51 protein-coding genes and 1 pseudogene (2 of these 52 only partly in view) are annotated in these 56947 nt (G+C 68.2%); 40 read left to right on the top strand and 12 right to left on the bottom strand.

The window, feature by feature from the left end; genetic code table 11:
* The 3 genes in view from QF040_RS32650 to hemC are tightly spaced (at most 16 nt apart) and all read right to left on the bottom strand, a layout consistent with a single transcriptional unit that may run on beyond the window.
* A protein-coding gene (locus tag QF040_RS32650) for a uroporphyrinogen-III C-methyltransferase (protein WP_429614362.1) crosses the window boundary here: on the bottom strand, positions 1 to 581 show its 5' portion. It extends 526 nt beyond the left edge of the window; the window shows 581 of its 1107 coding nt (coding positions 1-581); its start codon is at positions 579 to 581; the stop codon falls past the left edge of the window.
* A complete protein-coding gene (locus QF040_RS32645; RefSeq protein WP_429614361.1) occupies positions 578 to 1360 on the bottom strand; it encodes a uroporphyrinogen-III synthase in 783 nt (260 codons plus the stop codon). Before QF040_RS32645 ends, QF040_RS32650 begins: the two co-directional genes overlap by 4 nt.
* Before the next feature lie 16 nt (positions 1361 to 1376).
* On the bottom strand, positions 1377 to 2303 hold the full coding sequence (gene hemC / locus QF040_RS32640; RefSeq protein ID WP_307643387.1) for a hydroxymethylbilane synthase: 927 nt from the start codon (positions 2301 to 2303) through the stop codon (positions 1377 to 1379).
* An 83-nt stretch (positions 2304 to 2386) separates the two neighbouring features.
* Here hemC and ppc point away from each other — a divergent pair, with 83 nt between their 5' ends.
* The 3 genes from ppc to QF040_RS32625 all read left to right on the top strand — a co-directional run bounded on the left by ppc (position 2387) and on the right by QF040_RS32625 (position 7229).
* Positions 2387 to 5230: a phosphoenolpyruvate carboxylase gene (gene ppc / locus QF040_RS32635; protein WP_429614360.1), complete on the top strand. Its 2844-nt coding sequence runs from the start codon at positions 2387 to 2389 to the stop codon at positions 5228 to 5230.
* Positions 5231 to 5252: 22 nt separating this feature from the next.
* Positions 5253 to 5780: a hypothetical protein gene (locus QF040_RS32630; protein WP_429614359.1), complete on the top strand. Its 528-nt coding sequence runs from the start codon at positions 5253 to 5255 to the stop codon at positions 5778 to 5780.
* 201 nt (positions 5781 to 5981) lie between these two features.
* Positions 5982 to 7229 (top strand): MFS transporter, encoded by a 1248-nt coding sequence (locus tag QF040_RS32625; RefSeq protein ID WP_429614358.1) that lies wholly within the window; start codon positions 5982 to 5984, stop codon positions 7227 to 7229.
* On the opposite strand, the gene QF040_RS32620 is transcribed toward QF040_RS32625, so the two are convergent.
* Positions 7213 to 8151 (bottom strand): LysR family transcriptional regulator, encoded by a 939-nt coding sequence (locus tag QF040_RS32620; protein WP_429614357.1) that lies wholly within the window; start codon positions 8149 to 8151, stop codon positions 7213 to 7215. The genes QF040_RS32625 and QF040_RS32620 overlap by 17 nt on opposite strands.
* Before the next feature lie 49 nt (positions 8152 to 8200).
* Between QF040_RS32620 and QF040_RS32615 the strand changes: the two genes are divergently transcribed.
* Positions 8201 to 8734: an N-acetyltransferase family protein gene (locus tag QF040_RS32615; protein WP_429614356.1), complete on the top strand. Its 534-nt coding sequence runs from the start codon at positions 8201 to 8203 to the stop codon at positions 8732 to 8734.
* A 9-nt stretch (positions 8735 to 8743) separates the two neighbouring features.
* On the opposite strand, the pseudogene QF040_RS32610 reads toward QF040_RS32615, so the two are convergent.
* Positions 8744 to 9137, bottom strand: a pseudogene (locus QF040_RS32610) (tautomerase family protein).
* Positions 9138 to 9236: 99 nt separating this feature from the next.
* Between QF040_RS32610 and QF040_RS32605 the strand changes: the two are divergent.
* Positions 9237 to 9749 (top strand): winged helix-turn-helix transcriptional regulator, encoded by a 513-nt coding sequence (locus tag QF040_RS32605; protein WP_013539959.1) that lies wholly within the window; start codon positions 9237 to 9239, stop codon positions 9747 to 9749.
* Between the two features lie 6 nt (positions 9750 to 9755).
* Here the strand turns inward: QF040_RS32605 and QF040_RS32600 are convergent, their stop codons facing one another.
* Genes QF040_RS32600 through QF040_RS32590 form a run of 3 tightly spaced genes read right to left on the bottom strand, consistent with a single transcriptional unit; the run spans position 9756 to position 12873 of the window.
* On the bottom strand, positions 9756 to 11057 hold the full coding sequence (locus QF040_RS32600) for an AI-2E family transporter (RefSeq protein ID WP_429614355.1): 1302 nt from the start codon (positions 11055 to 11057) through the stop codon (positions 9756 to 9758).
* Positions 11054 to 11800 (bottom strand): LytR/AlgR family response regulator transcription factor, encoded by a 747-nt coding sequence (locus QF040_RS32595; protein ID WP_306879843.1) that lies wholly within the window; start codon positions 11798 to 11800, stop codon positions 11054 to 11056. Before QF040_RS32595 ends, QF040_RS32600 begins: the two co-directional genes overlap by 4 nt.
* Positions 11797 to 12873 carry a sensor histidine kinase gene (locus QF040_RS32590; protein WP_429614726.1) on the bottom strand — a complete coding sequence of 359 codons (1077 nt, stop codon included), beginning with the start codon at positions 12871 to 12873 and terminating at the stop codon, positions 11797 to 11799. Before QF040_RS32590 ends, QF040_RS32595 begins: the two co-directional genes overlap by 4 nt.
* Before the next feature lie 58 nt (positions 12874 to 12931).
* Here QF040_RS32590 and argH point away from each other — a divergent pair, with 58 nt between their 5' ends.
* The 5 genes from argH to QF040_RS32565 all read left to right on the top strand — a co-directional run bounded on the left by argH (position 12932) and on the right by QF040_RS32565 (position 21883).
* Positions 12932 to 14329 carry an argininosuccinate lyase gene (argH, locus tag QF040_RS32585; protein ID WP_013539955.1) on the top strand — a complete coding sequence of 466 codons (1398 nt, stop codon included), beginning with the start codon at positions 12932 to 12934 and terminating at the stop codon, positions 14327 to 14329.
* A 40-nt stretch (positions 14330 to 14369) separates the two neighbouring features.
* Positions 14370 to 15848 carry a rhomboid family intramembrane serine protease gene (locus QF040_RS32580; RefSeq protein WP_429614354.1) on the top strand — a complete coding sequence of 493 codons (1479 nt, stop codon included), beginning with the start codon at positions 14370 to 14372 and terminating at the stop codon, positions 15846 to 15848.
* Positions 15849 to 16040: 192 nt separating this feature from the next.
* Positions 16041 to 17255: an efflux RND transporter periplasmic adaptor subunit gene (locus tag QF040_RS32575; RefSeq protein WP_429614353.1), complete on the top strand. Its 1215-nt coding sequence runs from the start codon at positions 16041 to 16043 to the stop codon at positions 17253 to 17255.
* A 9-nt stretch (positions 17256 to 17264) separates the two neighbouring features.
* The gene (locus tag QF040_RS32570) at positions 17265 to 20444 is read left to right on the top strand and encodes an efflux RND transporter permease subunit (RefSeq protein ID WP_429614352.1); all 3180 of its coding nucleotides are present in this window, start codon (positions 17265 to 17267) and stop codon (positions 20442 to 20444) included.
* The gene (locus tag QF040_RS32565) at positions 20444 to 21883 is read left to right on the top strand and encodes an efflux transporter outer membrane subunit (protein ID WP_429614351.1); all 1440 of its coding nucleotides are present in this window, start codon (positions 20444 to 20446) and stop codon (positions 21881 to 21883) included. The genes QF040_RS32570 and QF040_RS32565 overlap by 1 nt, the downstream gene beginning before the upstream one ends.
* On the opposite strand, the gene QF040_RS32560 is transcribed toward QF040_RS32565, so the two are convergent.
* The gene (locus tag QF040_RS32560; protein ID WP_429614350.1) at positions 21884 to 23197 is read right to left on the bottom strand and encodes a hypothetical protein; all 1314 of its coding nucleotides are present in this window, start codon (positions 23195 to 23197) and stop codon (positions 21884 to 21886) included. It abuts the gene before it with no gap.
* 13 nt (positions 23198 to 23210) lie between these two features.
* Positions 23211 to 23750, bottom strand: coding sequence for a hypothetical protein (locus QF040_RS32555; RefSeq protein WP_013539945.1), 540 nt, complete (start codon positions 23748 to 23750; stop codon positions 23211 to 23213).
* 167 nt (positions 23751 to 23917) lie between these two features.
* Here QF040_RS32555 and QF040_RS32550 point away from each other — a divergent pair, with 167 nt between their 5' ends.
* Genes QF040_RS32550 through QF040_RS32540 form a run of 3 tightly spaced genes read left to right on the top strand, consistent with a single transcriptional unit; the run spans position 23918 to position 26061 of the window.
* The gene (locus tag QF040_RS32550) at positions 23918 to 24493 is read left to right on the top strand and encodes an RNA polymerase sigma factor (protein WP_234974970.1); all 576 of its coding nucleotides are present in this window, start codon (positions 23918 to 23920) and stop codon (positions 24491 to 24493) included.
* A 7-nt stretch (positions 24494 to 24500) separates the two neighbouring features.
* Positions 24501 to 25265, top strand: coding sequence for an anti-sigma factor (locus QF040_RS32545; RefSeq protein ID WP_429614349.1), 765 nt, complete (start codon positions 24501 to 24503; stop codon positions 25263 to 25265).
* A 31-nt stretch (positions 25266 to 25296) separates the two neighbouring features.
* A complete protein-coding gene (locus tag QF040_RS32540; protein WP_013539942.1) occupies positions 25297 to 26061 on the top strand; it encodes an SGNH/GDSL hydrolase family protein in 765 nt (254 codons plus the stop codon).
* Between the two features lie 7 nt (positions 26062 to 26068).
* Here QF040_RS32540 and opgC read toward each other — a convergent pair whose 3' ends face one another.
* On the bottom strand, positions 26069 to 27211 hold the full coding sequence (gene opgC, locus QF040_RS32535; protein ID WP_429614348.1) for an OpgC domain-containing protein: 1143 nt from the start codon (positions 27209 to 27211) through the stop codon (positions 26069 to 26071).
* A 182-nt stretch (positions 27212 to 27393) separates the two neighbouring features.
* Between opgC and QF040_RS32530 the strand changes: the two genes are divergently transcribed.
* From QF040_RS32530 to QF040_RS32435, 20 genes are all read left to right on the top strand, one after another.
* The gene (locus QF040_RS32530; protein ID WP_429614347.1) at positions 27394 to 33420 is read left to right on the top strand and encodes an alpha-2-macroglobulin family protein; all 6027 of its coding nucleotides are present in this window, start codon (positions 27394 to 27396) and stop codon (positions 33418 to 33420) included.
* Between the two features lie 91 nt (positions 33421 to 33511).
* Positions 33512 to 34156, top strand: a complete 645-nt coding sequence (locus QF040_RS32525) for a hypothetical protein (protein WP_429614346.1) — start codon at positions 33512 to 33514, stop codon at positions 34154 to 34156.
* Between the two features lie 46 nt (positions 34157 to 34202).
* On the top strand, positions 34203 to 34706 hold the full coding sequence (locus tag QF040_RS32520) for a hypothetical protein (protein WP_429614345.1): 504 nt from the start codon (positions 34203 to 34205) through the stop codon (positions 34704 to 34706).
* Complete coding sequence (locus QF040_RS32515; RefSeq protein ID WP_429614344.1) at positions 34703 to 35107, top strand: VOC family protein; 405 nt, start codon at positions 34703 to 34705, stop codon at positions 35105 to 35107. The genes QF040_RS32520 and QF040_RS32515 overlap by 4 nt, the downstream gene beginning before the upstream one ends.
* Entirely contained in the window at positions 35104 to 35328 is a 225-nt protein-coding gene (locus tag QF040_RS32510) for a hypothetical protein (RefSeq protein ID WP_429614343.1), read from the top strand. Before QF040_RS32515 ends, QF040_RS32510 begins: the two co-directional genes overlap by 4 nt.
* A 213-nt stretch (positions 35329 to 35541) precedes the next feature.
* Positions 35542 to 35910, top strand: a complete 369-nt coding sequence (locus tag QF040_RS32505) for a nuclear transport factor 2 family protein (protein ID WP_013539937.1) — start codon at positions 35542 to 35544, stop codon at positions 35908 to 35910.
* 26 nt (positions 35911 to 35936) lie between these two features.
* Complete coding sequence (locus tag QF040_RS32500; RefSeq protein ID WP_429614342.1) at positions 35937 to 36368, top strand: GNAT family N-acetyltransferase; 432 nt, start codon at positions 35937 to 35939, stop codon at positions 36366 to 36368.
* Between the two features lie 117 nt (positions 36369 to 36485).
* Complete coding sequence (gene blaOXA, locus QF040_RS32495; RefSeq protein WP_429614341.1) at positions 36486 to 37358, top strand: class D beta-lactamase; 873 nt, start codon at positions 36486 to 36488, stop codon at positions 37356 to 37358.
* Between the two features lie 143 nt (positions 37359 to 37501).
* Positions 37502 to 38407: an SMP-30/gluconolactonase/LRE family protein gene (locus QF040_RS32490; protein WP_429614340.1), complete on the top strand. Its 906-nt coding sequence runs from the start codon at positions 37502 to 37504 to the stop codon at positions 38405 to 38407.
* Positions 38408 to 38480: 73 nt separating this feature from the next.
* Positions 38481 to 39455 (top strand): Bug family tripartite tricarboxylate transporter substrate binding protein, encoded by a 975-nt coding sequence (locus QF040_RS32485; RefSeq protein WP_429614339.1) that lies wholly within the window; start codon positions 38481 to 38483, stop codon positions 39453 to 39455.
* 37 nt (positions 39456 to 39492) lie between these two features.
* A complete protein-coding gene (locus tag QF040_RS32480) occupies positions 39493 to 39786 on the top strand; it encodes a YciI family protein (RefSeq protein WP_013539932.1) in 294 nt (97 codons plus the stop codon).
* Between the two features lie 83 nt (positions 39787 to 39869).
* A complete protein-coding gene (locus QF040_RS32475; protein WP_429614338.1) occupies positions 39870 to 40787 on the top strand; it encodes a LysR family transcriptional regulator in 918 nt (305 codons plus the stop codon).
* 144 nt (positions 40788 to 40931) lie between these two features.
* Positions 40932 to 41612 carry a hypothetical protein gene (locus QF040_RS32470; RefSeq protein ID WP_429614337.1) on the top strand — a complete coding sequence of 227 codons (681 nt, stop codon included), beginning with the start codon at positions 40932 to 40934 and terminating at the stop codon, positions 41610 to 41612.
* 47 nt (positions 41613 to 41659) lie between these two features.
* Positions 41660 to 42970 carry an MFS transporter gene (locus tag QF040_RS32465; RefSeq protein ID WP_429614336.1) on the top strand — a complete coding sequence of 437 codons (1311 nt, stop codon included), beginning with the start codon at positions 41660 to 41662 and terminating at the stop codon, positions 42968 to 42970.
* Between the two features lie 7 nt (positions 42971 to 42977).
* Complete coding sequence (locus QF040_RS32460) at positions 42978 to 43691, top strand: DUF2848 domain-containing protein (RefSeq protein WP_429614335.1); 714 nt, start codon at positions 42978 to 42980, stop codon at positions 43689 to 43691.
* On the top strand, positions 43691 to 45040 hold the full coding sequence (locus QF040_RS32455; protein WP_429614334.1) for an amidase: 1350 nt from the start codon (positions 43691 to 43693) through the stop codon (positions 45038 to 45040). Before QF040_RS32460 ends, QF040_RS32455 begins: the two co-directional genes overlap by 1 nt.
* A gap of 98 nt (positions 45041 to 45138) precedes the next feature.
* On the top strand, positions 45139 to 45636 hold the full coding sequence (locus QF040_RS32450; RefSeq protein WP_429614333.1) for an N-acetyltransferase family protein: 498 nt from the start codon (positions 45139 to 45141) through the stop codon (positions 45634 to 45636).
* A 35-nt stretch (positions 45637 to 45671) separates the two neighbouring features.
* Positions 45672 to 45950, top strand: coding sequence for a DUF2277 domain-containing protein (locus QF040_RS32445; protein ID WP_429614332.1), 279 nt, complete (start codon positions 45672 to 45674; stop codon positions 45948 to 45950).
* Between the two features lie 98 nt (positions 45951 to 46048).
* Positions 46049 to 46450: a GFA family protein gene (locus tag QF040_RS32440; RefSeq protein ID WP_013539924.1), complete on the top strand. Its 402-nt coding sequence runs from the start codon at positions 46049 to 46051 to the stop codon at positions 46448 to 46450.
* A 54-nt stretch (positions 46451 to 46504) separates the two neighbouring features.
* Positions 46505 to 47131, top strand: coding sequence for a LysE family translocator (locus QF040_RS32435; RefSeq protein ID WP_013539923.1), 627 nt, complete (start codon positions 46505 to 46507; stop codon positions 47129 to 47131).
* 55 nt (positions 47132 to 47186) lie between these two features.
* Here the strand turns inward: QF040_RS32435 and QF040_RS32430 are convergent, their stop codons facing one another.
* Complete coding sequence (locus tag QF040_RS32430) at positions 47187 to 47390, bottom strand: thrombospondin type 3 repeat-containing protein (RefSeq protein ID WP_373424167.1); 204 nt, start codon at positions 47388 to 47390, stop codon at positions 47187 to 47189.
* 263 nt (positions 47391 to 47653) lie between these two features.
* Between QF040_RS32430 and pbpC the strand changes: the two genes are divergently transcribed.
* The 7 genes from pbpC to QF040_RS32395 form a co-directional block, all read left to right on the top strand.
* The gene (gene pbpC / locus QF040_RS32425) at positions 47654 to 49891 is read left to right on the top strand and encodes a penicillin-binding protein 1C (protein ID WP_429614331.1); all 2238 of its coding nucleotides are present in this window, start codon (positions 47654 to 47656) and stop codon (positions 49889 to 49891) included.
* 50 nt (positions 49892 to 49941) lie between these two features.
* Positions 49942 to 51417, top strand: a complete 1476-nt coding sequence (locus tag QF040_RS32420; protein WP_429614330.1) for a TPM domain-containing protein — start codon at positions 49942 to 49944, stop codon at positions 51415 to 51417.
* An 87-nt stretch (positions 51418 to 51504) separates the two neighbouring features.
* Positions 51505 to 52425 carry a hypothetical protein gene (locus tag QF040_RS32415; RefSeq protein WP_176661468.1) on the top strand — a complete coding sequence of 307 codons (921 nt, stop codon included), beginning with the start codon at positions 51505 to 51507 and terminating at the stop codon, positions 52423 to 52425.
* A gap of 111 nt (positions 52426 to 52536) precedes the next feature.
* On the top strand, positions 52537 to 53217 hold the full coding sequence (locus QF040_RS32410) for a FadR/GntR family transcriptional regulator (protein ID WP_429614329.1): 681 nt from the start codon (positions 52537 to 52539) through the stop codon (positions 53215 to 53217).
* Positions 53218 to 53278: 61 nt separating this feature from the next.
* Positions 53279 to 54595, top strand: coding sequence for a CynX/NimT family MFS transporter (locus tag QF040_RS32405; RefSeq protein WP_429614328.1), 1317 nt, complete (start codon positions 53279 to 53281; stop codon positions 54593 to 54595).
* 36 nt (positions 54596 to 54631) lie between these two features.
* Positions 54632 to 55276 (top strand): ABC transporter ATP-binding protein, encoded by a 645-nt coding sequence (locus QF040_RS32400; RefSeq protein WP_429614327.1) that lies wholly within the window; start codon positions 54632 to 54634, stop codon positions 55274 to 55276.
* Positions 55277 to 55426: 150 nt separating this feature from the next.
* On the top strand, positions 55427 to 56947 hold the 5' portion of the coding sequence (locus QF040_RS32395) for an NADP-dependent isocitrate dehydrogenase (protein WP_429614326.1). It continues 717 nt past the right edge of the window; 1521 of the gene's 2238 nt are visible here — the first part of the coding sequence; the start codon lies at positions 55427 to 55429; its stop codon lies beyond the right edge, outside the window.

Here is a 56947-nt window from a genome sequence, read left to right as displayed (position 1 = left end):
TCGCGCTGCATCGCGCGCTGCAGCGGTGCGAGCCGGGGCTGCGCGGCGCGCGAAATGCGCAGGTCGCCCGCCTTCAACGCAGCCAGCAAAGGCTCGACGTTGCCGGTGACCTGGGCCTGCTGCAGGGCGAGGCGCACGGCCGATTCGATGTCGACCACGAGGTTCTCGTCGCGCGAACGCGAGAGGCTCTGCATCAGCTCTTCGAGTTGCGAGCGCTGCAGCGCGACTTCGGCCACGCGGGTTTCGATGAGGGCCACGCGGGCCGCGGCATCGCGCACCGTGTCGCTCGCCTGGCGCGCCAGCGTGCGCGCTTCCATCGACTGCGCCGTAGCCTCGGCGCTCTGGCGTGCCAGCTGCTCCTTCATGCCGCTGACCTTGTTCCACAGCGCGATGGTCATCACCAATGCGAGCAGCGCCATGAGAGTGAGGAGCCCCAGGCCGATGCGGGACAGCAAAGTGGCTGCGGCGGCCATGGCGGCGGGCGTCTGATGCGGCGCCAGCGTGGCGGGCACCGGCGCCGTCGCGGCAGCGGAAGAGGAAGAAGGAGGAGAAATGTCGTCTGACGGGGACGCGGCGCTCATGCCAACGATTCTATCGACGCGATCAACGCATCCCGCAGGGGTGTGCAGACACGCAACGCACCAAAACCCGCGGCCCGCGCGGCTTCGCCGATGCGTGCGTGCGTGGCGACCGCGCTTGCGGCGTGCCAGTCGGTGCCGGGCATCGCGCGCTGGAGATTGGCGATCGCTTCGGAGCTGCTGAAGAGCCAGATCGCGCGGCCTTGCGCACCATCGATGGCGAGCTGATGTTGTCCGACATCGAACAACGGCGGCAATCGGCGATAGGCCACCACCGTGTCGCGCTGGCCGCTCGCCGCATCGATCTCCTTGGCGAGCCAGTCGCGGCCGGCGGGCTGCCCGGCCTCATCGCCGCCGCGCACGATGAGCACGCGCACGCCAGTCGATACCTGCGTCTGAACGCGCTCCCACAGCGCCTCGGAGTCGAAGCGCGTGGCTTCGGGCGGCGGTGCATCGATGGCTTCGGGCGGCACGCCGGCGCGCAGCAGGGCACGCGTCGTGCCAGGGCCCGTGGCCCAGAAGCGGCGACCGGCCATCGCCTCGTCGGATGAATCCGCGTCCCTGCTCTGGAAGAAATGCTCGACGGCCGTGGCGCTGACGAACATCAGCGCCGCGTAGTCTTCGATCCGCCGCCAGGCCGCGCGCAGCGGTTCGGCATCGTGGACCGACTCGATGACGATCAGCGGAAGCGCCACCGCGTCAAGGCCGGCGGCACGCAGGTCATCGACCCACTGCCCCGCCTCGCGCGCGGGCCGCGTGACGATGACGGGCCGCGCAGTCATCGGACGACCACGGATTTCAGTGGGCGCCTGCGTCGCGCAGCAGCGCGGCGGCGTGTTCGCCGAGCGCGTCGGCGCGTCCGAAGTCACCGACGTCGGCCTGCGCATGAACGCGAACGAGCGGCGCATTGCCTTCAGGGTCGCCCCAGGCCGCATCGATGCGCAATGCGCCATCGGCCTGCCAGCGGGCATGCGCCGCGAGCGGCATCGAACAACTGCCACCCATCGCGCGGCTCACCGCGCGCTCCGCGGCGGTCGAGAGCCAGTCGCCGCGGTGCGCGAGCGGCGCGAGCAATTCGATCAGATCCTCGCGGTCGGCGCGCACCTCGATGCCCAATGCGCCCTGCCCTGCGGCCGGCAGCATGTCGTCGGGTTCGAAGGCTACGCGGATGCGGTCTTCGAGGCCCAGGCGCTTCAGGCCCGCGGCCGCCAGGATGATTGCGTCGTACTGCCCTTCGTCGAGCTTGCGCAGGCGCGTGTCGAGGTTGCCGCGCAGCGGTTCGATGCGCACGTCGGGTCGCCTGGCCTTGAGCAGCACCACGCGGCGCAGGCTGGAGGTGCCGACCACCGCGCCGTGCGGCAATTCGTCGAGCGAGGCATAGCGGGGGGAGACCAGTGCGTCGCGCGGATCTTCGCGCTCCAGCACGCAGGCGAGGACGAAGCCTTCGGGCAGGTCCATCGGCACATCTTTCAGCGAATGCACCGCGATGTCGGCGCGCCCGTCTTCGATCGCTGTTTCGAGTTCCTTGACGAAGAGGCCCTTGCCGCCGACCTTGCTCAGGCTCTTGTCGAGGATCTGGTCGCCCCGGGTCGTCATGCCCAGCAGGCTGACCGTGTGGCCTCGTTCTTGCAGAAGCGCTTGCACGTGTTCGGCTTGCCAAAGGGCCAACCGGCTTTCGCGCGTCGCGATCACGATATTGCTCAAGACCGCTCCCAAAAAGTACATGTTTTCAGACGCCGGAATGCTAGCATGTTGCGCCGCAGCAACGCAGGCGGCGCGTCCATTCAAGTCCCCAGGAACAACATCGAATGAAAGCCAGCAAGACCCCTGCCCTCCCCAAGCGCCGACAGGCCGAAGACCAGCCACTGATCGACGACATCCGGCTGTTGGGCCGGATCCTCGGCGATGTGATCCGGGAGCAGGAAGGAGACGAAACCTATGCGTTGGTGGAGAAGATTCGCACCCTGTCCGTGGCCTTTCGCCGCGACGCCGACCAGGCGGCCGACCGGGCGCTCAAGAACCTGCTCAAGGGCCTGAGCGCCGCCGAAACGGTGCGCGTGATCCGCGCCTTCACCTACTTCAGCCATCTGGCCAACCTCGCGGAAGACCGCCACCAGATCCGCCGCCGCACCGAGGCCGATCGCGAAGGCGTGCTGGCCGACGGCGACCTGCAGACCGCGCTTGCCCGCATCCGCAAGGCCGGCGTGAAGCCCGACGAAATCGTCGCCTCGCTCGCTCACAGCTACGTGTCGCCCGTGCTCACCGCGCACCCGACCGAAGTGCAGCGCAAGAGCATCCTGGATGCCGAGCGCGCCATTGCCCTGCTGCTCACCACGCGCGACGAAATCAAGCTGCGCCAGAGCGCCTACGCAGGTGGAAAAGACGCACTCTCGCCGATCGAACTCGCCGACAACGAAACACAGATGCGCACGCGCGTCACGCAGATCTGGCAGACGCGCCTCCTGCGCTTCTCCAAGCTCACCGTGGCCGATGAAATCGAGAACGCGCTGAGCTATTACGAAGCCACGTTCCTGCGCGAAATTCCGCGCGTCTATGCCGACCTCGAAAAGGCGCTGACGCAAGGCGGCCACACGCCGTCGGTTGCGCCGTTCCTGCGCATGGGCCAGTGGATCGGCGGCGACCGCGACGGCAACCCGAACGTCACCGCCGAGACGCTCGAATACGCGCTCGGCCGGCAGGCCGAACTGGCGCTGCGCTACTACCTCACCGAGGTGCATTACCTGGGCGGCGAGCTTTCGCTTTCGGCCACGCTGGTCGATGTGTCGGTCGAGATGCAGGCGCTGGCCGAGCGCTCGCCCGACACCAGCGAGCACCGCAAGGACGAGCCCTACCGCCGCGCGCTCACGGGCGTGTATGCGCGCCTCGCGGCGACCCTGCGCGAGCTCACCGGCGGCGAGGCCGCGCGCCATGCGGTCGCGCCGCAGAATCCGTACCACAGCGCGGAAGAATTCCTGGCCGACCTGCGCACGGTGGAAGAGTCGCTCGGCGAGAAGCACGGCAGCGTGCTCGCCGCACCGCGCCTGCGGCCGCTGATCCGCGCGGTGGAAGTGTTCGGCTTCCACCTCGCCACGGTCGACCTGCGCCAGAGTTCCGACAAGCACGAGGCGGTGATCGCCGAGCTGCTCGCCACCGCACGCATCGAGCCGTCGTACGCCTCGCTCGCCGAAGAGGCCAAGCAGACGCTGCTGCTCAAGCTGCTCGACGATGCGCGTCCCCTGCGCGTGCCCGACGCCGACTACTCGCCGCTCGCAAAGAGCGAGCTGGCCATCTTCGCCGCCGCCCGCACCGCGCGTGCGCGCTACGGCGCCGCGGCCATTCGCCACTACATCATCAGCCACACCGAAACGGTGAGCGACCTGCTCGAAGCGCTGCTGCTGCAAAAGGAAGTGGGCCTCTTGCGCGGTGCGATGGCCACCAACGCGGTGTGCGACCTGATCGTCGTGCCACTGTTCGAAACCATCGAAGACCTGCGCAATGCCGCGCCCATCGTGCGCGCCTTCTATGCGCTGCCGAACATCCAGGCGCTCATCGAGCGCTCGGGCGGCGAGCAGGACGTGATGCTGGGCTACAGCGACAGCAACAAGGACGGCGGCATCTTCACCAGCAACTGGGAGCTGTACCGCGCGGGCATCGCGCTGGTGTCTCTGTTCGACGAACTCAACAAGAAGAAGGCCAACCCGATCCGCCTGCGCATGTTCCATGGCCGCGGCGGCACGGTGGGACGCGGCGGCGGTCCGAGCTACCAGGCGATCCTCGCGCAGCCGCCGGGCACGGTGCGCGGCCAGATCCGCCTCACCGAGCAAGGCGAAGTCATCGGCTCGAAGTACGCCAACCGCGAGATCGGCCGCCGCAACCTGGAGACGCTGGTGGCTGCCACGCTGGAGGCCACGCTGCTGCCGCAGGGCAAGTCGGCGCCCGCCACCTTCCTTTCGGCCGCGAGCGAACTTTCCGCCGCCAGCATGGCCGCGTACCGCAAGCTGGTGTACGAGACCCCCGGCTTCGGCGACTACTTCTTCGGCTCCACGCCGATCCGCGAAATCGCCGAACTCAACATCGGCTCGCGCCCCGCATCGCGCAACCCGAGCCACAAGATCGACGACCTGCGCGCGGTGCCATGGAGCTTCAGCTGGGGCCAGTGCCGCCTCACGATTCCGGGCTGGTTCGGCTTCGGCGCCGGCGTGGAGCAGTTCCTCGCCTCGGCCGGTAACGCCGCTGGCAAGAAGGAGCGCGTGGCGCTGCTGCAGCGCATGTACGCGCAGTGGCCGTTCTTTCGCACGCTGCTCTCGAACATGGACATGGTGCTCGCCAAGAGCGACCTCGCACTGGCCTCGCGCTATGCCGAGCTGGTGACCGACCGCAAGCTGCGCCAGAAGGTGTTCTCGATGATCGATGCCGAATGGCACCGCACCTCGGATGCGCTCACGCTCATCACCGGCGCGAAGCAGCGGCTCGAAGGCAATGCGGAGATGCAGCGTTCGGTGCGGCATCGCTTCCCTTACATCGATCCGCTGCATCACCTGCAGGTGGAACTGATGCGGCGCTACCGCGCGGGCGACGGCGGCGAGCGGCTGCAGCGCGGCATTCACATCTCGATCAACGGGGTGGCCGCGGGCCTGCGCAACACGGGATGAAGCGCAACGCCGAGGGTGCACGGTGAGCACCATCCAGTCCCGCCGCAGATTGATCGTCGTCATCCTGCTGTGCGTGGCGGTCGGCGGGGCGGTGGTGCGGCACTACGCGGAGCGCGGCACCACCACACGCGACATCGCCACGCTGCTGATGGTGCTGTGGGTGCCGATCATCGGCAACGTGATCGCCTGGCTCATCGGCAAGCTGCCGCGCCGCGCGCCGCCGCCCGAACCCGTGACCTTCGACGCGCTGGGTGCGTTCACGCCGCACCTGCGTGCCGACATCACGCTGCGCCCGCCGGCGCTGCCGATTCATGACGTGCCGCTCGCCGCGGGGGAATACCGCTGCGCGCTGGTGATCGACAACGAAGGTTTTTCCGCGCGATGGTTCGTGCCGCAGGGCGAAGCGCTGGAGCGCGGCAAGGCGCATTCGCTCGACATCGAGTTCCTGAAGCCCGACCTCGCCAAGCCTCGCTTCGTGCAGGGTGTGGACTTTCGTGTGCTGGTCGGCGATTCGTTCATCGCCGACGGCCGGGTGCTGCAGCCTCGATAACGAATGATGGTGGTGGCGATAGCCGCCACGGTGAACAGGCCAGCAGCCACGGAGCTGCAAAAAGGCCCGATTGTTCGCCCACGGGAAACTGACTACTGCCACGAGCCCCCTTTGTCGCGAGAGCATCCGCTTTCACACTCCCTGGACTCCCGCAACAAGCATCGGCACGCGCTTCGCCGATGCGCTCCAGGACCCCTCTCCATGATGAATGCACCCAGCAGCAATCCCTGCATCGACGACGTGTCGTCGCCGCCGCCGTCCGGGCTGGTCAAGACCACCCGTTCCGCCTGGCTCGCGGTCGGCTCCATTGCCGTCGGCACCTTCGCGATGGTCTCGACCGAGTTCATGCCGATCGGCCTTCTCACCGACATCGCGCGCGGCCTGAACGTCTCCGACGGCACGGCCGGTCTCATGGTCACGATGCCCGGCGTGCTCGCCGCCTTCGCCGGACCGGCGCTGATCGTCGCCTCGGGCAAGCTCGACCGGCGCACGGTACTGATCGCGCTCACCACCTTGCTGATCGCCTCGAACCTGCTCGCGGCGTTTGCGCCCAACTTCGCCACCATGCTCGTCGCGCGCCTGCTGCTCGGCCTGTGCGTGGGCGGCTTCTGGACCTTTGCGCCCGCCGCGGCCACGCAGCTGGTGCCCGACGCCTCGAAGGCACGCGCCATGTCGCTGGTGCTGGCCGGCGTGTCGGCCGCCACGGTGCTCGGCGTGCCGGCGGGTTCGTTCCTCGGCACGCTGTTCGGCTGGCGCGCTTCGTTCGCGGTGACCGGTGCGCTGGCCGCGGTGGTGCTGCTGGTGCAGCTGTGGTTGCTGCCCGCGATTCCGCCGGCGCGCGCCATCGGTGCCCGCGACCTGCTGACGCCGCTCACGCGCCGCATGGCGCAGGTCGGGCTGCTCGCGGTGCTGTTCTTCATCGCCGGGCACTTCGCGGCCTACACGTACCTCAAGCCGCTGCTGCAGCAGGTGTTCGGCCTGGAGCCCAACGCGGTCTCGACGCTGCTGCTGGTGTACGGCGCGGTCGGCTTCATCGGCACCTTCGTCGGCGGCAGCCTGGTGGCGCGCAGCGTGCGCGGCACCACCTTGCTGGCCGCGCTGATGCTGGCGACGGCACTGCTGCTGTCCACGCTGATCGGCAGCGGCTTCGTGCCCGGCGCGGTGGTGGTCTTCATCTGGGGCGTGGCCTTCGGCCTGATCCCGGTGGCGCTCACCGGCTGGATGATGGAAGCCGTGCCCGATGCCCCCGAAGCCGGCCAGGCGCTGCTCGTGAGCGGCTTCCAGGTGGCGATCGCCTCGGGCGCCCTCATCGGCGGCCTCACGGTCGACAACTTCGGCATCTCCAGTGCGATGGTGCTCAGCGGCGGGCTGGTGCTGATCGCCGCGCTGATCGTCGGCACGCTGGGCCGGGCGCGGGGCGGCCCGGTGCTGGCTACCTTGCCCGAGTAACCGGCCCCGCCTTCTTGCCCGCCGCCGCGATCGCATCGAGCACCACGCGCAGGGCCTTGTTGACCGGCTTGTCGCGCCGGATGACGACGGCCAGTGTGCGGTGCATGCGCGGCGCAAGGCGGCTGATCTTCAGGTCGGGGTGGGCGCCGCGACCGGCCATCGCCATGCGCGGCACGATGCCGTAGCCCAGCCCCGCGGCCACCATCTCCTTCATCGCCTCGACGCTGCCCAGCTCCATCACGGGCTGCGGCTGCAGGCCTTCGGTGGCGAACCAGCGATCGACCAGCTTGCGCGTGTTGGCCGCGGGCTCGAACAGCACCAGCGGCAAGCCGCCCAGGTCGGCCGGCGTCACCCGCGCCTTCAGCGGTGCGAGGTCGCTGCGGCCGATGGCGACGAACTCGTCGTCGAGCACCGGCGTCACGCTCAGCGACCGGCCGGCGGCGGGCAGCGTGACCAGCGCCAGGTCGATGCTGTTCTCCTCGACCCTGCGCACATGGTCTTCGGTGTTGCCGGTGCTCACCACGATGCCGAGCGCCGGAAACTCCTCCCGCAGCGCGCGCAGCACGGCCGGAAGGAAATGCAGGCACGCGGTGGCACCAGTGCCCAGGCGCACGCGGCCCGTGACGCCGCTCGCGTGATCGGCCAGGGCGTCGATGGCGTTGTCCACTGCGGTTTCGATGTGGTGCGCATGGCGCAGCAATTCCATGCCGGCCGGCGTGGCCCTGGCGCGCTTGCCGACGCGTTCGATCAGTCGCACCGAGAGCCTGCGTTCGAGTTGGCGCACCTGCAGGCTGATGGCCGGCTGAGTGAGGCCGAGCCGGTCGGCTGCGGCCGAGAAGCTGCCGGTTTCGATCACCAGCCCGAAGGACTTGAGCTGGTCGAGGTTCAGTGTCTTTTCCAAAGTATTGCTTATGCTCCGCATAGGTCAGCGAAGCTTCACTTATCGATGATGGAACGTCAAGATTCGCGGCATGCACTCACCGACGCTCTCGCCCGCAGCTTCCACCACCGTTGAAATCCTCGATGCCGAGCCGCACCACATGGCCTCGGTGCAGGCCATCTACAGCCACTACGTGCAGCACGACCTGTGCTCCTTCGAGGAAGAGGTGCCCACTGTCGAAGAGATGCAGACGCGCCGCACCGAGGTGCTGCGCCGCGCTCTTCCCTACCTGGTCGCACTGAAGAACGGCGAGGTCGTCGGCTATGCCTACGCGAGCCCCTACCGCGCCCGCTCCGCCTACCGCCACACGGTGGAGGACTCGATCTACGTCGCGCACGGCATGCACGGCCATGGCATCGGCAAGGCGCTGCTGCGGGCGGTGATCGCGCGCTGCACCGAGGGCGGCTTCACGCAGATGGTGGCGGTGGTGGGCAACAGCGCCAATGCCGGTTCGCAGCGCCTGCACGAAAGCCTCGGGTTCGGGACGGTCGGCGTGCTGCGCAGCGTCGGGTTCAAGTTCGGGCAGTGGGTCGATACCGTGCTGATGCAGCGTGCACTGCGCTGAGCACCGTGCTCAGCCGGCCTCGTCTTCCGACCACTCCGGGCTGTAGCCCCCCCAGCGTCGGGTGGTACATCTCATCGCCCGAATGCTGGGTGAACTCGACGTTGAGACGGTCTTCGCGCAGGCCCAGTATGTCGATGCAATCGCGGCACAGGGCCTTCGCGACCTCGAGCCGCAACTCGGCGGAGCGGCCGCGCCGGATGTCGCACATGAGCACCGACACCTCGGTGGCCTCGCCGTCCACCATGCGCCAGACGCCGCCTTCGCCCACCTCTCGGATCGCGACGCTGATGCGGCGGATGTCGACGCTCATCAGTTGCGCATAGGTTTCGCAGAGCTGGCGCGCGAGGCGCTTCTTGTCGGCCACTTCGTGGCGGCCGTTCACGTCGAGTTGGAGATAAGGCATGGCAGCGACCTTACGGACAAACGATTCCCATCAGTTCCATTGCAGGCATTCAGGTTTTCATTTGCCACCGGAAGAGCATCGCCGGTCTAATACGGCCCCATGGCCAAGAGACGAAGCCTCAAATCAGACACCTGCCCGATGGCGCGCTCGCTCGACATCGTGGGCGACCAGTGGTCGCTGCTCATCATTCGCGATGCCTTCGACGGCATGAAGCGCTTCGGCGAATTCCAGCAGAGCCTGGGTGTGGCGAAGAACATCCTCGCGGACCGGCTGAAGAACCTGGTGCAGGAAGGCGTGCTCGCGCTCGCGCCCGCATCCGATGGCACGATGTACCAGGAGTACGTTCTCACGCCCAAGGGCAACGGCCTCTTCCCCGTGGTGGTGGGGCTCAGGCACTGGGGCGAGCAGCACCTCTACGGCAAGGGCGAGGCGCACTCGGTGCTGGTCGAGCGGGGCAGCGGCAAGCCGGTGCGCAAGCTCGACCTGCGCACGCACGACGGCAAGCCGCTCGATGCGGCCGACACGTTCGTGAAGAAGCTCCCGGTGAAAAAGCCGGCGGCGAAGAAGCTGCCGGTGAAACAAGCGGCGCGCGGCAAGGCGCAGCCGGGCTGAGCGCCCTTATTCGCCCAGCAGTTCGCCGATGGGCTGCAGGTCTTCCACCCGGTCGCAGATCGACTTGATCACCATCGTGATCGGAATGCCCAGCAGCAGCCCCCAGATGCCCCAGAGCCAACCCCAGAAGATCACGCCGACGAACACCGCCACCGGGTTCATGCGGCTGGTGCGGCTGGTGAGCCAGGGCAGCAGCAGGTTGCCGATGATCGTGTGGATGGCCAGCGAAGTGCCGGCCACCGCGAGGCCCATCTGCAGGCTGTTGAACTGCAGGAAGGCCACGAGCCCCGCCGCAGCGAGCACGATGACCGAGCCGATGTACGGGATGAGGTTGGTCACCGCGGCGATGATTCCCCACACCGCGGCGTTCTCCAGCCCGATGGCCCAGAACGCGAGGCCGGTGGCCAATCCCACGAGCACGCTGGTGAAGATCTGCACCAGCAGGTAGCGCTCGATGTTGCGCGTGATGTCGTCCAGCACATGCACCGTGACCTTCTTCTTCTGCAGGCTCGAGCCGGTGATCTTGATGAGCTTGCGCCGGAAGGTGTCGCCCGAGCACAGCGCGAAGTAGGTGAGAAAAGCCACCAGCGTGAACTGGCCCAGCGCGCTCAACAGGCCGACGGTGCCGCTCAGCAGGTAGTCGCGCACGTTGAAGCCGGGCCGCTCGATGACGACGCGGGCCACGCCGCGCCGCGAGGCGACGCGCGCGGAGTTTTCCTCGGCCGCCTTCTCCAGCTGCGCGGCCGCCTGCTGCACGCTTTCGAGCGGCGTGGCGCTGGCGCCCTTGTCGCGGCGCATCGCCTGTCCGAGCTTCTGCGCGGCGACGGGCAGCGAATCGACCAGTTGCGAGGCGTTGCCCGAGAGCGAATAGCCCGTCCAGCCGATGCCGCCGAACAGGCCCACGAGGATGAACGCCGCGCCGATCCAGCGCGGCAGGTGCCAGCGGTGGAGCATCTCGACCAGCGGCGACAGCGCGTAGGTCAGCAAAAGGCTCAGCATCAGCGGGATGAACACCGCCTGGCCCCACTGCAGCGCGAAGACGCTGGCCAGCACGGCGAGCACGACCAGCGAGGCGCTGCGCACGTCGACCGGCATGTGCAGCATGAGGCGCCGGCGCTGGGCCGCGGTGGGCTCGGCAGCCGGCTCCTCCGGTGCGGGTACCGGTGCAAGCGCGGCAGTGGGAGGAGAAGGCGTTCCGTTCGATGCGGGGACTTGCGCGCTCTCGGCGGCCGGAGGTTCGGTCGCGCGTTGGGGTGCCGGCTCGGCCGGTGGCTTGTCGGGCGCAGGGGGGCGCTGCTCGTCGTTCATCGCGTCTCCTTGAGCACTTCGCGCACTGCGGCAAGTTGGCGCCGCGACACAGCGACGGGTTCGGGAATCGCATCCAGCCGGAGGGCCCAGCCTTCGGCGTCTTCGCCGTCGTCGTATTTCTCGAGCGCGCGGATGGCCGAGCGGGCCACCAGCGCATTGCGATGCACCCGCAGGAAGCGGTTCGGATAGCGCTCCTCGAACTCGTTGAGCGAGCCATCGAGGATGTGGCTGCGCGTGGCGGTGCGCACCGTGAGGTACTTGTATTCGGACTTCAGGTACAGCACCTCGGAGAGCGGCACGCGCTCGGCGCGGCCGCGGTCCTGGATCAGCACGGTCTCGGGCGCGGCATCGGCCTGCAGCGCGCGGCGCTCCTTCAGGAAGCGTTCGGCCTTCAGCAGCGCCTGCTGCAGGCGCTCGGCGCGCACCGGCTTGGTCAGGTAGTCGACCGCGTCGAGCTCGAAGGCGGTGACCGCGTGCGTCGCATGTGCTGTCACGAACACCACGGCCGGTGCATCGGGGTTGCTGCGCAGCGCGCGCGCCACCTCGATGCCGTCGACGCCGGGCATGTGCACGTCGAGCAGCACCAGATCGAGGTCCATCGTGGCCAGGTGCTGCTGCGCCTCGGCGCCCTGCGAGGCCTCGGCCACCACCTCGGCGGCGGGCGCGCTGCAGTCGCGCAGCAGGGTGCGCATGCGGGAGCGCGCCAGGGCTTCGTCGTCGACGATGAGGGTCTTGAGGGTCATGATGATTCGGCGGGGATCGCGATGCGCACCCGGTAGTTTTTCTGGTCCATGCCGGCGCTGAACTGCATCTGCATGTCGTGCAACAGGCGCAGCCGGTCGCGCACGTTGGCCAGCGCAATGCCGTGGCCGCGCGGCAGCGGCTCGTCGGCCCAGCGCAGCGGCGGCAGGCTGTTGACCACCTCGATCACCACCATGCTGCCGCGCCGCTCGGTGCGGATGCGCAGCTTGGCGCCCTCGGGGCTGGGCTCCACGCCGTGCTTGATGGCGTTCTCGACCAGCGGCTGCAGCAACAGCGGCGGCAGGCGTGCATTGCTGGCGGCGGCATCGAGGTCCCAGCGGATGCGCAACCGGTCGCCGAAGCGCACCTGCTCGATGGCCAGGTAGCGCTCGGCCAGCGCGATCTCGTCGGCCAGCGTGCCCGATTCGCCCGGGTCGGCCAGCGCCTGGCGAAACAGCTCGGCCAGGTCTTCGAGCATGGTCTCGGCCTTGGCGGGCTCCTCGCGCACGAGGGCGATGGCGCTGTTGAGCGTGTTGAAGAGAAAGTGGGGGCGGATGCGCGACTGCAGTTCCTCGAGCCGGGCCGTGGTGGCGGCGGGCGTCTGGCCGAGTGCGCGCAGGGCCATCGCGGTCATCACGAGCCCTGCGAACAGCGCGCCGGCCAGCCCGCTGGCCAGCCACGGCGCATTGGCGAGCACGCCGGTCAGGCGCAAGAGGCCGCAGCCATAGAGCGATGCCAGTGCGCCCAGCACGGCGCCGGCCGCGTACTGCCACTGGCGCGGCAAGCGCCGCAACTGCTTCTTGAGCCCGCAGGCCGTCACCAGCCAGAGCAGCGTCGCGGGCAAGGCGCCGCCGGTGACGGTGGCGGTCTGCACCAGCCATTCGCCGGGCGTGGAGATCACGAAGAGCGCGGCGATGGCCACCACCACCTCGACGAACACCACGGTGCGCAGCACCACGCCGATCTGGCAGGCATCGAACAGCGACGGCTCGGCGCGCAGGGACGCGCGAGCCCTCTCCGACGGCGTCGGGGGCGTAGAGCCAGAGGTGGCCGATAAAATCGCCGGGTTGCGCATCGCGGACATCACAGTTACATCGGGTGACCAACCCATTATTGCCTCCTGGACGGCTCCCATGACCCAAAACCAACTCGACAAGAAATCCGAAGCCTGGTCGGCCCTTTTCTCCGAACCGATGAGCGACCTGGTGAAGCGCTACACCTCCAGCGTCTTCTTCGACAAGCGCCTCTGGCAGGCCGACATCGAGGGCTCCCTCGCCCATGCCGGCATGCTCGCCGCCCAGGGGATCATCCAGAAGCAGGACCACGCCGAAATCGAGCGTGGGATGGCGCAGATCCGCAGCGAAATCGAATCCGGCGCCTTCGAGTGGAAGCTCGACCTGGAGGACGTGCACCTGAACATCGAGGCGCGCCTCACGCAGCTCGTCGGCGATGCCGGCAAGCGCCTGCACACCGGCCGCAGCCGCAACGACCAGGTCGCCACCGACGTGCGCCTCTGGCTGCGCGGCGAAATCGACCTCATCGGCGACCTGCTCACCGAACTGCAGAAGGCGCTGGTGGACATCGCCGAGAAGAACGTCGAGGTGATCCTGCCCGGCTTCACCCACCTGCAGGTGGCCCAGCCGGTGAGCTTCGGCCACCACATGCTCGCGTACGTGGAAATGTTCAGCCGCGATGCCGAGCGCATGGGCGAGGTGCGCAAGCGCGTCAACCGCCTGCCGCTGGGCGCTGCCGCCCTCGCCGGCACGAGCTACCCGCTGGACCGCGAGCTCGTCGCCAAGACCCTGAACATGGACGGCGTGTGCCAGAACAGCCTGGACGCCGTGAGCGACCGCGACTTCGCGATCGAGTTCACTGCCGCGGCGAGCCTGTGCATGGTGCACATCAGCCGCATGAGCGAAGAACTCATCCTGTGGATGAGCCAGAACTTCGGCTTCATCCAGATCGCCGACCGCTTCACGACCGGCTCGTCGATCATGCCGCAGAAGAAGAACCCCGACGTGCCCGAGCTGGCGCGCGGCAAGACCGGCCGCGTGGTCGGCCACCTGATGGCGCTCATCACCCTCATGAAGGGACAACCGCTCGCCTACAACAAGGACAACCAGGAAGACAAGGAGCCGCTGTTCGACACCGTCGACACGCTCAAGGACACCCTGCGCATCTTTGCCGAGATGATCGGCGGCATCACCGTGAAGCCCGAGGCAATGGAAGCCGCAGCCCTGCGCGGCTACGCCACCGCCACCGACCTGGCCGACTACCTCGTGAAGAAGGGCCTGCCCTTCCGCGACGCGCACGAAACCGTGGCGCACGCCGTGAAGGCAGCGACGTCGCACAAGGTCGACCTGGCCGAGCTGCCGCTTGCGGTGCTGCAGCAGTTCAATCCGAACATCGAGAAGGACGTGTACGACGTGCTGAGCCTGCGCGGCTCGCTGAACGCACGCAACATCCTCGGCGGTACGGCGCCCGCGCAGGTGAAGGCGCAGATCGCGCGCCACCGCAAGCGCCTCGGCTGATCGCGGCACCGCATCAGCAGCAGCAACCGGCCGCCCCACCGTGTTCTACGCCATCCCGCTCGAGAACAAACCGAGCTGGCGCAACCCACCGTGGCTGACGGTGCTGCTGATCCTCGTGAACATGATCGTCTGGTGGGGGCCGCAGACCAGCGAAGAGAACGGCCGCGAGCGCGCTGACCAGTACTACGTGAAGAGCGCGCTGCCCGCGCTGGAACTGCCGCCCTTCGTGGAGTGGCTGAAGAAGACCGACGCGAAGCGCGGCAAGCTGGGCGAGCGCATGTTGAAGGCCGAGGCCTACGAGCAGTTGATCCAGGCCATGGAGCACGACCGGGCCTTCCAGAAGAAGCTGAAGGCCGAAGAGATCATCACGCCCGCCCACCCGCAGTACGCCGAGTGGAAGCGCGACCGCCAGCAGTACGAGTCGATGCTGCCCGCCCCCTTCACCGAGCGCTGGGCGCAGGACTACGGCAAGGACGCCGGGTTCAGCAAGCCCTGGACGCTGATCACCTCCGCCTTCCTGCACGGCAGCACCGGCCACCTGCTGGGCAACATGCTGTTCCTCTTCCTGTTCGGTGCCTCGGTCGAGCTGGCACTGGGCCGCAGCACCTACCTCACCTTCTACCTGCTGGGCTGCGTGGGCGCTTCGGCGCTGGCGGCCTGGGCCTATGCGGGCAAGGGCTCCTACGGCCTGGGCGCCTCGGGCGGGGTTTCGGCGCTGATGGGCATGTATGCGGTGATGTATCGGCTGCGGCGCATCCGCTTTTTCTACCAGCTGTTCTTCTATTTCAACTACGTCAGCGCGCCGGCCCTGCTCCTGCTGCCGGCCTGGATCGTCAACGAGCTGATGCAGCACTGGCTCGCCGACGAGGGCGTCGCCTACATGGCGCATCTGGGTGGACTGCTCACCGGTGCCGCGCTGATGGCAGGCGCCATGCTGCTCGGCCGCGTGAAGACGCCCGAGACGGTGAAGTCGGAAATGGTGAACGACGACGACCGCTTCGATGCGCACGTGGCCGCTGCCCGCCGGCTGGGCGCCGCGATGAAGTTCGAGCAGGCCGCGGCCGAGTGGCGGGCCGCCGCGGCCCTGCACCCCGGCGACACCGACACGCTGCGCGCCTGGTTCAACACCGCGCGTCTGCAGCCCGCGAGCGAAGACTTCCACCACGCCGCGCGCCGCATCTTCCGCCTGCCCGCCACCGATGCCGAGACGATTGCCCTGCAGCACGCGAGCTACCGCACCTACCTCGACCAGGCCAAGCCGGGCCTGCGCCTGAAGCCGGACGACATGGCCCGCCTTGCGCGCCGGTTCGCGCGCATCCGCGAGTTCGGCGATGCCGACATGCTGTGCCGCATCCTGCTGAAGACGGCCCCCGACCATCCGCAATTGGCCGACACGCTCTCGGTGTGCGCCAACGGCCTGCTGCACGCGGGGGAGCGCGAGAAGGCCATCGGCTTGTTGCCGCACCTGCTGCGGCTCGCGCCCAACGACATGGTCACGCGCGCCCTGCAGCGCGCCTGAAACCACGCCCCTCCTCCGTTCTCCGGGGCTGTCATGCCCCTGTAGACCTCCGCTGCCACCATGCGTGGCATTGCAGGCACTGCAATTGCTGCGTCTCGCGTGTAAAGCCGGCCCTTGCGCCCGCGCCTCGTTGAACTTGAGGCTGCCCGCTCGCTCCATCTGGAGCTTTTTCCTACTTCCGTTGCCTGATTCATGCCTGACCACACCCCCTCCCGCTTCGCTTTGCTCTTGACGGCCCTGACCATCGCCGCGCTCGCAGGGTGTTCACGCACCAGCGTGGAGGCGCCCGGCACCGCCAAGGCGGCCGCCGCCGCACCAGAAAAGGAAGTCGGTGCAGTCACCCTGAAGCACGAGACCCTCGCGCTGAGCACCGAACTCCCCGGCCGCACCGCCGCGCCGGTCATCGCCGAGATCCGCCCGCAGGTCGGCGGCATCCTGAAGGAGCGGCTCTTTACCGAAGGCTCGCAGGTCAAGGCCGGACAGGTGCTCTACCAGCTCGACCCGGCCTCGCTGCAGGCTGCCCATGCAAGCGCGCAGGCCAGCGTACGCAAGGCCGAATCGGCCCTGGCCACGGCCCGCACGGTGGCCAAGCGCAACGCCGAGCTGGTGAAGATCGACGCCATCAGCCGCCAGGTGTTCGACGAATCGCAGGCCGCCGAGCAGCAGGCCGAAGCCGATCTCGGCGTGGCCCGCGCGGCCGAGCAGACCGCGCGCATCCAACTGGGCTACACCCGCATCACCTCGCCGATCACCGGCTGGGCCGAACTCTCGACCGTGACCCCGGGCGCGCTGGTCACCGCCAACCAGGCGGCGGCGATGACCACCGTGCAGCAGCTCGACCCGATCCATGTGCATGTCACGCAGTCGAGCAGCGAGCTCTTGCGCCTGAAGCGCGAACTCGCCAGCGGCCGGCTGCAGCGCGCGAACGGCGCCGAGGCGAGCATCCAGTTGCTGCTCGAAGACGGCAGCAAGTACCCGCATGCCGGACGCCTCACGTTCAGCGGCGTCACGGTCGATGCGGGCACCGGCAGCGTCACGCTGCGCGCGGTGGTGCCCAACCCCGACCGGTTGCTGATGCCCGGCATGTACGTGCGCGCGGTGCTGCAGGAAGGCGTGAACCAGGCCGCGCTGCTGGTGCCGCAGCAGGCCGTCACGCGCGCGCCGGACGGCAGCGCCTCGGCACTGGTGATCGACACCGAGAACAAGGTCGCCAAACGCCCGATCACGGTGGGTCGCGCGGTCGGCACGCACTGGCAGGTGCTCGACGGCCTCGCAGCGGGCGACCGCGTGATGATGGAAGGCTCGCAGCGCGTGAAGGTCGGGGACAAGGTGCGGGTGGTCGACCTGGGCGCGAAGCCGGTCACAAGCCCCGTGGCCGCCGCCGCTTCCGCCACCATCGCGCGCTGAGGCCCCGCCATGGCCCAGTTCTTCATCGACCGCCCCATCTTCGCGTGGGTGCTCTCCATCGTCGTCATGCTCGCCGGGCTGATGGCGATCCGCACGCTGCCTCTGGAGCAATACCCCGACATCGCACCACCGCGCGTGTCGATCAATGCCACCTACACCGGCGCCTCGGCCAAGACGGTCGAAGACTCCGTCACCCAGGTCATCGAGCAGCAGATGAAGGGGCTGGACAACCTGCTCTACATGCAGTCGACCAGCAACTCCTCGGGCGTGGCGCGCCTGTCGCTCACCTTCAACGCGGGCACCAACATCGACGTGGCCCAGATGCAGGTGCAGAACAAGCTGCAGCAGGCCATGTCGCGCCTGCCGCAGCAGGTGCAGAGCCGCGGCGTCACGGTCACCAAGGGCGGCAACGACTTCCTGCTGATCGTCTCGATGTACTCGGGCGACGGCAGCGCTTCCGCGGTGGACGTGGGCGACTACATCAGCAGCAACCTGGTCGACGTGATCAGCCGCATCGACGGCGTGGGCGAGGTGCAGACGCTGGGCACCGGCTACGCGATGCGCCTGTGGCTCGACCCCGACAAGCTGCGCAAGTACGCGCTGATGCCTTCGGATGTGGGCAGCGCCATCACCGCGCAGAACGCGCAGGTGTCGGCCGGCCAGCTCGGCGCCCTGCCGGCCGGCGCGCAGCAGCAGCTCAACGCCACGATCACCGCGCGCAGCAAGCTGCAGACGGTTTCGCAGTTCGAGAACGTGGTGCTGCGCGCCACGCCCGATGGCGCCGTGGTGCGCCTGCGCGACGTGGCGCGCGTGGAGCTTGGTGCCGAGAACCTCACGGTGCGCTCGCAGCTCGGTGGCCGTCCCGGCGCGGGCCTGGGCGTGGTGCTGGCCGACGGCGCCAACGCGGTGCAGGTGGCCGAGGCGGTGAAGGCCAAGGTGGCCGAGTTGCAGCCGCTCTTTCCGAACCAGTTGCAGACCTTCGTGAGCTACGACACCACGCCCTTCGTGAGCGCGTCCATCGACGAGGTGGTGAAGGCGCTGGCCGAGGCCATGCTGCTGGTCGTGCTTGTGATGTACGTCTTTCTGCAGAACTTCCGCGCGACGCTGATTCCGGCGATTGCGGTGCCGGTGGTGCTGCTGGGCACCTTCGGCGTGCTCTCCATGGCCGGCTACTCGATCAACACGCTCACCATGTTCGGCATGGTGCTGGCGATCGGCCTTCTGGTGGACGACGCCATCGTGGTGGTCGAGAACGTCGAACGCGTGATGCATGAAGAGGGCCTCTCACCCAAGGAGGCCGCGCGCAAGTCGATGGCCGAGATCACGCCCGCGCTCGTGGGCATCGCGCTGGTGCTGTCGGCGGTGTTCATCCCGATGGCCTTCTTCGGCGGCTCGACCGGCGTGATCTACCGGCAGTTCTCGATCACCATCGTCTCGGCGATGGCGCTGTCGGTGTTCGTGGCGCTCACGCTGACGCCGGCGCTGTGCGCGACGCTCTTGAAGCCCGTCGCCAAGGGCCAGCACGCCGTGCCGCGCAAGGGCGTGCTGGGCGCGGTCGACCGTTTCTTCGCGGGCTTCAACCGCAACTTCGACAAGGGCGCCGACCGCTATCAGGGCGTGGTCGGCGGCATCGTGCGGCGCGGCAAGCGCAGCCTCGTGGTGTACCTCTTGATCGCGGCCGCGATGGCGGTGCTGTTCATGCGCCTGCCCACCTCCTTCCTGCCCGACGAGGACCAGGCCTTTTTGCAGGTGCAGGTGACGCTGCCGCCGGGCGCCTCGGACGCGCGGCTGCAGCCGGTGGTCACGCAGATGCAGGACTACTTCACCAAGCAGCCCGAGGTGGTGAGCGTGAACGTCATCACCGGGCAGAACGGCGACCAGAGTTCGGCGCGCGCTTTCGTGAAACTCAAGGACTGGGCCGAGCGCGAAGGCGACGGGCAATCGGCCGCGGCGCTCGCGCGCCGCGCCAACAAGGATCTCTCGACCATCCGCGATGCGCGCGTGTTCGTGCTGCTGCCGCCGGCAGTGCGCGGGCTGGGTGCCAACGCGGGCTTCAACTTCCACCTGAAGGACATCAATGGCCTGGGCCACGACGCGCTGGTGAAGGCGCGCGACCAGGCCATCGACCTGCTCTCCAAGCGCTCCGACGTGGTCGTGAACGTGCGCAGCAACAACCTGGACGACACGCCGCAGTTCGCGGTGGACATCGACGATGCGCGCGCCGGCGCGGCGAGCCTCGCCACGGCCGACATCGACAGCACGCTCTCCAGCGCGATGGGCGGCACCTACATCAACGACTTTCTCGACAACGGCCGCGTGAAGCGCGTGTACATGCAGGGCGACACCGCCTTTCGCATGCTGCCTGCCGACATCGACCGCTGGAGCGTGCGCAACAGCCTCGGGCAGATGGTGCCGTTCCCGGCGTTCTCGAGCACGCGCTGGACCTACGGCTCGCCGCAGCTGCAGCGCTACAACGGCAGCCCGAGCTACGAGTTCGTGGGCGATGCCGCACCGGGCGTGAGCTCGGGCGACGCCATGGCGGCGGTGGACGAAGTGATGAAGCAGATGCCGCCCGGCATCGGCTACGAATGGACCGGCGCGTCGTTCCAGGAGCGGCTCTCGGGCGCGCAGGCGCCTGTGCTCTATGCGATCTCGATCCTGTTCGTGTTCCTGTGCCTCGCCGCGCTGTACGAGAGCTGGTCGGTGCCGTTCTCGGTGATCCTGGTGGTGCCGCTGGGCATCGTGGGTGCCTTGCTGTTCACCAGCTTCCGGGGCTTGAGCAACGACGTGTATTTCCAGGTAGGACTGCTGACGACCGTCGGCTTGTCGTCGAAGAACGCGATCCTGATCGTGGAGTTCGCCAAGCAGTTGCAGGAGCAGGGCAAGGGCGTGATCGAGGCGACGCTGGAAGCGGTGCGCCTGCGGCTGCGGCCCATCCTCATGACCTCGCTGGCCTTCGGCTTCGGCGTGCTGCCGCTGGCCATCGGCACCGGCGCGGGCGCGGGTGGCCGCCAGTCGATCGGCACCGCGGTGCTGGGCGGCATGGTGGTGGGCACCGCGCTCGGCATCTTCTTCGTGCCGCTGTTCTTCGCGTTGATTCGCGGGTGGCCGGAAGGAAGGCGCAAGCCGGCGAAGGCCGAGGCTGCGGACGCATTGCCTGCGCCCACCGCGGAACAGGGAGGCCACTGATGCGGCGCACATCCCTCCTCCGCTTTCCGCTGCGTACGCTGGCCTGCGCGACCATGGCTTCGGCCGTGCTCTCGGGCTGCATCAACCTCGCGCCCGCGTATGAAACCCCGGCCTCGCCGGTGCCGCAGGCCTTGCCTTCGGGCGGCCTCGCCACGGCCACGCCGCTCGACGTGAGCTGGCGCGATTTCTTCGTCGACACGCAACTGCAAGGCGTGATCGAACTCGCGCTCGCCAACAACCGCGACTTGCGCGTGGCGGCGCTCAACATCGAGCGCGCACGCGCCCAGTACGGCATTGCGCGCGCGGGCCTGTTCCCAGGCATCGACGCCGGTGCAGGCGGCAGCCGCTCGCGCACGCCGGGCAGCCTGTCGACCAGCGGCGAGGCGCGCATCTCTTCGCAATACAGCGCCGACCTCGGCATGACGGCTTACGAACTCGACCTGTTCGGCCGCGTGCGCAACCTGAGCGAATCGGCGCTGCAGAGCTACTTCCAGACCGAGGAAACCCGGCGCAGCACGCAGATCAGCCTGGTGGCGTCCGTCGCCACGGCCTGGCTGCAACTGGCCGCGGACGAGCAGCGCCTGGCGCTCGCGCGCGGCACGCTCGAGAGCCAACGCAAGTCCTACGACCTGATCCAGCGCAGCCATGCATTGGGGTCGCAGTCGGGCCTGGCGCTCGCGCAGTCGCAAAGCACAGTGGATGCAGCGCGGGCGGATGCGGCCGCGTTCGACAGCCTGGTGGAGCAGGACCGCAACGCGCTCACCTTGCTGGTCGGCACCACGCCGCCGGCCGAATTGCTGCCGACCAACGCGACGGCCGAAGCTGCCCAACTGCTCGTGCCGCCGGCCGGCCTCTCGTCGAGCGTGCTGCAGCAGCGCCCCGACGTGCGCGCCGCCGAGCATGCGCTGCGCGCAAGCAACGCCGACATCGGCGCAGCGCGCGCGGCCTTCTTTCCGCGCATCGCGCTCACGGCTTCGGCGGGCACGGCAAGCAGCACGCTCTCGGGCCTGTTCACGAGCGGCAGCAAGGCGTGGAGCTTCGCGCCTTCGGTGAGCGTGCCGATCTTCGACGGCGGCGCGAACCGCTCGAACCTGAAGGTGGCCGAGGCGCAGCAGAAGATCCAGCTCGCGACCTACGAGAAGACCGTGCAGACGGCCTTCCGCGAAGTGGCCGATGCGCTGGCCGAGCGCCGCACGCTGGCCGAACGGCTCGATGCGCAGCGCTCGCTGCTGGGTGCGACCTCGCGCAGCTTCGAGCTGTCGCAGTCGCTCTTCAGGAGCGGCGCGACGAGCTTCCTCGACGTGCTGGATGCGCAGCGCGCGCACTACGCGGCGCAGCAGACACTGATCGGCCTGCAGCTCACCGAGCAGACCAACCGGCTCACGATCTACAGGACGCTGGGCGGCGGCTGGAGCGAGGGCGCCGACGGGAACGGCTGACTAGGCCGCTGCCTGCGGCGCCGGCCGCAGCAGCCAGCGCACTTCCTGTGTCTGCTCGCTGTCGGGGTAGCGCGACTCCATCGTGGTGAGGATGGGTTGCGCCATGTCGGCGCGGCCCAGGCCCTGCACCAGCGCGCGCGCCGCGAGTTCATAGGCCTGCGGGATCGCCTCGTTGCCCCGGAAGCGCCGGTCGAAGCCCGACAGCAGCGCCAGCGTGGCGTGCGCATCGCCGTTGCGCCATTCGGCCCGCGCCATCGCGATCACCATCACCGCGTCGTCGAGCGAGAACGCCTTGTCCTTCTCGCGGCAGGCCTTGAAGACCTTGAGCGCTTCGGACGACAGGTCGCGCCGCATCAAGAGCGGAATGAAGCGCCTGGCCTGGTCGAGCAACGTGCTCTGCTTGTCCGGCATCATCGACAGCACCCGGTAATAGCGGCGCTGCGCGGCCAGGTCGTCGATGGGGGCGGTGCGCTGCGCCTCGTAGGCGGTGCCCAGCGCGGCGGGCAGGTCGCCTTCGGTGATGAACTGCGCCACCTCGGCGTCGATGCGCTGCGCGGCGATCTGCGCGGGCGAGCGGCGGTCCACCGGCATGCCCTCGCCCACACCGCCGCCGGGCACCACGTCGATGCCGAAGGCGTCGTGGTGCTGGTACATCACGTAGCCGAGCAGGCTCGCCATGACCCAGCCGAAGTAGATGAACGCGAAGTTGACGATCGGCAGGATGATCCGCCCGTCGAACATCGGCACCACCATCGAAATGGCGATCTGCGCGCCCGTGCTCAGCATGAACAGGAACAGGCACAGCAGCGCATAGGGCCAGCCGACGGTGCGGATCGCATCCCACACATGCCCCGGGTTCATCGCCTGGAAGAAGCTGCCCGACTGCACCAGCACCAGCACCGCGGCCGGGAAGCTGAACGACATGACGAACAGCGCGACCGTGCCCAGCACCGGCTCGTACCACGCGAGCCAGGCGATCAGCACGCCCTGCACCAGCGAGATGGCGAAGAGCTTCCACGGGAGATACGTCCACTCGTCGCTCGACTCGCGCCCGAACTCGGACGACTGCCAGATGCCGCGTGCGCCCAGCGCGGTGATCTTGAAGCCGTAGCGGCTGGCGGCCAGCATGATGCCGATCTCGATGACGATGAACGCCAGCGCATCGGGCAGGAAGAAGATCGCCTCGAACAACAGGCTGCAGAACGACAGCACGATGCCGTAGGCCAGAGGCCGCAACTGGAGCGGAAAGGCGAAGAAGCTGTTGAGGCGGTGCCAGAACGGCGGCGGGGGTGGCAGTGAATCCTGGACGATCATGGCCGACCCTTTTTTATTTACGGAAGAACTCGCTCTGGCTCATGGCGCCGCGCCCACCGACGCGCACCACCGTGGCCTCCTCGGCATGCACCAGGCGCACCTGGCCCAACTCGCGCTCCAGGCGCTGGGTGAAGCTGGTCTTGAACTGCAGGAGCGACTCGCCCATCTTGAGCACGCTGGTGCCCTGCACGGAGGCGCTCTTGCGGTCGGGCGCGAGCTCGACCTTGTCGATCTGGTAGTCGTACTCGATGGCAAGGATGCTGCCGACCTGGTCGCTGATTCCGCGCAGCTTCTCGAAGGTCCGGTGCTGGGCCTCGCAGGCTTCGTCGCGGTTGTGCGTGGTCTCCACCGTCTTGCCCATCATCGTGGTCTTGCTCTCGATGACGGCCTTGCGGCTGAGCTGCTTGCAGAGCTTGTCGGCGTCGTTGGCGGAAATCGCGCGCGCTTCCTTGTGGTAATAGTCGCGCACCATCGGCTCGTCGAGCTTGCGGCCGCCGATAAAGAAGTACCACGCGCCCACGCAGAGCACGATGACGATCGCAATTTGCTTCATTCCACCTCCCGCGCATTGGCGGCCCGCTCCGATTTTGCGGGGCAGTATACGTTAACGAATGTTTCCAAAACCGGGGTTGACCGGGGTTCTGGCGGTCTGTTGTTTGAATCCGGCGACCCGGTGCGGCCGTACCTTGTCCATGCCCACCGATGCCCGACAATCCGCCGATGACAGCACCCAGCCCCGACGCCGAACTGATGGCGCTGATCGATCGGATCGGCCATCGCGACGAAGCCGCCCTGCGCCAGCTCTACGACCGCACCGCACCCAAGCTCATGGGCTTGGCGATGCGCGTGGTCCGGCAACGCGAATGGGCCGAGGATGTGCTGCAGGAGGCGTTTCTGACGGTCTGGCGCGTGGCCGGCGACTACCGCGCCTCGCTGAGTCCACCGCTCGCCTGGCTGGGCCTCATCGTGCGAAGCCGTGCGCTCGACCTCCTGCGCCGCCGCACCGCCGACCGCGCCCAGCTCACGCAGGAGTTCGACGAGCTGATGGCCGACACGCTCGAATCCGATGCGCCCAACCCCGCCGACACGGCCGATGCGAGCGAACAGGCCTGGGCCCTGCACCAGTGCCTGAGTCAGCTCGAGAGCAAGCAGCGCGAAGTGGTCAGCCTCGCCTATCTGCGCGAAATGAGCCACGGCGAACTGGCCGAGCAGCTCAAGCTGCCGCTGGGCACGGTCAAGACCTGGATCCGGCGCGGCCTCGAGAAACTGCGCACCTGCATGGGACGCTTCGCGTGACATTCGTATGAAACTCACCGCCCACCCCGAACTGCTCGAACTGCTGGCCGCGAGCCACGCGCTCGGCACCTTGCGCGGCGGCGCGCGGCGCCGCTTCGAAGCCCTGGCGCGCGAACAGGCCCCGGTGCGCGCCGCGGCGCTGGTCTGGCAGAGCCGGCTCGCGAGCATGACCGAGCTGCAGAGCCCGATCGTTCCCGACGCCGCCGTCTGGACCCGCATCCGCAACATCATCGACGCCGAGAAGGCGCAGCACGCCATCGAGCGGCAGCGCGACGACGCCAATGCCCGGGCCGCCGCCAAGCCCCAGCCACAAGGCGGGTGGCTGCGCAGCCTCGCGCTCTGGCGCGGCGCCACGGCGGCCGGCGCGCTTGCGACCGTGCTGGCCGTGGTGGTCGGGCTGAACCTGCGCGACCAGCTGGTCAATGCGCCGGCGGTGCAATACGTGGCCGTGCTGTCCGACGACCAGGCCGCCGCTTCGATGCTGGTGACCTTCGATCCGAAGAAGAAGCAGCTGGTGCTGCAGCGCGTGGGCAGCTACAGCGAAGGTACCGACAAGTCGCTGCAGCTCTGGGCCCTGCCGCCCGGCGGCGCGCCGCGCTCGCTGGGCGTGCTCGACAACGCGCCGGCCCTGCGGCTGGCTGCGTCAGAATCCGATGTGCACCAGGTGCCGACCCTGGCCGTTACCCTGGAAGCCAAGGGCGGCGTGCCGCCGGGCAGCGGTCCGAAGGGCCCCATCGTGTTCAAGGGCGCCCTGATCGAAAAAACAATCTGATTTGCTTTCTTCCGTCTTTCCGATGCCTTCGATGAAATCCGCGCTGGCCGCGGCCGCGCTGCTGATGGCGGCGCTCGCCTCCCACGCCCAGACCGCCTCGGCCGCCTTCCCCTACGAAGCCGACGGCGCCACCGCCGCCGACGCCACCTCCGACTACCTGGCCGCCAAGGCACGCTGGCACAACGAGCTCGCCGCCTTCGCGCGCGCCGACCAGGAGCGCCTGCCGCCCCCGGGCGGCGTGGTGTTCGTGGGCAGTTCCACCGTCCGCATGTGGACCCGCCTTGCGCAGGACTTTGCTCGCGTGCCCGGCGGTGTCGTCAACCGCGGCTTCGGCGGCTCCACGCTGGCCGACTGCAGCCTGTTCGCCCGCGAGCTGGTCGTGCGCTACAAGCCCCGGCAGGTGGTGGTGTACGCCGGCGACAACGACCTGGCCGAGGGCCGCACGCCGCTGCAGGTGCTCGACAGCTTCGCGCGCTTTGCCAACACGGTGCGCGCCGAGCTGCCCGACGCGCGCATCAGCTTCATCTCGGTCAAGCCCAGCCCGTCGCGCGAACAGCTGATGCCGCAGATCCGCGAGACCAATCACGTGATCTCGGCCTACCTCAACCTGCTGCCCAACAGCGAGTTCATCGACATCTACACGCCGATGCTCGGCGCCGATGGCCGACCGCGGATGGAGCTATTTCGCGGGGACAGGCTGCACATGACGGATGAAGGCTACCGGCTGTGGCATTCGGTGATCGCGTCGCACCTGCCGGGCGCGAACCCGCCACCTGCGCCCGCCAGCCTGCCCTGAACCTGTCTCAGGCCTTCGCCGGCGCGGTCGGCATGTCGTCCGCCGGCGGCGGCACATCGGCCGCGCGCGTGAACCGCGCCACGAAATACATCCCCGCGAACACCGCCAGCAGCAAGAGGCCGTCGCCCCACCACGGCCGCGCGGTCTGGCTGTCGCCGTAGAAGGCCAGCACCAGCAGCACCGCCACGAGGTGCGCGCAGAACACGGGCAGCGATGCCGAACCCATCGCTTCCAGCCAATGCAGCCGCGGAATGCGGCGCATCAGCCAGGGCCCGAAGCGCACCGCCAGGATGCCCAGCGCCACGAGGTTCACGAGGCGCAGCGGGCCGAGCTGCCACTTGTCGAACAGTAGGTTCAGTTCGACATCGCCACCGAACGGCGCCTGGCCATTGATGCCGGTGTGGCGCCAGTAGATGCCATAGAGCGCGATACCCGCCGCCAGCACCAGCAGCCACCACGGGAAACGCAGCGGGCGCGCCTCGGGCCCGTTGCGGGTGGCGCCGATGCACAGGCCCGCGAACCAGAGGAACTGCCAGGCGTAGGTGTTGAAGGCGCCCATCTCGTGGAACGGCACCGGAATGTGCAGGTAGTGCACAGCGAGGCCGTAGATCCACTCGCTGATGCCGAACTGCGCCGCCGCCCAGACGCCGACGCTGGCCACCATCACCAGCGCCCAGCCGTGGCGCATGGCGAAGGCCAGCACCCAGGGGCTCATGAGCATGAAGAAGATGTACATCGGCAGGATGTCGAGCAGCGCCGGTTCGTAGATGAGCAGCAGCCCGAAGAAGAAGCCGTCGCGCGGCTCCGCCAGGTAGTACGACACCAGGTTCTTCACCGCCGGCTGGTCGATGTGCAGCCCGAGCGCGGCGATCACGGTAAAGAGGAACAAGAGGATCGCCGCCTGGCACAGGTAGACCTTGACCACGCGCCGCCAGAACGCGACGCGCATCGACTCGACCCCGCGCATGTAGCCGATGCGGCTGTAGACCAGCCCCGCCACGAAGGCCGACAGCAAGACAAAGCCTTCGGCGGCCGAGACGAAGCCAAAGGGCTGTCCCAGCGGGTCGGTCAGGCGGGTGGGCAGGTGGGTGACGGTCATCAGCACGAGCATCAGCCCGCGCAAGGCGTCTATTTCCCAGTAGCGTTTCATCGGTCGGCGGCGAGGTCCTGGTGGCGGTCTGCGCGGCGCACGCACGACGGGGTGGATTGTAAGAAGGCTGGCGTCAGCCTCGCCTGACGGGGGTCGTGGACACGAACGACATATGACCGTTGGCACTGACGTTTTGAAGCACAAATCGGCTACGCTGCGCGCTGCCCCAAGGAGGAGATTCCGTGACCCGTTTCGTTCCCTCATTGCTCCTGGCCGCGAGCACGCTGCTTGCCGCCCCGAGCTTTGCACTCCAGATCACCAGCCTGACCCCGCAGGGCGAGGTCGCGCGCGTGCGCCAGATCGTCGCCAAGTTCGACCAGGCCGCCGTCAATTTCGGCGACCCCAAGGCGCCCGCCCCGCTCTCGGTGAGCTGCTCCGATGCGCAGGCCGGCAAGGGCACCGGCCGCTGGACCGACGCCAAGGCCTGGGTCTACGACTTCGAGAACGACCTGCCGCCCGGCGTGCGCTGCACCGTCACCCGCATCCCCACCTTCAAGCCCAGCGCGGGCGGCGAGCTCACCGGTCCGGAGCGCTACCAATTCAATAGCGGCGGCCCGTTCGTGCGCAGCTACATGCCGGGCACCTACTCCCCCATCGACGAGCAGCAGATGTTCGTGCTCGAGCTCAACGGCGCGGCCACCCTGGAGAGCGTGCGCCAGAACGTTTGGTGCTCGGCCGACGGCGTGGGCGAGCGTATTCCGGTCAAGCTGCTCGACGGCGAGCAGCGCACCGGCGTGCTCAAGGCCTTCAGCCGCGACAAGGCGGCCGAGAAAGATCCGCTGCGCTTCATCACGATGCAGTGCAACCGCACGCTGACGCCGGGCACCAAGGTGCAGGTCGTCTATGGCAAGGGCGTCGCCACGCCCTCGGGCGTTGCCAACAACGTCGAGCGCCGGCTCGACTACCGGGTGCGCGAGCCCTTCGCCGTGTCCTTCACCTGCGAGCGCGAGAACGCGCAGTCGGCGTGCCTGCCGCTGCGCCCGATGCAGTTGCAGTTCAACGCGCCGGTCACGCGCAAGTTGGCTTCGCAGATCGAGCTCAAGGGCGACGGCAAGACGATCAAGGCCAAGCTGGACAACGACGGCGGCACGCAGAGCGACGACGACGTGGTCAACAACGTGAGCTTCGGCCCGCCGTTGGCCGAGAGCACGCAGTACAGCATCGAGCTGCCCTCCAAGTTCGAAGACGCGTCGGGCCGCCCGCTGGCCACGCCCGGCACCTTTCCGCTGAAAGTGGCGACCGGCGCGATGCCGCCGCTGGCCAAGTTCGCCGCCTCGCCTTTCGGCGTGATCGAGCGGCTCGCCGAGCCCGACACCCCGGCCATGATGCCGGTGACCGTGCGCCGCGTGGAGCCGCAACTGCTGGTGAACGCGCTCACGCCCGGCAAGGTGAGCGACATGAACCCGAAGACCGACGCGGAAATCATCGCGTGGTTCCGCAAGGTGCGCCGCTACGACAGCTACACCGTCTCGCGCGAGCAGGCGCGCAAGGACGTCAAGGGCGCGCTGCCCCCCGTGATCGACAAGGACGACCGCACCAGCCTGCAGACCCGCATGCTGTCGCTGCTGGCCGGCCAGCCGGGCGTGAAGGCGCTCGACATGCCCAAGTCCGACGCGGGTGATCCGCGCCCGTTCGAAGTCATCGGCATTCCGCTGACGCCAGGCTTCCACGTGCTGGAGATCGCCTCGCAAAAACTCGGCGAAGCCCTGCTCGACGAGCGCTATCCCGCCGGCCGCACGATGTACGTGCGCACCACCGCGCTGGCCACCAACCTGGCGGTGCACTTCAAGCTGGGCCGCGAGAACTCGATGGCCTGGGTCACGACGCTGGACAAGGGCAAGGTCGTCGCGGGCGCCGAAGTGCGTGTTTCCAGCTGCGACGGCAAGGCCGTGGCCACCGGCACCACCGATGCCAACGGCATCGTCACGCTGCAGGGCGTGTCGCCGCAGGCACCGAGCTGCAACGGCCCGAACGAATACGACAGCGGCGCCTGGTTCGTGAGCGCCCGCGCCAAGGACGAGAAGGGCGTGGAAGACCTCGCCTTCACCTTCAGCGACTGGCAGCGCGGCATCGAGCCCTGGCGCTTCAACGTGCCCACCAACCTGCAGCCCGAGCCCGACCGCATCGCCCACACCATCTTCGACCGCACGCTCTTGCGCGCCGGCGAAACGGTGTCGATGAAGAGCCTGATCCGCACGCAGACCAGCAAGGGCTTCGGCCTGCCGGAAAACCGGCCCGACACGCTCGTCATCACGCACACGGGCAGCGGCCAGCGCTTCACCCAGCCGCTCACCTGGCGCAAGACCGCCACCGGCGGCCTGAGCGCGGAGAACAGCTTTGCCATTCCACCCGCCGCCAAGCTCGGCGTGTACGAGGTGATGCTGCGCAGCGGCGGCGGCAAGGACGCCAACGGCGACAGTGAAGAAGGCGAAGGCGACGAAGGCGGCGGCAGCCGCAGCTTCAGCACCGGCATGTTCCGCGTCGAGGAGTTCCGCCTGCCCGTGCTCGAAGGCCGCATCTCGCCCACCGAGAAAAAACCGCTGGTGGCCGCGACGAGCGTGCCCACCGACGTGCAGATCAACTACGTGGCCGGCGGCGGCGCCGCCAACCTGCCGGTGCGGGTGTCGGCGATGGTGCGCGGCAAGAGCCTGAGCTTCTCCGACTACGACGCCTTCAGCTTCACCCCGCCGCGCGCCGACCAGGGCGACGGCACGCAGGCGGCCGCCGCGGCCGACACCGCGGGCGCCGACGAAGACATCAACAGCGCCAGCGACACCCGCGTGATCGCCGACAAGCTGCCGCTCACGCTGAACAAGGACGGCGCCGGCACGGTCACGATCGACAAGGTGCCGAAGGTGAAGTCCGCGCGCGAGCTGCTGCTCGAAGCCACCTACGCCGACCCGAATGGCGAAGTGCAGACCATCCGCAGCACGCAGACGCTGTGGCCCGCTTCGGTCATCGCCGGCATCAAGACCGAAGGCTGGGTCTCCACCAGCCAGAAGCTCAAGTTCCAGGCGCTCGCGCTCGACCTCACGGGCAAGCCCCAGGCCGGCGTGACGCTCAACGTGCGCGCCGTGGCGCGCATCACCACCACCAGCCGCAAGCGCATGGTGGGCGGCTTCTACACCTACGACAACAAGACGGAGACCAAGGACATCGGCACCGTCTGCAGCGGCAAGAGCGATGCGCGCGGGCTGCTGCTGTGCGAATCGGAGCTGAAGGAAGCCGGCGAAGTCGAACTCATCGCCAGCGCCACCGACGGCGACGGCCGCGACGCCAAGGCCGTGAGCTCCGTCTACGTGACCAAGCAGGGCGAACTCTGGTTCGGCGGCGAGGACAACGACCGCATCGACGTGCTGCCCGAGAAGAAGAGCTACCAGCCCGGCGAGGTCGCCAAGTTCCAGGTGCGCAGCCCCTTCCGCTTCGCGACCGCGCTGGTCTCGGTGGAGCGCGAAGGCATCATCGAAACGCACGTCGTGCAGCTCGACGGCAAGGACCCGACGGTCACGCTGCAGGTCAAGCCCGAATGGGGGCCGAACGCCTACATCAGCGTGCTCGCGCTGCGCGGCCGTTTGCGCGAAGTGCCTTGGTACAGCTTCTTCACCTGGGGCTTCAAGGCCCCGCGCGAGTGGTGGACCGCCTTCTGGTACGAGGGCAAGGAATACGTCGCGCCGACCGCGATGGTCGACCTGAGCAAGCCCGCCTATCGCCTGGGCATGGCCGAGATCCGTGTCGGCACACGCGCCCACCAGCTGGACGTGACCGTCACCAGCGACAAGCCCAGCTACCCGATCCGCAGCAAGGCACAAGTGACCATCACCGCCAAGCTGCCCGACGGCAAGCCGGCCGCCGGCGCCGAAGTGGCGCTGGCCGCGGTCGACCAGGCCCTGCTGGAGCTGATGCCCAACGACAGCTGGAACCTGCTGAATGCGATGCTGCAGCGCCGCAGCTGGGGCGTGAGCACCTCCACCGCGCAGATGGAAATCGTCGGCCGGCGCCACTACGGGCGCAAGGCCGTGCCCGCGGGCGGCGGCGGCGGCAAGGGCCAGACGCGCGAACTGCTCGACACCCTGCTCGTGTGGAACCCGAAGGTGGTGCTCGACGCCAACGGCCAGGCCGTGGTGACGGTGCCGCTGAACGATGCGCTCACCACCTTCAAGATCGTGGCCGTGGCCGATTCGGGCACCAGCCTCTTCGGCACCGGGCAAGCGAGCATCCAGGCCACGCAGGACCTGCAGATCATCAGCGGCCTGCCGCCGCTGGTGCGCGAGGACGATCAGTTCCGCGCCCAGATCACGCTGCGCAACACCACGCAGAAACTGATGAAGGTCGAGGCCACGCCGCGTGCCACGCTGCTCACGCTGGAGACGCAGACCGTGGACATCCCGGCCGGCGAAGCGCGTGAAGTCGCATGGACCGTGACCGCGCCTGCGCAGCTCGCGCAGACACGCGCCGAAGCCATCCTGTGGGAGATCGAGGCCAAGGACACCGTCGGTGGCGCACGCGATGCGCTCAAGGTGCGCCAGCGCATCGTGCCCTCGGTGCCGCTCACGGTGCAGCAGGCCACGCTGGTGCAGATCGACGGCCCGTTCACGCTCGACGTGGCGCCGCCGGCAGACGCCCTCCCCGGCCGCGGGGGCCTGAAGCTGTCTCTGCAGCCCAAGCTCGCCGAGGGCCTCCCGGGCGTGCGCGACTGGTTCGCGAACTACCCCTTCATCTGCCTCGAACAGAAGACCAGCAAGTCGGTGGGCCTGCGCGACGCGAAGATGTGGCAGGGCGTGCTCGCGACGCTGCCGACGTACCTGGACGGCGACGGCCTCGCCAACTACTTCCCGCCGCGCGACGGGGAAGCCAACCGCGGCAGCGACATCCTCACTTCGTACCTGCTCGCAGCGACGAACGAGGCCGCGCAGCTGAACCCCGCCTTCGCGCTCGCCGACGACGTGCGCGCGCCGATGGAATCGGGCCTGATCGCCTTCGTCGAAGGGCGCATCACGCGCGAGTTCTGGAGCCCGCGCAAGGACCTGGACGTGCGCAAGCTCGCCGCGCTCGAAGCGCTCTCGCGCTACGGCAAGGCCAAGGGAAGCATGCTGGGCAGCATCACCATCGCGCCGAACCAGTGGCCCACCAGCGCGGTGATCGACTGGCTCAATATCCTCAAGCGCGTGAACGACGTGCCGCAGCGCCAGCAGCGCCTGGACGAAGCCAACAACGTGCTGAAGGCGCGCCTCTCGTACCAGGGCACCAAGCTCATCTTCAGCACCGAGCAGGACGACTACTGGTGGTGGCTCATGACCAACGGCGACGTGAACACCGCGCGCCTGTTGCTCAGTGTGATGGACGACCCGAGCTGGAAGGACGACATCGGCAAGCTGGCCAACGGCTTCATCGGCCGCCAGCAGAACGGCGCCTGGCACACCACCACCGCCAACCTGTGGGGCGGGCTCGCGCTGGAGAAATTCAGCAAGGTGTTCGAGAGCACGCCGGTGGCCGGCGTCACGGCCGCCACGCTCGGCGCGGTGAAGGCCCAGGTCAACTGGAGCCAGGTCGAACGCGTGAAGACCAGCGACGCGGCCGGTGCGCCCAACCAGACCACCTTCTTCGGCGCGCCCGCATCGCCGGGCAACCTGAAGAACAACACGATGTTCCTGCCGTGGGCCGCATCGCCATCGGGCGCGCCGGTGCGCGACACGCTGCTGGTGACGCAGCAAGGCACCGGCAAGCCGTGGCTCACGCTGCAGTCGATTGCCGCGGTGCAGTTGAAGGCACCGTTCGCGGCCGGCTACGCGATCAAGAAGACGATCACCCCGGTCGAGCAGGCCACCGCGGGCAAGTACACCCGCGGCGACGTGCTGCGCGTCACGCTGGAAGTGAACGCGAGTGCCGACATGACCTGGGTGGTGATCAGCGACCCGATCCCGGGCGGCGCGACCATCCTGGGCGGCGGCCTCGGCCGTGACTCGCAGATCGCCACGCAGGGCGAGAAGAAGTCCGGCGCCGGCTGGGCCGCCTTCGAGGAGCGCAGCTTCGAGGCCTTCCGCAGCTACTACGAGTACCTGCCCAAGGGCGTGGTGAGGATGGAATACACGGTGCGCCTGAACAACGTCGGCGATTTCGCGCTGCCGCCCAGCCGCGTCGAGGCGATGTACGCGCCCGAGATGTTCGGCGAGGCGCCGAATGCGCGCGTGAAGGTGGAAGCGGCGAAGTAACGAAGAACCAACGGTGAAGGCCGGCCGTCATGCCGCCTTCACCCGTTCTCGCCACCATCGCAGCGAACCCCACCAACAACCTGGAGAACCCATGGGCCTGGCCATTTCCGTCGGCATCCTCGCCGACCTGATCGAAAACGACCCCGAGAGCGCCGAGCATTTCGATGAAGACTTCGCGGTCGTGAACCGCAAGCTCGCCGAGGCGGGCCTGCCGCCGCACGTGGAGCCCCGCGTGCTGCCGCCGCTCGATTCGCGCGCGCCGATCGATGGCCTGCCCTACTCGTTCATTCACTACCTGCGCCGCGCCTACGCGCACCGCGTGACGACGCCCGGATGGATGGCGACGCCGCTGCCCGAAGACACCGACCCCACGGAAGACGAGACGCTCGAAGACGTGGCGAGCACCTTCGAGAGCCATCTGCTCTGCCATTCCGACGCGGAAGGTTTCTATGTGCCGGTCGACTTCGAGGAAGTGATCTTTGCCGAGGAAGACGAGGCCGACCTGCCCGGCGGCATGCTCGGCTCGTCGTACCGCTTGCTCGAGGAATTGGTGCTGGTCGCGCCTGCGCTGGGCATCGCGCTCACGGACGGCCAGTTGTCGGACGAGGAAGCTGAACGGATCAGCGACGGCATGGGCGAGGACGAAGGCCTCTACCGGGAAATCGAGTCGTGGCTGCTGCTGTATGAGTCGGCGCGGTTGAGCATTGCGCACAAGACGGCGATTGTTTTCACCTGATTGGAATTGCCATGACGAGCCGCAGACGGCACACCGAATCTCCCGCATGAGCATGTCGCCCGCATTGATCCGGCAGCTTGTCGAGGCCGAGGTCTCCCACATCCGCGATGCACGTGTCCAAGCTCACATCCAAAGCCTTCTCGTAGAGCCGGTGGCAATCATGCGCGAGTGGGACTACGGCACTCCGGGTGAAGCGTATCCGTGCTGGGCCGTGCTGAACCATGCGACATCGAACACCGGAATCGCTTACTGCGAATCCGGCTTCGGCCCAGAGGCTCCATGGGGTCTGGTCGCACTTTCGGGTGAGCAGATGAGCATTGGCATGGACTCTGGCTGGTTCTCCTCGCTGACGGAAGCCTATTTCGAATCCCATGCCTCCACGGATCTGCCTATCTGGCGGGCCTTCAGGCAAGAAGGCGAAGAGGCGTACCCTGGCACCGCCCTGACGCCAGAATCAGACTGGACCTCTACCTGGGAGGAGGTCTATCGATTGCGTGCAGCCGACCCGGCCGCCCGCTACCACTGCGCCCACAGCGTGACCCATCGATGACCCAGCCTTCCGTGCCCCGCCATCTGGCCACCGTCACCCTCCTCGTTCACGACTACGACGAAGCCATCCGCTTCTTCACCGAAGCGCTGCGCTTCGACCTCCTCGAAGACACGCCCCGCGGCCCGGGCAAGCGCTGGATGGTGGTCGCGCCTTCGCGCAACGCCAGTGCCACGCTGTTGCTCGCCAAGGCCGCAAGCGACGAACAGCAGGCGGCGGTCGGCAAGCAGGCCGGCGGCCGCGTCTTCCTGTTCCTGCACACGCGGGATTTCGCCGCCGACCACGCGCACATGAAGGCGCACGGGGTCCGCTTTCTGGAAGAACCGAGGCACGAACTGCACGGCACAGTCGCGGTCTTCCTGGACCTCTGTGGCAACAAGTGGGATCTTCTCCAACCGGCATGACCCTTCTCTTGCCCCTTCTTTTCATGGTCGTCCTGATTGGCGCCATCCTCTTCGGCTGCTATCTTTTGCGCGCCATCCTGCCGCGAGAGCATTCACTGCAGCCGCGGCTCACCGACGAGGCCATATCGAACTACGTCGGCCATGCCGCGAAAAATGCAAAAGGCATCCTGGCATGCCTTCTCGTTCTGTATTTCACGGTCGCTCTGCTCATCTATTCGTAGCTTGAGGCAAGGGCGGACCGTGGGCGCCGGCAAGCCAACCATGAACCGCGTCGAAACCCGCATCTGCGCACCGCTTTGGCAATCGTCCGCGGGACGTCGACCGTTCGTGCCTCCCGACAGCACGCCTCGAAACACGCAGAGGTAGCGCGCGACACCAGCCCAAGCCTACACTCCCGCCTCCGCCATCCCCCTGCGTCTTTCATAGGAGAACCCATGAACACCCTGGAAATCGCCAACAAGCTCGTGGCGCTCTGCAAGGAAGGAAAGTTCGACGAGGCCCGGGTGCTCTACGCACCCGAAGCCGTGAGCGTGGAGGCCGGCGGACCGCCCGGCCAGTCGCGCGAGGCGGTCGGCCTTGCGGCCATCCAGGCCAAGGGCGAATGGTGGACCGCCAACCACGAGGTCCATTCCTGGCAGGTCGCGGGCCCGTGGCCGCATGACGACCGCTTCATCGTCGGCTTCAAGTTCGACGTGACCATGAAGCCCACCAAGCAACGCTTCACGATGGAAGAAATGGCGCTCTACACCGTCAAGGACGGCAAGATCGTGCGCGAGGAATTCTTCTATTCGATGGGCCAGTGAGCGAGGATGCGCAGCGGAGTGTCGCAATGAACCTCGAATGGCGACACACGCTCGAAGTGCTGGACTGGAACGAGCTCTCCCGCCTCTACGAGATCGCCCCGCTCGGCCACAAGAAGCCGGCCGACCTGCAGGTCGTGTTTTCCAAAAGCCTGTTCAAGTGCCTCGTCTATGAAGATGGCCGGCTGGTCGGCGCCGGCCGCGCAGTGGCCGACGGCCTCGACTGCTCCTACATCTGCGACGTGGCCGTACATCCGGACTGCCAGGGCATCGGCCTCGGCAAAGCGATCGTCGCGAAGCTCGTCGAGTTCTCGCGCGGGCACCGCAAGATCATCCTGTATGCGGTGGCGGGCAAGGAGCCCTTCTACAAGAAGCTGGGCTTCAAGCGCATGCGCACCGCGATGGCGATCTTCGGCAACGAGCAGCAGGCGCGCGAGCGTGGGTTGATCGACGACAGCTGACGGCGCCTGACAGTTACGGCCGTTACGCGGGTGACGAAGCGACAGGCTGCTTGCGTTGTGAATGGCGAGCGTGCGCCGGATGATCCGGCACGTTCCATTCCGCACAGCACGCAAACCATGCCTCTTGTTCCAGCCCCGTTCACGACCCGCACGCCCCGCGCCGCACGCCGCAGGACTTTTCTCGCCCAGAGCGGCTGCGGCGTGCTCGCCGCGCTCGGCGCCACCCGGTTTGCCGACGCGGCCACGCCCCTCGCACATGTCGAAGAGCGCCCTGACCTCGCCACTCACTTCAAGGAAGCGGGCGTGCGCGGAACCTGGGTGGTGCTCGACAGCGCCACCGCGAAGCTCACCGTGGTCGACCGCCGGCGCGCCGACAAGCGCTACAGCCCCGCATCGACCTTCAAGATCCCCAACAGCCTGATCGCGCTGGAGACCGGCGCGGTGAAGGACATCGACGAAATCCTCCCCTACGGCGGGGGCACCTACAAGCGCAAGGAGTGGGAGCGCGACATGAACCTGCGCGACGCGATCCGCGTCTCGCACCTGCCGATCTATCGCGAGGTGGCGCGCCGCATCGGCCTCGCGCGCATGAACGAGTGGATCGCGAAGCTGCACTACGGCAACGAGACGCTGGGCACCGAGGTCGACCAGTTCTGGGTCAACAACAAGCTGCAGATTTCGGCCGCCGAACAGGTACGCTTCTTGATGCGGCTCGCGCAGCGCAGCCTGCCGATGTCGACGCGCACGCAGGACATGGTCCACGAGATCACGCTGCTGGAGAAGGCACCGACGCACGCCCTGCACGGCAAGACTGGCTGGTACGAAACGCCGGGCTTCTCGCTCGGCTGGTGGGTCGGCTGGGTCGCACAGGCGAACGGCAGCGTGCAGAGCTTTGCGCTGAACATCGACATGCACGGCGAAGCCGACGTGGCCAAGCGCATTCCCCTGGGCCGCAAGCTGCTCGCGCGGATGAACCTGCTCGCGGCCTAGCGAGGGGATGACTTTTAGTCATTTCTCGCATGAGTTAATTGTGATTGAAGCGCAGCGTGCAGACCGCTATCTTTGGCGCCTAAATCATTAAGAGACAAGGCTTTTTCCGGCGTCGTGCACGTGGGAACAAGTCGAGCGAGATCATGAAAATCCTGGCCGAGGGTCTGCAATTTCCTGAAGGCCCGGTGGCACTGGGCGATGGCTCGGTGGTGCTGGTCGAGATGCGCGCCGGGCGCATCGTGCGGGTCGCGCCTGACGGGCAAATCCACACGCTGAGCGACTGCGGCGGTGGCCCGAACGGTGCCGCGATCGGACCGGACGGCGCGCTCTATGTCTGCGACAACGGTGGCAGCGCCTATGTGCCGGGCCGTTTCACCTCCACCGGGCCGGCGCCCGGCTACGAGGGCGGCAGCATCCGGCGCGTCGACCTTGCCGGCGGCAGCATCACGCCGCTCTACACCCACTGCGGCGAACACCGGCTTTCATCGCCCAACGACCTCGTGTTCGACGCGCACGGCGGCTTCTACTTCACCGACTTCGGCAAGAAGCATGCGCGTGCGCGCGACAGCGGCGGCGTGTACTACGCGCTGCCCGACGGCTCGCGCATCGTCGAGGTGGCCTATGGCCTGTTGTCGCCCAACGGCATCGGCCTGTCGCCGGACAACCGGGTCCTGTACGTGGCCGAAACCGAGACCGCGCGCCTGTGGGCCTTCGACATCGCCGCACCCGGCATCGTCGACAAGCACCCGTTTCCCTCGCCGCACGGCGGGCGCCTGGTCTGCGGGCTGCCGGGCTTCCAGCGCTTCGACAGCCTGGCGGTGCAAGCGAGCGGGCATGTGTGCGTCGCCACGCTGGTCACGGGCGCGATCTCGGTCATCGCACCCACCGGCGAGCTGGTGCGCCAGCAGGCATTTCCCGACATCTACGTCACCAACATCTGCTTCGGCGGACCGGACCTGCGCACCGCGTACCTGACGCTGTCGGCCACCGGCCAACTGGTGTCGCTGCCTTGGCCCGAACCCGGCCTGAGGCTGCACTTCAATGCCTAGCCGCCCGCGCCTTCGCCTCCCGTTCCATCGCACGTCAACACCGCCATCAGCGCGCCATCACCCGGAGAACACCATGAACCGTCGAGAACTCATCACTGCGCTGGCCGGGGCCTGCGGCACCGGCCTCCTGGGCGCGGTGCCGTCGCATGCCGCCAGCCCCTACCCCAACCGGCAGGTGCGGGTGGTGGTGCCCTTCACGGCCGGCGGCGGAACCGACGTGGTCGCGCGGGCGATCGCGGTGAGCATGTCCGAATCGCTCGGTCAGACCTTCTACGTCGACAACAAGCCCGGCGCCAGCACGGTGATCGGCTCGGAGTACGTGGCCAAGTCCGCGCCCGACGGCTACACGCTGCTGGTGGCGAGCGTGCCGCACGCCACCAACCCGTCGATGATGAAGAACCTGCCGTTCGACACCGTCAAGGCCTTCGCGCCGGTGAGCCTGGCGGTGCAGTCGCCCTTCATCATGGTCGCGTCGTCCACTTCGTCGATCCATTCGATGGACGAGGCGCTCGCCCAGGGCAGGGCGCGGCGCCTGTCGTTCGCATCCACGGGCAGCGGCACGGCCGACCACCTGTCGATGGAGCTGCTCGCGCTGCAGTCGGGCGTCTCGATGACGCACGTGCCCTACAAGGGCACCGGCCCTGCCCTGGCCGACGTGATGGGCGGCCACGTCGACCTCATGTTCGCCAACGTGGTGGCGGCCGGGCCGCTCGTGAAGTCCGGCAAGCTGCGCGCCCTCGCGGCGTCGACGGCCAAGCGCTCGGCGTCGCTGCCCGAGGTGCGAACGGTCGGCGAGATCAGCGGCAAGCCCTTCGACGTGAGCGCCTGGACCGGCGTGCTCGCGCCCGCAGGCACCGACCCCGCGGTGGTCGAGCGCCTGAGCGCCGAGGTGCGCGAGGCGCTGCAGACGAACATCACGCGCGAGGCCCTGGTGACCAACGGCGCCGAGCCGGTGGGCAGCACGCCCGCGCAGTTCCAGGCCTTCATCGCGCGCGAGATGCAGACCTGGAGCGCCATCATCGCCAAGGCCGGCATCACGCCGAGCTGAAGAGGCCTCCTCCGCAAACGACCGCCGGGAAGTCCCCATGCCATTCGCCATCATCGCGCTCGACAAGCCGCACGCAGAGGCGCTGCGTGCAGCGCTCAAGCCCGCCCACCTCGACTACCTGACCGCGCGCCAGCACATGATGCTGGCCGGCGGCGCGCTGCTCGATGCCGACGGCCAGCCGATCGGCGGCCTGATCGTCGTGGACACCGACGACCTGCAGACCGCGCAGGCATTCGCGCGCGAAGACCCCTTCAACAGCGGTCAGCTGTTCGCCTCTGTCGAGGTCATGCCCTGGCGCCAGGCGTTCTTCGACAGGAAACGGACCCGGTGATCCGGCTCGCGTTCGCGTCCGCAAGCGCGAACCTGAGCGCCATTGCAGGACACGTTGCGGGCAAAATGCCCCGCAGGTACCTCATGAATACAAGATTTGTCGAAGCCTTCCTCTGGGCCGCACGCCTCGGCAGCTTTCGCGCGGCGAGCGACCGGCTCCACATCACGCAGGCGGCGGTGTCCAACCGCGTGGCCTCGCTGGAAGAAGACATCGGCGCGCGCCTCTTCGAGCGCGACGCGCGCGAGCTGCGGCTCACGCCCGTGGGCGTGCGGCTCATGGACTACGGCGAGCGGCTGCTGGAGCTGCGCCGCGAGATCGTCTCGCTCGGCCGCCCGCGCGGCGACATCCTCGGGCTCGTGCGTATCGGCGCCATCGAGACGGTGGTCCACACGTGGCTGCTGGGCTTTCTCACCAATCTGCGCTCTACCTACCCGGGCATCGAGGTGCAGCTGACCTCCGAAACCACGCTCGCGCTGCACCGGGGCCTGCGCGAAGGCGCACTTGATATCGCGCTGCAGACCGATCACATCGCCGGTGCGGGCATCGTGAGCACGCCGTGCCTGCCGATGCCGATGGGCTGGGTGGGTCCGGTCGGTGCCGAGGGCACGCAGACGGTCGAGCAGTTGCTCCGCCAGCCCGTGCTCACCATGAGCCCCGGTTCGCAGCCGCACGAGGCGCTCAAGAACCTCTTTCGCGCGGCGGGCATTCCGCTCGGCAAGGTGCATTGCGTGAGCTCGATCTCGGCGCTCGCGCGGCTCGTGAAGGCGGGCTTCGGCAATGCGCTGGTGCCGCTGCCGCCCTGCTACGAATACGTGGCCGCGGGCGACGTGCGGATCATCGAGTGCGACGCGCTCATCTCGCCGCAGCGCATCGTGGTGAGCCACCTGGAGGCGGCCGACTCCGACGCGATCCGGCTCGTGGCCGAGCTGGCCTGCCGGGCCTCCGACCAGTTCACGACCTCGGCAATCGCACCAACCTGGAGCGCAGCTTCAGAGGGTTAACCCTCAAATTGGCGCATTCCGGCCCCGAAAGGGGGCCAGTAATTCTTGTGGCTGTCGCCCAAAAAAACTCGTTTGTGACAGTCCGACCTCGCGACGGAAGATCGCGCCTTCATTTTTCGAAGGCCCGCCTCCTCTTCCGTCGCCATGAACAACGCACCTGACTCTTCCCCTCTCGCAGCGAACGCGAACGGCATGCTCTTCGTCGCGTCCGACGTGGCGCCGGCCGACGAGGCCGACTTCAACCGCTGGTACGACAGGGAGCATGTGGAAGAGCGCGTGCGCATCCCCGGCTTTCTCTCGGGCGCGCGTTACTTCTCGCTCGAAGGCGGGCGCAAGTACCTGGGGCTGTACCGCACCGAATCGCTGGCTGTGTTCGGCTCGCCGGGCTACCGCGCCGCGTTCGAGAAGCAGACGCCGTGGTCCCTTGCCAACCTCGACCGCATGCGCCAGCCGATCCGCCGCGTGTGCGCCGTGCGGGCGGTGACGGGCTTCGGCAGCGGCAGCCACGTGGTCGTGTTGCCGCTCGGTCTTGCAGGCGACATCGAGGCGCTGGTCGCGCGCGCCGCTGCCGCCGGCCGCCGGCTTGCAGAGCAGGCAGGCTTCGTGCAGTCGTACCTGCTCGCACCCGACACCACGCTCAGCACGCCGCTGCCGCGCGAAGCCACCGAAGGCCGCGTGCTGCAGCCGATGCTGGTCGTCGAAACCAGCAGCGCCGATGCCGCGCGCGCCGCACGTACCGCAGCAGCCTCCGCACTCGACGCCGACCCGGCCGCCGGCTGGCTGCTCGCACTCGGCTGGAAGCTGAGTGCGGCCGAGCTGAACTGATCTCACGCCTCCCGACTTTCCTCTCTCCATTGAACAAGGGCATCTCCATGACCGAACACGTTCTCAAGGCCCCGGCCACCGCCGCGGCACCGCCCAAGATGGGCCGGCTCGCGATGGCCAGCTCCATCGGCACCACGCTGGAGTGGTACGACTTCACCGTCTACAACATCATGGCCGCACTGGTCTTCAACGCGGTGTTCTTCCCGTCGTTCGATCCGCTCACCGGCACCATCCTCGCCTTCTCGACCTATGCGGTCGGCTACATCTCGCGGCCGCTCGGCGGCGTGGTGTTCGGGCACCTGGGCGACCGGCTCGGCCGGCGCTTCGTGCTGGTGGCCACGCTGGTCATCATGGGTGTCTCGACCGGCCTCATGGGGCTGCTGCCGACCTACGCGGCGTGGGGCATCTGGGCACCGGTGGCACTGGTCGCGCTGCGCTTCGTGCAGGGCGTGGCGCTCGGCGGCGAATGGGCCGGCGCGGTGCTCTTGTCGATGGAACACGGCAAGCCTGATGAGCGCGGCCGCAACGCCTCGTTCACGCAGATCGGCCCGTCGTTCGGCACGCTGATCGGCACCGGCTTCATCGCTGCGGTCTCGGCCTGGCTGAGCCCGGAAGACTTCATGGCCTGGGGCTGGCGCATTCCGTTCATCTCCAGCGTGGCGCTGGTGCTGTTCGGCCTGTGGTTGCGCCGCGGCGTGGACGAGACCCCGGTGTTCCTCGAGATGGAACAGAAGAAGGCCACCGCCAAGACGCCCGTGAAGGAGGTGTTCACGCAGCACTGGCGCCGCCTGCTGGTGGCCGGCGGTTCGCGCATCGGTTCCGACGTTCTGTATGCGCTGGTGGTGGTGTTCACGCTCACCTACGTGACGACGGTGCTGCACCTGTCGCGGCCGCTCGCCCTCACCGCGACGATGATCGGCGCCGCCTGCAACGCGATCGCGGTGCCCTACTTCGGCAGCTTGTCGGACCGCATCGGCCGCAAGCCCGTCTACATCGCCGGCGCCGTGCTGGGCATCGTCTGGGCCTTCGTGTTCTTCGTGCTGATGAACAGCGCGCAGCCTATCGCGATCTGCGCGGCGGTGGTGGTCGGACTGATCATCCACGCGATCATGTACGGCCCGCAGGCGGCCTTCGTGACCGAGCAGTTCCCGGGCCGCGTGCGCTATGCCGGCTCGTCGCTGGCCTACACGCTGGCCGGCATCCTGGGCGGCGGCTTCGCGCCGCTGATCATCGCCAGTCTCTACAAGTCGTGGGGCACCACGGTGGCCGTGTCGCTGTACGTGACGGTGGCTCTCTGCATCACGCTGGTCGCGCTCGTCATCGCCCGCGAAACCGCCAAGAAGCCCCTGGAAGCCTGAGACCGCCATGCAATTGCGTTTTGCCTGCGAAACCGTGAGCGCCGACGGCGCCCGCGCCATCGAACTGCGTTCCGTCGAACCCACCGCGCTGGTGGTGGCCGGATGGACCGGCCGCGACGTCGCGGCCATCGAACACCACATCGAGGAGCTGGCCGCCATCGGCGTGCCGCGCCCTTCGAGCGTGCCGCTGTACTACCGGGTGGCCGCACAGCTGCTGACCCAGTCGCCCGCCATCGAGGCGCTCGGCGACCAGAGCTCCGGCGAGGCCGAGCCCGTGTTCTTCTTCTCGCAAGGCGAGTGGTGGCTGAGCGTGGCCTCGGACCACACCGACCGCCAGGTCGAGAGCTACTCGGTCGCCGTCTCCAAGCAGATGTGCGCCAAGCCCGTGGCCCAGGTGGCCTGGCGCTGGCGCGACGTGCAGGCGCACCAGGACGAGATCGAATTGCACTCGCGCATCCTCGAGGATGGCCGCTGGGTGGACTACCAGCGCGGCACGCTTGCGTCGATCCGCCCGCTGGCCGCACTGCGTGACGGCATGCCGGGCGCGGATGCGGCACCCGAGGGCCTCTTCATGACCTGCGGCACGCTCGGCGCGCTGCCGAATGCGAAGGGCGAAGGCATCCGCCCCGCCGCGCAGATGGAAATCGAACTGCGCGACCCGCGCCTGCAGCGGCGCATCGTGCATCGCTATGCAGTGAACGCACTGCCGGTGGTGGCGTGATGCGCGGCACCGGCAACCTCTCCATCGCCGCGCTGCGCGAAGGCATTGCGCGCGGCGAGCTGACGCACGAAGCGCTGATCCAGCAGGTGCTCGAAGCGGCCGCGCTGCCTTCGGCGCAGCACGTGTTCACCAAGACCTACGCCGATGCGGCACTCGCGGCGGCGCGCCATGCGGACGCGGCGCAGAAGGCCGGCGTGCAGCTCGGCGCGCTCGCGGGCCTGCCGGTGTCGGTCAAGGACCTGTACGACGTCGCGGGCGAAACCACGATGGCCGGCTCCGCCGTCTGCAAGGGCGAACCGCCGGCCGCGCGCGATGCAGCGGCCGTGGCGCGGCTGCGCACGCAGGGCGCGGCCATCGTCGGCAAGACCAACATGACCGAGTTCGCGTTCTCGGGCGTGGGCATCAACCCGCACTACGGCACGCCGCGCAACCCGGCCGATGCGAACACACCGCGCATTCCGGGCGGCTCCTCGTCAGGCGCGGCCGTGTCGGTGGCGCTGGGCCTCGCGGTCGCGGGGCTGGGGTCGGACACGGGCGGGTCGATCCGCATCCCGGCCGCGCTGTGCGGGCTCGTGGGTTTCAAGAGCACGCAGTCGCGCGCGCCGCGCACGGGTGCCTTCGAGCTCGCGCGTTCGCTCGACACCGTCTGCGCGATGGCGCGCAGCGTCGAAGACTGCCTCGTCGCCGATGCGGCCATTGCCGATGCGCCGCTCGTGGTTCGCCGGCGTCCGCTCCAGGGCCTGCGCCTCGCGGTGCCGCGCACGCTGATGTTCGACGGCATCGAGCCCGCGGTCGCGCGCGCCTTCGAGCGTTCGGTGCAGGCTCTGTCGGCGGCGGGTGCACAGGTGGTGGACATCACGATGACCGAACTCGCCGAGATCGCGTCGATCAACGCGCCCGGCGGCTTCTCGCCCATCGAAGCATCGGCCGTTCACCGCGAGCGCTTCGCTGCGAAGCGCGAGGGTTTCGACTCGCGCGTGGCCGCCCGCATCGCGCTCGGCACCGAGGTGCGCGCCGCCGACTACATCGTCATGCAGGACCGCCGCCGCGACTGGATCGGCCGTGTCGAACATGCGCTCGAAGGCTTCGACGCGCTCATCTGCCCGACCGTGCCGGTCGTCGCGCCGCCCATCGCATCGCTGGCCGAGGACGCGGCGTTTTTCCAAGCCAACGGCCTCCTGCTGCGCAACACCTTCGCGATCAACTTCCTCGACGGATGCGCGTTCAGCCTGCCATGCCATGCGCCGGACGAACTGCCGGTGGGGTTGATGCTCTCGTCGGTGCGCGGCGACGACGCGCGGCTCGCGGCCGTGGCGCTGGCCGTGGAGCCGGTGCTGCGCTTCGCCTGAAGCGGAGGGCGCCGGATCAGGGGTGCCCCCTTGATTCGGCTATCTTCTTGCGAAAGCCGCTTTCCGCCGTCGGATCCACTGGCAACGAGGCCTCTCGCATGACTGTCCATTCCATCGTTTCTACCGAAGAGCGCCACTTCGAGAGCCTGCACAAGGCGCTCGACGTCGTGGCACGCGAACAAAAATACCTCGCGCTGACCCAGGCGCCGCCGTGGGAACGATCGCTTGCCTTCTACCGCGACGTGCTGGCACAAGGCTTTCCGCATGTCGTCGCGGTCGACGCCGGCGACAAGGTCGTGGGCTGGTGCGACGTGTCGCCGGTATTCGGGCATTCGCGCGCGCACATCGGCATCCTGGGCATCGCCCTGCTGCCCGAGGCGCGCGGTCGGGGCCTGGGCACGCAGCTGCTGCAGGCGGCCATCGACAGGTCGTGGGCGCGGGGGCTGACGCGCATCGAGCTCTCGGTCCGCGCGGACAACCTGAATGCCAAGGCGCTGTACGAGCGGCTGGGCTTCGAACACGAAGGCCTCGCGCGGCGCGCGAGCCTGATCGATGGCATTTACCACGACGCGTTCAGGATGGCGCTGCTTCGCTAGACTGAAGCATTCACTGCAATTTGGAGAGCGTGCCCATGTGCAGAAGCATCAAGACCCTCTACAACTTCGAGCCCCCCGCCACCGAGCAGGAGATACGCGCCGCCGCGCTGCAGTTCGTGCGCAAGCTCAGCGGTTTCAGCGTGCCGTCGAAGGCCAACGAACAAGCCTTCGAGCGCGCGGTCGACGAGGTGGCCGCCACAGCGGCGCGCCTGATCGACTCGCTGGTCACCACCGCCGAGCCGAAGGACCGTGCCGTCGAGGCCGAGCGCGCCAAGGCCCGGTCGGCCGCCCGCTTCGGCACCGCACCGGCCTGAAAAGAAGAAGAAAAGCCCTCGCCGATGCCAGTTGGCACGGCCTTTGATATCGTGTTTGCCGGCTGCTCCCATCGACCCACGGAGCACCGAACAAGCACATGAAAAAGACCTACACCGGCGGCTGCCACTGTGACGCCGTGCGATTCGAAGCCGACATCGACCTGAGCCTGGGAACCCTGCGGTGCAACTGCGCGATCTGCACCCAGACGCGCTTCTGGCCCGCCATCGTCGCGCCCGACGCCTTCCGGCTGCTCGCAGGCGAATCCGAACTCACCGAGCAGATGCTCGACACCAGCAACAGCCACTACATCGTGTGCAAGCGCTGCGGCGTGCGCGCCTTCGGCGTGGGCCATTCGCCGGACACCGGCGCCAGTGCCTATGGCGTGAACGTGACCTGCCTGGACGATGCGGACCTGGACGACCTGGCCAATTCGCCGATCAGCTACGTGGACGGCCACCGCGGCGCCTGGCATGTGGCGCGCACGGCCATCGGTAGCTGACGAAGCGCCCCGCTTCCACCAACCCAAACACCAACACCACCAGGAGACAACCTCATGCCCATCGAACTCTGGCTCGCCTTCGTCGCGGCCTCCGCCGTGCTCCTGATCATTCCGGGGCCGACCATCCTCACGGTGATCAGCTACTCGATGTCGCATGGCCGCCGCGCCAATGTGCCGCTGGTCGCCGCGGTGGCGCTGGGCGACTCGACCGCGCTGGTGGTGTCGCTGCTGGGGCTGGGCGCGCTGCTCGCGACTTCGGCCTTCTGGTTCACGGTGGTGAAGTGGATCGGCGGGCTGTACCTGTTGTACCTGGGCATCCGGCTGATGCGCGCGGGGATCATGTCCACCGAGATGGCCGCGCCCGCGGCGCCGGCCTCGCGGTGGAAGCTCTTTGCCAACACCTATCTGGTGACAGCGCTGAACCCCAAGGGCATCGTGTTCTTCGTGGCGTTCCTGCCGCAGTTCATCAGCCCGGCCGCCGACGTGACGCGGCAGATGTGGGTGCTGGCCGTGACTTTCGTGGCGATGGCCGCGCTCAACGCGACGCTGTATGCGGTGTTCGCTGGCTCGGCGCGCAAGCTGCTTTCGTCGCCGCGCGCGCAACGGCGCTTCAATCTGACCGGGGGTTCGCTGCTGAGCGCGGCGGGCATCTGGGCGCTGATGGCGCGCCGGCCGGGATAAAACGAGATGCTCAAAAAAAAGGCCGCGAAGCGCAGTGCTTCGCGGCCTTTTTTCTTTAGCGGTTCGGGTTGTTCGGCGCCCGGTCGTAGCGGTTCGGGACACCGTCGCCATCGCGGTCGCGGTCATAGCGGTTCGGCACGCCGTCGCGATCACGGTCGCGCTGGGCGCGCGGCGGCGGGTTGTTGTCGTACGGTGCGACCACGCAGCCGGCCAGGGCGGCCGATGCGGCCAGCACGATCGTCAGTGTCTTCATCATCATGATGCGTTCTCCTTGGAGTGGTTATGAAACCGCGCTCGCCTCCAGCGAGCCGGTAGGGCATTGAAGGCCACGCCGGTACGCGTTGGGCTTCTCCATTGAAGCCTTCGCGTGAAGTTCGTTACCGGATGTGGAATCTGCTGTGAACTTTGGGTCGAAGTCGTCGTGCCGGCAAGGCGGCAAGCCACCCGTTGCCGAGTAGGCGGGGGGCTCGTGGTGCATCGCAGAGAATGCGGGCACCCGTCCTGAACCCTCCCTCGCCTTCGATGCCGTTGCTTGCGCTTTCCATTCATCGAGCCTTCGCCGTGGCCGTGCTGTCCGCGGCCTGTGCGCACCCGGCCTGGGCGCTCACGAGCTTCGAGGACGTGAAGCGCGATTTCCGCTCCTCCGACACCGCCGTGCTCGACCGCAACGGCGAGCTGCTGCAGCGCGTGCGCACCGACGCCACCGTGCGGCGCGGCCAGTGGATCGCGCTGGCCGACGTGTCGCCGGCCCTGCGCACGGCCATGGTGCTGAGCGAAGACCGCCGCTTCTACGAACACAGCGGCATCGACTGGCGCGCGGTGTCGTCCGCCGCCTGGAGCAATCTCTGGAACACGCGCACCCGCGGCGCATCGACCATCACGATGCAGCTCTCGGGCCTGCTCGACGAGGACCTGCGACGCGCTTCCGGCGGTCGCAGCTTCACGCAGAAGATCGGCCAGACCGTGGCGGCCACCCAGCTGGAGCGCAACTGGCGCAAGGACCAGATCCTGGAGGCGTATCTCAACACCGTGCCCTTCCGCGGCGAGATCGTGGGCATCGATGCGCTCTCGCGCACCTTGTTCAGCAAGGCGCCCAGCGGCCTCGATGCGCGCGAGGCCGCCGTGGCCGCCGCACTGGTGCGCGCGCCCAATGCCAAGCCCGCGCTCGTGGCTCAGCGCGCCTGCGAGGTGCTGCGCGCGATGGAGCCCGAGCGGAAGGTCGATTGCGATGCCATCGACATGTTCACCAGCGCGGCAGTGCAGCGGCGCGCTTTCGATGCCAACGAGGGCATCGCGCCGCATGCCGCGCGGCGGGTGCTGCGCGAGATGCGCGATGCGGCAGCTACCAATCCGGCCGCTCCGCAGAAAGGGAGAGACACGAGCGTTCGCACCACCTTGCGCGCGCCGTTGCAGCGCTTCGCGCTCGACTCCCTGCAGCGCCACCTGCGCGAACTGCGCGACCGGCACGTGGAAGACGGCGCGCTCGTGGTGCTCGACAACGCGAGCGGCGAAGTGCTCGCATGGGTCGGCTCCTCCGGGCCGCTGAGCCACGCGGCCGAGGTTGATGGCGTGACCGCATTGCGCCAGCCGGGCTCCACGCTGAAGCCGCTGCTCTACGGCCAAGCGATTGCCGAGAAGCGGATCACCGCCGCCTCGCTGATCGAGGACTCGTCGGCGCAGATCAGCACCGCGAGCGGCCTCTACATTCCGCAGAACTACGACCGGCAGTTCAAGGGCCCCGTCTCCGCGCGCACCGCGCTGGCCGCATCGCTCAACGTGCCGGCGGTGCGCACGCTGGTGATGGTGTCGCCCGAATCGTTTGCGCGCAGCCTGCGCGCGGCCGGCCTGCCGCTGCGCGAGAGCGGCGACTACTACGGCTACAGCCTCGCGCTCGGCAGCGCCGAGGTGTCGCTGCTGTCGCTCGCCAACGCCTACCGCATGGTGGCCAACGGCGGGCGCTACGGCACGACGACACTGACCGCGCAGCCGCCGGCATCCGCCGCCGACAAGGCGAAGGCGGCCGCGGTGGCACCGCTGCTCGATCCGCGCGCCGCGTTCATCGTCGGCGACATCCTCTCCGACCCGAATGCGCGAACACGCACCTTCGGCCTGGACAGCATCCTCTCGACCCGCTTCTGGACCGCGGTGAAGACCGGCACCAGCAAGGACATGCGCGACAACTGGGCGGTGGGCTGGTCGCAGCGCTACACGGTCGGCGTGTGGGTGGGCAACGCGAGCGGCGCGTCGATGTGGGATGTGAGCGGCACCAGCGGCGCCGCGCCGGTGTGGGCCGAGGTGATGCGCTTCCTGCACGCGCGCGAGCCGAGCCGCGCGCCTGCGCCGCCCGCCGGCCTCGTCGAGGCGCGCGTGGAGTTCGGCCCCGCCGCCGACGGCAACGCCATCGAGGCGGCACGCAGCGAGTGGTTCCTGCAAGGCACCGAGCAGCCGCTCTTCGCCCTGGACACCGGCATGGCGACCGACGCCTTCGCCGCGCGCATCACCGCGCCCTCGGACGGCACCATCATCGCGCTCGACCCCGACATTCCGCCGCTGCGCCAGCGCGTGCGCTTCGAGTCCGAGGGCCGCGGCGTGCAATGGCGCATCGACGGCAAGCCCTTTGCGCGCGGCAACAACGCGCAGTGGCTGCCATGGCCCGGGCGCCACGTGATCGAACTGGTCGATGCCTCCGGCAAGGTGGTCGACCAGCGCAAGCTCGAGGTGCGCGGCGCTGGCGTGGTGACGAAGAGCGCGCGCCGATGAGGATGCAGGGCGAGTCGACAACAACTATCGCAACTGGAGGACCGATTCCGATGCAGTGTCGCAAGGGGCAGAAGACAGCCTGGCCATGGCTGCAGTTGTGGATGGGGCTTTTGTTCATCGCCATGCTGGCCTGGCATGGCGGCGCTGAGGCCAGGCCGGTCCCCGTGCCCGCCATGGACTCGCGCTTGGTGGACCTCACGAAAACGCTGGACGCGCGCGAAGCCGACGCGCTTCGCAGCGACATCCGCGGCCTCGAGCAGAACACGCAGGCCCAGCTCGCGGTGCTGATCGTGCCGACCACGGGCGAGGACTCCATCGAGCACTACGCCACCCGCGTCTTCGCAGAGTGGCAGCTCGGCCACGAGGGCGAAGACGACGGCGTGCTGCTGCTGGTGGCGCTGAAAGACCGCAAGATGCGCATCGAAGTCGGCACGGGCCTGGAAGGCCGGATCACCGACATACAGGCCGCTCGCATCATCGACCAGCAGATGAAGCCGCGCTTTCGCGACAACGACTATGCCGGCGGCATCCAGGCGGCCGTGCAGTCGCTGTCGGCGCTGATCGAAGCGCCCGTGGCGACGCAGCCGGTCGAATCCGAAGCGTCCGCGCCGGAGGAAAAGAAGCCACATCCGCTCGCGGCGTTCCTGCAGCCTCTCGAAGGCATGCAGATGAACTGGGCCGTGCTCGGCGCGATGCTCTGGACGCTGGCCGTCGGCATCTGGTACGGACGCACCGCGCCCGCCACCGGCTCCGGACCGCGTGTGGTGGTGCGCGGCACGGGCAAGCGCGGCCGCAAGGTGCGCCGCGCCGCTGAGCGCGAAGCCGTGGTGCGCTCGGCACTGTGGGCCGACCTGCAGACGCAGGAAACGCCGCCCCGCAAGCGACCGGGCCGGCTCACGGTGCTGGGGCTGGTGGTCGCCGGCCAGGCGGCCGCGGCGCTGGCGGTGATGAACCTCGCGCTGCCGCTCTTTCTCCTCACGCCCGCCGGCCTGGTGTACGGCGTCGGCTACCTGTCGGGTCGGTTCAAGGGCGCGCGCTGGTTTTTCATCGGCCTGGCGGCGCTGATCGCGGGCCTGGTCGCCCTCGGCGTCTACCTCGGCGCAGACCGCTTCTTCTGGGGCCTGCTCTGGGTCATGTGCGGCGGCGTCGCGCTGCTGTTCACCAGCCTCATCGTCATCGGCAACCGGAAGAGCTGGCGGCGCAGCCAGCTGGGCTTCTTCATCCGGTGGGTCATCGTGCTCGGCATCCTCGGCTTCATGCTGGTGGAGACGAACCCGGGCCCGGTGCCCGACGAGAGCTGGATCCCCGCCGCGCTGGCGACCTTCCTTGCGCTGCTGTTCGCATTCCTGCCGTTCGAGGGCGGCGGCGGGCGGGACGATGACAGCGACGGCAGCGACAGCGGATGGAGCAGCAGCAGCAGCAGTTCTTCAAGCAGCAGCAGCTCGTCGGACAGCTCGTCGTCTTCGTCTTCCGACAGCGGCGGAGGTGGTTCCAGCAGCGGCGGCGGGGCGTCGGGCAGTTGGTGACAGGTTACCCACCCGGTCAAACGCCAGCTATTCACCGCCTCGCGAGTGACTTAGGATGGCGCCGCCTCCCACTCCCACGGCCTCCCTATGGATTCATTGACCGCACTCTGGGGTGACTTCCTCGTCTTCGCGGGCGTCATCTTCGGCATCCTGCGGAAAGTGCCCGACGTCTTCTGGGCCGCGCTGATCGCCGCCGCCCTAGCGCTGTGGGGCGTGAAGGTCGCGAACCGCGACAACGCGCGGCACTTCATGCGGCAGCTTCGGCACGACAAGGACGAGAAGGCGGCCCAGCGGCTGGCGGACCTGCGCCGCGACGTGTATCTGCATGCCATCGACCAGTTCGTGCATGCCAGTTCCTACCTGAGCTCGCTGCCGACTGCGGACCTCAACAAGGCCGACGCGGCACAACCGCTGCAGGGCTTCTTCGCGGCGGCGGCCAAGCTGCAGATGGTGTCGGAGGCCAAGACCTCGGCGCTGGTGTCCGACCTCATCGGCACCTTCAGCGCGCTGCATTTCAAGCTCATCGGCGCGGCACAGCCGATCCAGCAGGTCTTGAGCGAAATCGACTTCTACACAACGCTCTGCGAAGGCGCGGTGGCCGAGCAGAAGCGCGCGCTTTCTGCCATCGACCAGTTCGTGCCTTCGGGCAACGCCGAAAGCGACGAGGCCCGGCGCCGCGCGCTCGACCTCGCGCTCGACACGCAGACCAAGTTCCTGCGCGACCACAGCGAGACGCGCCAGGCCCTGCACGTCGAGCGGCATGCGCTGCACGGCGAGTTCGTCAAGAGCCTGATGCTGGGGCTGCAGGCCATCAACACGAAGATGCAGCCGATCATGGTGGCGATCCGGCGCGAGCTGAACATCGACAGCCAGATCGATGTCTACGCGGACGCCGTGTCCGAGCAGCAGGACCGCGTGGCCGGTGCCGTCGCCGAGCTGATGGCGCAGTTGGACGACCCGCGGCAGGCGCCGCCGCGGACCAAGCCCGCCAGCCTCGAGAACCGCTGAACCCGGCTGGGAGGGCCGCAGGGCCGAAAGACGAAGAGCCCATGAGGCCGACTGCGGCTTTTCGCGGATGCCAAAATTCATCCAATGATTCAATGAATAGGCACCCGAGACATGCTCGCCCAAGCCCCCCGAACCTCGCTGGCGGACGCCGCAGCCGACAGCATCCGCAATGAAATCTCCGCTGGCCGCTGGGCCATCGGCGCGCGCATTCCCATCGAGCCGCAACTGGCGCAACTGCTGGGGGTGAGCCGCGGCACGGTGCGCGAGGCCGTCAAAACGCTGGTCTCGCGCGGGCTGCTCGAAGTGCGCCAGGGCTCGGGCACCTATGTGCGCTCGGGCTACGACCCGTCGGCCAGCCTGCAGAAGATGCGGCTGGCCAGCCTGCGCGACCAGTTCGAAGTGCGCCGCGCGCTCGAGGTCGAGGCCGCCCGGCTCGCCGCGGTGCGCCATACGGCGCGGGACCTGCGCCGCCTGCACACCCTGCTCGACAAGCGCGGCGTGCCCGATGCGGAGGACGACGGCGACGGCTTCGTCGAACGCGACCTCGCCTTCCACCTGGCCATCGTCGACATCTCGGGCAACCTCGCGCTGGCCGAGACCTGCCGCTTCATCACCGGCTACATCAAGGAAACCATCGCGAGCACCCTGAGCACCAGCCTGCCCGAGCCCGACGAGGCTGCGCACCGCTCTGTCGTCGAAGCCATTGCGAGCCGAGACCCCGAGCGCGCCGCCACGGCCGTGCGCGACTTCATGGCACCGATGCTCGACGCGCTGGCGCGGAGGACGGCATGAGCGCCGCGCCGGGCCGCCCCGAGCAAGCTCGCACCGCAGTGCGAAGCACGAAGGTATTCCAATGAGCGCGATTCCCTTGAACGCCGCCACCGTGCACCGCACCCAGCCCTCGCATACGAGCACCACCGAGGAGCTGCTGATCGACGCCGAGGCCGACAGCCTGCCCGCGCCGCGCCCCACCCCAGCCCCCAGTCTCGCGCGCCGCATCCTGCTCGGCGCCAGCGTGGTGCTGATCGCCTTCAACCTGCGGCCGGTGTTCGCGAGCCTCTCGGTCGTGCTGCCCGAGATCATCCAGGCCACCGGCCTCTCGGCCACGGCCGCGAGCCTTCTGACCACGCTGCCGATCCTGTGCCTGGGCATCTTCGCGCCGCTCGCGCCCTGGCTCGGCCGGCGCTTCGGCACCGAGCGCACGCTGCTCGGGTGCATGGTGCTGATCCTCGTGGGGACGGTGCTGCGCGGCACGGGCAACATCCCGCTGCTGTTCCTGGCCTCGGCCATCGCGGGCAGCGGCATCGCGGTGTCGAACGTGCTGCTGTCGGGCCTCGTGAAGCGCGACTTCGCGAAACAGGCCGCGCTGATGATGGGCCTCTACACGATGGCCGTGTGCGGCGGCGCCGCGAGCGCTGCGGGCCTCACCGTGCCGCTCGAGCATGCGCTGGGCGGCGGCTGGACCTACGCCCTCGCCATGTGGGCCGTGCCGGCCCTGCTGGTCACGCTGATCTGGGCGCCGCAGGCGCTGCCTCTCAAGCCGGTGGCGAGCGAGTCGGGCTTCACCGTGCAGGGCCTCTGGCGCGACCGGCTCGCGTGGCAGGTCACGCTCTTCATGGGGCTGCAGTCCGCCCTCGCCTACATCGTGATGGGCTGGCTCGCGCCGATCCTGCGCGAGCGCGGGCTCGGCGGCGAGATGGCCGGCTACGTGGTGTCGCTGTCGGTCATGACGCAGGTGGTGACCTGCCTCGTGGTGCCCGCGCTGGCCGTGCGGCTGCGCAACCAGCGCGGCCTGGGCGTGGTGCTGGCGCTGCTCACGGTGAGCGCGATGCTGGCCATGCTGTTCGCGCCGCTGGGCGGGGCGTGGGTCTGGGCGTGGGCCGTGATGCTGGGCATTGCGCAGGGCGGCACTTTTGCGCTCGCGCTCACGATGATTGTGCTGCGCTCGCGCGATTCGCACGTCGCCGCGCACCTCTCGGGCATGGCGCAGGGCGTGGGCTACATGGTGGCTGCCTGCGGGCCGCTGCTGGCGGGGCTGCTGCACGGGTGGACCGGCAGCTTCCGCGCCTCGGCCTGGCTCTTCGTCGGGCTGGGCATTGCGCTGGTGATCGCGGGGCTGGGCGCGGGGCGCACGCTGTACGTGGGAGCGGTGACGGTGCCGAAGCACTGAACGAGGCCGGCGTCCGATGAGGTACAACCTCGCCTCGTGAACACCACCCCCTCGCACTCCCCCGTCCTTCGTCTGCAGGACATCGACTTCGCCTACCCCGACCAGCCCGCCATCGCCGCCGGCTGGAACGCCGCCATCGGCCCCGGCGTCACGCTGCTGTACGGCGACACCGGCGCCGGCAAGTCGGCGCTGCTGCAGGTGATCGCGGGCGTGCTGCCTGCCACCAAGGGCCGGCTGACGGTCGCGGGCACGAGCCCCGATGTGTCGCCCGAGGCGTACCGGCGCCACGTCTTCTTCGTCGACCCGGCCACGGACCGCTTCGACCAGGTCACCGCGCGGGCCTGCACCGCAACCCTCCGCGAAGGCGACGCCGGCTTCGACGACGACCTCTGGCAAACCCTGGTCGAGGGCTTTTCCCTGCCCCCGCATATCGACAAGCCGATGTACATGCTCTCCACGGGTTCGAAGCGCAAGGTGTGGCTGGCCGCCGCCCTCGCCTCGGGCCGCCCGCTGGTGCTGCTGGACGAGCCGACCGCGGCGCTGGACGCCGGTTCGGTCCGCCGCCTGTGGAGCGCCCTGGCCGACGTGGCAAGCCAGCCGGGCCGGGCCGTCATCGTCGCCAGCGCCGCGCGCATCGACGAGGTGCCGCTGGCCGCCACCATCGAGCTTCCCCTCCATTGACAGAGCCTTGCGCGGGGAGATAACCCCGGCGGCTGTCCGGGCGGGTCGCCGCCCGGCGACAATCGCGGATTCCGGCGGTCAGATCCCGCCGGAGTCTCCGGCGGAAGTTCCCGCCACCCCGACCTCCCTCAGCTTTACGGAAGCAAGCGCATGAGCACGAAGCAACCCACCATCGTCTACACCCTGACCGACGAGGCGCCCCTCCTGGCGACCTACGCGTTCCTCCCCATCGTGCGCGCCTTCACGGCCCCGGCCGGCATCAACGTCGAGACGAGCGACATCTCGGTGGCCGCCCGCGTCCTGGGCGAATTCCCCGAATTCCTGAGCGACGCACAGAAGGTGCCCGACAACCTGGCCGAACTGGGCAAGCTCACGCTCAAGCCCGAAGCCAACATCATCAAGCTGCCCAACATCAGCGCCTCGGTGTCGCAGCTCAAGTCGGCCATCAAGGAGCTGCAGGACAAGGGCTACAAGATCCCCGACTACCCCGAGAACCCGACCACCGACGAAGACAAGGACATCCGCGCGCGCTACAACAAGTGCACCGGCAGCGCCGTGAACCCGGTGCTGCGCGAAGGCAACTCGGACCGCCGCGCCCCCAATGCGGTGAAGGAATACGCCCGCAAGAACCCGCACAGCATGGCCGAGTGGAGCCAGGCTTCGCGCTCGCATGTCTCGCACATGCACGGCGGCGACTTCTATCACGGCGAAAAGTCCATGACGCTGGACCGCGCGCGCAACGTCAAGATGGAACTGATCACCAAGAGCGGCAAGACCGTGGTGCTGAAGTCCAAGGTCGCGCTGCTCGACCGCGAAGTCATCGACTCCATGTTCATGAGCAAGAAGGCCCTGCTGGCCTTCTACGAAAAGGAAATCGAGGACGCGCACAAGACCGGCGTCATGTTCTCGCTGCACGTCAAAGCCACCATGATGAAGGTCTCGCACCCCATCGTGTTCGGCCACTGCGTGAAGATCTTCTACAAGGAAGCCTTCGAGAAGCACGGCAAGCTGTTCGACGAGCTGGGCATCAATGTCAACAACGGCATGGTCGATCTCTACAACAAGATCGCCACGCTGCCCCAGAGCACGCAGGACGAGATCAAGCGCGACCTGCACGCCTGCCACGAGCACCGCCCCGAGTTGGCCATGGTCGACTCGGCCAAGGGCATCACCAATTTCCATTCGCCGAACGACGTGATCGTGGACGCCTCGATGCCCGCGATGATCCGCAACGGCGGCAAGATGTGGGGCGCCGACGGCCGCCTGAAGGACGTCAAGGCCGTGATGCCCGAATCGACCTTCGCCCGCATCTACCAGGAGATCATCAACTTCTGCAAATGGCACGGCGCCTTCGACCCCAAGACCATGGGCACCGTGCCCAACGTCGGCCTCATGGCCCAGAAGGCCGAGGAATACGGCTCGCACGACAAGACCTTCGAGATCCCCGAAGACGGCGTTGCCAACATCACCGACCTGGACACCGGCGAAGTGCTGATGAGCGAAGACGTGGAGCAGGGCGACATCTGGCGCATGTGCCAGGTCAAGGACGCCGCGATCCGCGACTGGGTGAAGCTGGCCGTCACGCGCGCGCGCAACTCCGGCATGCCGGTGGTGTTCTGGCTCGATGCCTACCGTCCGCACGAGGCGCAGCTGATCACCAAGGTCAAGATG

This window comes from Variovorax sp. W2I14 (assembly GCF_050435205.1).
Taxonomy (GTDB): domain Bacteria; phylum Pseudomonadota; class Gammaproteobacteria; order Burkholderiales; family Burkholderiaceae_C; genus Variovorax; species Variovorax paradoxus_C.
The sequence above is the reverse complement of the archived record's forward strand: the minus strand, read 5'-3'. Positions and strand labels throughout refer to the sequence as shown.

Coding starts and splice junctions, on each gene's coding strand:
- QF040_RS32645 (WP_429614361.1), bottom strand. CDS start 1,360: ATGACTGCGCGGCCCGTCATCGTCACGCGGCCCGCGCGCGAGGCGGGG.
- hemC (WP_307643387.1), bottom strand. CDS start 2,303: ATGTACTTTTTGGGAGCGGTCTTGAGCAATATCGTGATCGCGACGCGC.
- ppc (WP_429614360.1), top strand. CDS start 2,387: ATGAAAGCCAGCAAGACCCCTGCCCTCCCCAAGCGCCGACAGGCCGAA.
- QF040_RS32625 (WP_429614358.1), top strand. CDS start 5,982: ATGATGAATGCACCCAGCAGCAATCCCTGCATCGACGACGTGTCGTCG.
- QF040_RS32620 (WP_429614357.1), bottom strand. CDS start 8,151: ATGCGGAGCATAAGCAATACTTTGGAAAAGACACTGAACCTCGACCAG.
- QF040_RS32615 (WP_429614356.1), top strand. CDS start 8,201: ATGCACTCACCGACGCTCTCGCCCGCAGCTTCCACCACCGTTGAAATC.
- QF040_RS32605 (WP_013539959.1), top strand. CDS start 9,237: ATGGCCAAGAGACGAAGCCTCAAATCAGACACCTGCCCGATGGCGCGC.
- QF040_RS32600 (WP_429614355.1), bottom strand. CDS start 11,057: ATGAACGACGAGCAGCGCCCCCCTGCGCCCGACAAGCCACCGGCCGAG.
- QF040_RS32595 (WP_306879843.1), bottom strand. CDS start 11,800: ATGACCCTCAAGACCCTCATCGTCGACGACGAAGCCCTGGCGCGCTCC.
- QF040_RS32590 (WP_429614726.1), bottom strand. CDS start 12,873: ATGCGCAACCCGGCGATTTTATCGGCCACCTCTGGCTCTACGCCCCCG.
- argH (WP_013539955.1), top strand. CDS start 12,932: ATGACCCAAAACCAACTCGACAAGAAATCCGAAGCCTGGTCGGCCCTT.
- QF040_RS32575 (WP_429614353.1), top strand. CDS start 16,041: ATGCCTGACCACACCCCCTCCCGCTTCGCTTTGCTCTTGACGGCCCTG.
- QF040_RS32570 (WP_429614352.1), top strand. CDS start 17,265: ATGGCCCAGTTCTTCATCGACCGCCCCATCTTCGCGTGGGTGCTCTCC.
- QF040_RS32565 (WP_429614351.1), top strand. CDS start 20,444: ATGCGGCGCACATCCCTCCTCCGCTTTCCGCTGCGTACGCTGGCCTGC.
- QF040_RS32560 (WP_429614350.1), bottom strand. CDS start 23,197: ATGATCGTCCAGGATTCACTGCCACCCCCGCCGCCGTTCTGGCACCGC.
- QF040_RS32555 (WP_013539945.1), bottom strand. CDS start 23,750: ATGAAGCAAATTGCGATCGTCATCGTGCTCTGCGTGGGCGCGTGGTAC.
- QF040_RS32550 (WP_234974970.1), top strand. CDS start 23,918: ATGACAGCACCCAGCCCCGACGCCGAACTGATGGCGCTGATCGATCGG.
- QF040_RS32545 (WP_429614349.1), top strand. CDS start 24,501: ATGAAACTCACCGCCCACCCCGAACTGCTCGAACTGCTGGCCGCGAGC.
- QF040_RS32540 (WP_013539942.1), top strand. CDS start 25,297: ATGAAATCCGCGCTGGCCGCGGCCGCGCTGCTGATGGCGGCGCTCGCC.
- opgC (WP_429614348.1), bottom strand. CDS start 27,211: ATGAAACGCTACTGGGAAATAGACGCCTTGCGCGGGCTGATGCTCGTG.
- QF040_RS32525 (WP_429614346.1), top strand. CDS start 33,512: ATGGGCCTGGCCATTTCCGTCGGCATCCTCGCCGACCTGATCGAAAAC.
- QF040_RS32520 (WP_429614345.1), top strand. CDS start 34,203: ATGAGCATGTCGCCCGCATTGATCCGGCAGCTTGTCGAGGCCGAGGTC.
- QF040_RS32515 (WP_429614344.1), top strand. CDS start 34,703: ATGACCCAGCCTTCCGTGCCCCGCCATCTGGCCACCGTCACCCTCCTC.
- QF040_RS32510 (WP_429614343.1), top strand. CDS start 35,104: ATGACCCTTCTCTTGCCCCTTCTTTTCATGGTCGTCCTGATTGGCGCC.
- QF040_RS32505 (WP_013539937.1), top strand. CDS start 35,542: ATGAACACCCTGGAAATCGCCAACAAGCTCGTGGCGCTCTGCAAGGAA.
- QF040_RS32500 (WP_429614342.1), top strand. CDS start 35,937: ATGAACCTCGAATGGCGACACACGCTCGAAGTGCTGGACTGGAACGAG.
- blaOXA (WP_429614341.1), top strand. CDS start 36,486: ATGCCTCTTGTTCCAGCCCCGTTCACGACCCGCACGCCCCGCGCCGCA.
- QF040_RS32490 (WP_429614340.1), top strand. CDS start 37,502: ATGAAAATCCTGGCCGAGGGTCTGCAATTTCCTGAAGGCCCGGTGGCA.
- QF040_RS32485 (WP_429614339.1), top strand. CDS start 38,481: ATGAACCGTCGAGAACTCATCACTGCGCTGGCCGGGGCCTGCGGCACC.
- QF040_RS32480 (WP_013539932.1), top strand. CDS start 39,493: ATGCCATTCGCCATCATCGCGCTCGACAAGCCGCACGCAGAGGCGCTG.
- QF040_RS32475 (WP_429614338.1), top strand. CDS start 39,870: ATGAATACAAGATTTGTCGAAGCCTTCCTCTGGGCCGCACGCCTCGGC.
- QF040_RS32470 (WP_429614337.1), top strand. CDS start 40,932: ATGAACAACGCACCTGACTCTTCCCCTCTCGCAGCGAACGCGAACGGC.
- QF040_RS32465 (WP_429614336.1), top strand. CDS start 41,660: ATGACCGAACACGTTCTCAAGGCCCCGGCCACCGCCGCGGCACCGCCC.
- QF040_RS32460 (WP_429614335.1), top strand. CDS start 42,978: ATGCAATTGCGTTTTGCCTGCGAAACCGTGAGCGCCGACGGCGCCCGC.
- QF040_RS32455 (WP_429614334.1), top strand. CDS start 43,691: ATGCGCGGCACCGGCAACCTCTCCATCGCCGCGCTGCGCGAAGGCATT.
- QF040_RS32450 (WP_429614333.1), top strand. CDS start 45,139: ATGACTGTCCATTCCATCGTTTCTACCGAAGAGCGCCACTTCGAGAGC.
- QF040_RS32445 (WP_429614332.1), top strand. CDS start 45,672: ATGTGCAGAAGCATCAAGACCCTCTACAACTTCGAGCCCCCCGCCACC.
- QF040_RS32440 (WP_013539924.1), top strand. CDS start 46,049: ATGAAAAAGACCTACACCGGCGGCTGCCACTGTGACGCCGTGCGATTC.
- QF040_RS32435 (WP_013539923.1), top strand. CDS start 46,505: ATGCCCATCGAACTCTGGCTCGCCTTCGTCGCGGCCTCCGCCGTGCTC.
- QF040_RS32430 (WP_373424167.1), bottom strand. CDS start 47,390: ATGATGATGAAGACACTGACGATCGTGCTGGCCGCATCGGCCGCCCTG.
- pbpC (WP_429614331.1), top strand. CDS start 47,654: ATGCCGTTGCTTGCGCTTTCCATTCATCGAGCCTTCGCCGTGGCCGTG.
- QF040_RS32420 (WP_429614330.1), top strand. CDS start 49,942: ATGCAGTGTCGCAAGGGGCAGAAGACAGCCTGGCCATGGCTGCAGTTG.
- QF040_RS32415 (WP_176661468.1), top strand. CDS start 51,505: ATGGATTCATTGACCGCACTCTGGGGTGACTTCCTCGTCTTCGCGGGC.
- QF040_RS32410 (WP_429614329.1), top strand. CDS start 52,537: ATGCTCGCCCAAGCCCCCCGAACCTCGCTGGCGGACGCCGCAGCCGAC.
- QF040_RS32405 (WP_429614328.1), top strand. CDS start 53,279: ATGAGCGCGATTCCCTTGAACGCCGCCACCGTGCACCGCACCCAGCCC.